Source organism: Chryseobacterium daecheongense, assembly GCA_027920525.1.
Taxonomy (GTDB): Bacteria; Bacteroidota; Bacteroidia; order Flavobacteriales; family Weeksellaceae; genus Chryseobacterium; species Chryseobacterium proteolyticum.
The window spans coordinates 3633303-3690973 of the sequence record CP115858.1 but is presented as its reverse complement, the minus strand read 5'-3'; the positions used below and the strand labels follow the sequence as shown (position 1 = coordinate 3690973).

Below are 57671 nucleotides of genomic sequence, written 5' to 3'. Positions count from 1 at the left end.
TAGCTCGGAATCATTAATCCAAGGAAACGCGGTAATTCTTTTATTGTAAGAGTCTTTATCTACATCCAAAGAAAGCCCAATTACCTGAACATTCTTCGCTTTTAAATCATTATATTTCTCCAAAAGTTTTGGCAATTCAGTTTCACAATGAGAGCATGTGGAAGACCAGAAAACAATGATTTTCTTATCTGCTTTTACATCATAAATAGACTTGGCATTTGTATTAACCGGAGCCTGGAATTTATAATTAGGAAAAGTTGCACCAATCTGTACATTGGCATTTGCCTTAAGCGTTGATGCTAACCTGTCTGTAATCGTACATTTGAGATCTTTAGCCTGATCAAGATATTTTTTCTTTAAATCAGCCATTTCATACACATCAAAAATGTCAATCAATTCGGATAATACCGTTTGACCCCGTGGTGTTTCCACCTTTAACCGATCAAGTAATTTATCTACAGAAGCTCCAACATTGCTGTTTCCACCAGAATTAAGATAAGATACCAATACAGGTCTCAACAATGATGATGTCTCAAGCATATCATTAGACTTATCAATAAAATTGATTATTTCTTCCTGTGATACCTTTTTATTAGGGTCATTAATTAAAAATTTACTATAGTTTGTATTATAGTAATAAATAAACGGATGGTCCGTGGAGTTCACTTCTCCAAGGCCTCCTGATAATCTTGATATTTCTGCTTTCAGAGCTTTTCCAAAATCTGTATTATCTTTATAGTATTCTTTAATCTGTGCTAATGCCGGTAATATAAGCTCTTTTTTCTGAGAACCTTCTTGTTGTTTACTCATTAAACTATTCGACTCATCCTGGTAAATAACATCTTTAATCTTATTACCCTGAGTATCTAATTTAATGTTTACATTCTTATTTTCTGATATGAAATTGAATGTATTATTGGTAGTAGGAAAATACATTTTCATCATACCAACATAGTTCTGCGGATATTTAAAAGTCCATACATTATTCTTACTCTGCTCTTTTGTAAAAATAACATCTTTGGAACCATTTAATGTATATAGAATTGCATCTTGATCTTTAAAATCAGCCGGTGCCTGAACGGTAATTGTGAATTGTGCCTGTAAAGAAAAAGCAGATAAAACTGCTGATAATACAAATATCTTTTTCATAATGTAAAAATAAAAAAACTCTCTGATTAATCAGAGAGTTTTCAATATTTTAATTAAATTTTTATATTTTTTGACCCTTATATTTTCTTGTAAAAAATACAATAAATGCTACTGCGACTATTGATAGTAAATAAATATACATATCAATTGGCACTGAATCTCCACCGGGGCCAGTAGGAGGTCCACCTGGCTCAGGAGGTTGTCCTCCAGGGCCCGTTCCTTGTGCATTCAATACACAAAAAACAAAAATAAAAAGACTATATAATAGTTTATTTAAAGCTTTCATATATTTTATTTTAAGATTTTAGTGTTAACAGTTTCTCCCTTATCTGAAACAATTTTTACTACATAAGAGTTTTTAATAGAATTGTTTAATTCAATTACAAAATCTGCAGAAGTATTTACTGCTTTTTTAGAGATTACCAGTTTACCACTCATATCATAAACTTCAATATCTGCTTTCTTCCAATCCGGATCAAATCTTACAATATAATTTGTAATATCCGGGTTATAAACTACTTTAGTTCTTGATGAAGGCTTCACTGCTGCTCCATCCATTGCAAGATTTCTTGCTGTTGAGGCCTCAGGTGCACCATAATATAAACTGTACTCAGTTCCTTTGGCAGGAATTATATCTCCTTGTTTTGCTTCAGTTACTTCTCCGTTTGGAGCTTTGTAATAGAAACCTGTACCTGAAGATAATTGGTGTGTCCCCTTACTTACCAATTCAGCATTCTCTCTAATTTCAAATTTAAAAGATTTTATATTAGAACTGTAAGTTGCTAACATCACATTTTTTCCTTTAAAATCATTTTCATTGGCTTCATTGATACGTAACCAATACTTTGAAGTATAATCATTATCATAACCTCCAGCCTTATTTTCTTCAAAAGTACCCACAACATCTGCTGTTGATGCAGCATACTGTGTTTTAGCAGCTGCTGAATGTCCAGTAGTTGCATTTGGATAAACCACATAATAAGTTTTACCAATTTCTACACCATTAGCATCAAGAGCAATAATTCCTAATTGCTTTACAGTGCCTTGACTCATGCTACCTGCAGCACTTCTGCTTGCATTAACATTATAATCAGTATTCGCTGCTCTGCTATAATAATTAAACCTCCTAAGATTGCCAAAGTTTAGAACATCCGTATTATTATTGTTATTAAGCTTAATCGTAAAAGTTCCAAATGGTCTGATCATCAAATAATCAACATCCCCTGTTGGAACACCAGCATTAAACGTAACCGATTTATAACCTCCGGTAGTTGTTCCACCTTGATTATTTACAACCCCGGAAACATCAAGTACTACACCATATATATTACTAAGGTTTACTCCGTCACCATTAGCAGCCGGTTCGTTATATGCAATTTTTGATAAGTCAAGGTTGGTTAGGAATGGATTACCAAATTGATACATGTTTCTAGCATAATTACCTGTCCACAATGCTCCACCTGAAGGAATTTCGAATGGGTCATATGCATAGGTATTGTATTTTTCTCTAAATGAATTTAGATTATTTCCACCTGCCCCAAAGTTGATTCCAGCTCCAGCATTTTGTAATGTAACACTAGTTCCAATAACTCCTGTTGCAATATCACTCACAGGTCGCCCTTTTACGGTACGTGTAATAGAACTAACATCTAAGCCGGCTCCACCTAATGCCCAATAAGAATAGGTAGGTGCTGCATCACCAAACTTGTAAATACCATTGATCGGTGATAAATGAACAAACTGTACCGTATTGTTATTCCAATACAGGATATCATTCTTTGATTTTCTTACTGTTGTGAATGTTTTACCAAATTCAGCATTTAAAGTAGCTGGAGTTTTAAAATAGAACGGCATCCCAATTTGTTGATAATCACCCTGACGAACTTGTCTGAATTCCTGATCTACAATTCCAGTAATGTTTGCTTGTGGAATACCTGTGATGAATAATTGTCCGTAAGTATAAACGGGAGTAGCAGTAGAGCTATTGGTATTAACAGATGCATAAGCCGTAGGCTCATTAAGTTTGTTAATAAAATTACCTCCGCCGTTTGCTTCTGTCTTATCAGCATTTGACGCATCAATCGTCTTGACAAGATCAGTTGCTGTACCAGAAACCATAAAGTTTCCATGGTTTTCTATAGTACCATTAGCTTTCATTTGTAAACCTCCCCCGCTATAAACTAGGGTACCTTTACTTACATACATATTAGCATTAGCGTCTACGTGACATAATATCTGCGCCTGAACAGAATAACTAATTGCTAAAAGACCTATAGCAAATAAACTTTTTCTCATTGTATAAATTATTTGTGTGTGTTATAATACAATCTCACCCGCAAAGGTATGATTTTTTTCATAATAAAAAAATTATTTTTATTTATTAACAATAATATTATCTTCAGTTAATACTATTTTCTTTTCCTCACCTATTGCAAACATGTAGTCTTCCAAGACTTTTTCGGTAGTTCCCCTAAGTCCTCTGGCTCCCAATCCTTTATCAAGGGTTTCCTCCACGATCTTTTCAATAGCACCATCCGTAAATACCAATTCTGTGCCATCCATTTTAAAAAGCTCAATAAACTGATTGACGATTGAATTTTTGGGCTCTTTCATGATACGTACCATCGTTTCTTTTGTTAGTTTTTCGAGGTATGTAATGATTGGAAATCTTCCCAAAAGTTCGGGAATTAATCCGAAAGAACGGAGATCTATTGCATTAATATTTGTTAATACATATTCATCTTCATCTACATTATTTATCTTTTCAGCACTGAAACCTATTGCCTGTTTGTTCATTCTTCTCTCGATAATTTCCTTTATACCATCAAAAGCACCACCAGCAATAAATAGTATGTTTTGGGTATTAACCTGGATATATTTCTGATCCGGATGTTTTCTTCCTCCTTGTGGTGGAACATTTACAATACTTCCCTCAAGCAATTTTAAAAGCCCCTGCTGAACACCTTCCCCAGAAACATCTCTGGTAATACTTGGATTATCAGATTTTCTGGCAATCTTGTCTATTTCGTCAATAAATACAATTCCTTTTTCAGCTTTTTCCACATCATAATCTGCAACCATAAGAAGTCTTGAAAGAATACTTTCAACGTCTTCTCCTACATATCCGGCCTCGGTTAAAATCGTAGCATCTACTATACAAAAAGGAACATTAAGTTCTCTTGCTATAGTCTTGGCCAGCAAAGTTTTTCCGGTTCCTGTTTCACCGATCATGATAATATTGGACTTTTCAAGCTCTACTTCTCTATTTTCATCCTGTGCATGAAGCAATCTTTTATAATGATTGTATACAGCAATCGAAAGTTGTTTTTTTGCCTGATCCTGTCCGATCACATATTGGTTAAGGAACTCTTTAATCTCCTTTGGTTTTTTTAGCGTATCTATATTTTCCGCAGGTGAAAATTCAGTTTTAGTAGCACTGTCTTTTACAATCGCATGAGCTTGTTCTATACAGTTTTCACAGATAAAGCCATTCTGACCAGAAATAAGCATCTGCACTTCATTTCTTTTTCTGCCACAAAAAGAACATTGGTTTGAATTCATACTATTTATATAATATATATGTTAAAGAAAATCGTAAAAAATTTCTTTTTTACGATTTCTTGATTTTTTAAGAATTAATAATTGATTTTTGAATTTCGGTATACTCTTCATCCGTTAATTTCAGTCTCTCATTTTTAAAATTCATATCTTCCACTGTATTGAGTGGTATTAAATGAATATGTGCATGAGGAACTTCCAGGCCTACCACTGCAATCCCTACTCTAATACAAGGAATTGCTTTTTTAATCTGCTTGGCAACTTTTTGTGAAAATCCCCAAAGGTTTTTATACTCCTCGCTTTCCAGATCAAAGATCAGATCCACTTCTTTTTTAGGGACTATTAATGTATGTCCTTTAACTAAGGGCATTGCATCTAAAAACGCAACGAAATTTTCATCCTCTGCGATTTTGTAGGAAGGAATTTCGCCATTAATGATTTTTGTGAATATAGTACTCATATGCATCAAAAAATTTACTTCAGAGAATTATACATGTATTAATTTATCCTTATAGGGTAATTTCAAGTACTTCAAAAGATAATTTATTTCCGTTCGGTAAAACAATCTCTGCGGTCTCTCCCACAACTTTACCTAGCAAACCTTTTGCAATAGGTGTATTTACAGAGATCTTGCCGCTTTTAAGGTCGCTCTCATTATCAGGAACTAAAGTAAATATCTGTTGTTGTTGCGTTGCATTATTTTTTAGTTTCACAGTTGTTAAAATGGAAACTTTTGAAGTATCTAGCTGACTTTCATCTATTATTTTAGACCCTGAAATAACATCTTTCAGTTTAGAAATTCTCATTTCAAGCATCCCCTGAGCTTCTTTTGCCGCATCATATTCTGCATTTTCAGACAAATCACCTTTGTCTCTAGCTTCTGCAATCTGTTGAGTAATTTTAGGTCTTTCTACAGTTTCCAACTGCTCAAGCTCGGCTTTCATTTTATCTAACCCCTCCTTTGTAACATAGCTTGCCATAATTTTCAAAATTTAGTTTTAGTATAAAAAAATAATCCGACATTTGCCGGACAATGTTTTCGTGTTGTAATCGTTTAATTTTTACAAATATATAAAAATTTAAATTGAAATGAAAAAAACTTTTTCAATCTTATTCTTTTCCACTTTACTGATAATCAGCAATATATCTGTTAATTCTTGCGGAAGTCGAGAAGACACGGTAAGCTGCTTTCCCAATACTCCAATTAACGTAACCTTGAACCTTAATTTAGCTGCATATAATAATTTGAACTATGTAGGTGGATGGATCTATGTGGATGAGCAACAATCAGGAACACGGGGTTTAATTATTGTCCGTAGATCAGATAATCAGTTTATGGTATTTGATAGAAATGCACCTCATATATGCCCTGATAATGATACTACACTTGAAGTAAAAGACAATATTAGTATCATTTGTCCAAAGGATAACGCTAAATGGATTTTACTTACCGGCCAACCTTCGTCAGGAACAAATGTACCTCCGAAAACTTATCCTTACAATTATAATCCCAATACCAGAGTATTAAATGTTTATTATTAATTTATGAAAGTTGTAATACAGAGAGTTTCAGAAGCTCATGTAAAAGTAGAAGAGAAAATCGTCGGCGAGATCAATAGTGGCTTTATGCTACTCATTGGAATTGATGAAAATGATGAGAAAGCAGATGCAGATTGGCTCGTACAAAAAATATTGAACCTTAGAGTTTTTGCTGATGAAGATGATAAGCTCAATCTTTCATTAAAAGATATTTCAGGAGAAATCCTTTGTATCAGCCAGTTTACGTTGATAGCTGATTATAAAAAGGGAAATCGTCCATCCTTTATTAAGGCAGCAAAACCCGATAAAGCAATTCCCCTTTTTGATTATTTCAAAGAAGAAATTGCAAAATCAGGACTAAAAACAGAATCCGGAATTTTTGGTGCAGACATGAAGGTTTCTTTAGTTAATGATGGTCCTGTCACTATTGTAATGGATAGCCAAACAAAAATGTAAGACACTTTATATCAATACATTAAATTATATTTAATCCCAAATAAAAAAGGTCCTTCAAAATTTGAAAGACCTTTTTCCTAATAAACTTTTATAAAAACTAATTCGCAGGTATACTGCTGAAATTCAATGCTACTTTTAAGTTCATATCTGAACTTGTCTGATTTTTCAGTTCATAAACTGTTCTTACTGTAAGTCCGTTGCTCTTTACGACCTCATCCAAAAATCCATTATTATTAAGATCGAGGTTTAAGCTGGAACTATTTGAAGAGATGTTGGATCTTGATGCAACAAGTCTTTCACCCGTACCATTTGAAGAAATATAAACTTTAATGTTTTTAAAAGCACTTAAGTTGCCACCAGAAGGAGAAACCACAGAGATTTTTGCATCTGCCAATCTCACATCCTTTATTTTAGCATTATTATTCCCACCAAACCAAGTCTGTACATTAGAAGCAGTAGCCGTAGAAGACACCTCTTTATCGGCAGGCACTCCTGTGGATACTAATACATTAGCCGTATAAGGAAACGTATTCTGAACCAATGACTGTACTGTTCCACAACTAACAAGGGCAACAGAAGCTGCCACTGCAGTTAAAAATATATTTTTCATAATTGTAAATCTTAATACAAAAATTATCTTGCAGAAACTATACCAAAGAATTATTATTCGACGCTTACTGAAAAACTTCCTTTTGTGTTTCCGGAAGCCATGTTACTTTTGCCTATAATTAACCATACTTCACCTTTGCCCGCCATCTGATAAAAAATATCTCTTCCAAAAGGACCATCGTATTCTCCATTTGGCAATTTTATCTGATTGAAACGAATATTAAAATCTTTTTCTTTTGTAGAAATGGATGCCTTGATATCACTTTTATTATAATTTGTGATTTTGAGAATCAGCTCCTGTCCTTCTTTTGTAAATTGCTCTCCTACTGTAAATGGAAGCTGTGAGGCATCGGCAGTTCTTATTATTTGCCCATCTTTCTCACTTCTCATCACACCTTTTTTTAAGACATGTTTGGTGACGGGAGAATTATTAATGATAGAATCTTTTTTTCTTATAGCAGCTGAATCTACTGAATGTTCAGGACCCGGCTGTTCTGAAATCATGATCGAATCTTTGTTGGCTGTTTCGTTTACATTTGGTTCTTTTTTACAAGAAACAATAATCAATGGGATCAGCAATAAGGACTTTTTCATAATAGTTATTCTTTTAGTGTTTCATAGTAAAGCACTTCTGACAAGAAAGAAAATGATTTCTTTTGTTTCACTTTACTTATAATTTGTTTTTTTAGTATAATATCTTTTTTTTCGGCAGCAAACTTCAGTAAACTTTTCTCACTAAAGTTGATTTCTGTGAAGTGATAATCCGCATTAAAATCACTTCGCTTCATATTGTGAGAAGTAATTAATCCTCCCCAATTGATATAACTACAAGCCAAAATTGTTCCATAAAAATACCATGTCATTGTATTAAACAGAAAAGCATTTCTTTTTCTGTATTGAATTTTAATATACGTCATTGTCAAACCAATCAATGAAAGAGTCAGGAAAGCATATACTCCAAGCCTTTTATATGTAAAACCATAATTGATAATGTATTCGGAGTTCTTTATCATCGTGGAAATAATCAGTGCCGCATTTAAAAAAATCCAGATCTTAGCCAGGTTTTTCATAAGCCCGGCTTTCGGATCAAAATTAAATCCGGATTTAAAATAAAACATAATCACCAGAATAGACATAATAATAGACATGATCACAGCATTTACTCTTTGGTGGGTTTCTTCTGAAAGCTGGCCGGGAGTTTTTGAAGCTTCGTAGAATAGTTCGTAATTATAAGTGATGATAAAAAAGATCAATAATACATTTAATGCTAAAAACGAGATTATGCCGCTCATCCTTTCTGCATCAATATCAAGAAAAGAATATGTTGATTGTACGATTTGATCTTTCGTGTGAAAAGTATCATCTAAAAAATGATTTTGTTTATAAATAAATTTTTCTACAGCATAATTCCAATAGTTGAAAGCGATAAACATCCCCAATACTGTTATGCAGAACAGTTCCCAAATATTAATATCTATTTTGATATTCGTAAACAAGCTGGCAAAATGATCACTTCCTACAGAGTAAATTCCAAAAAAAACAGCAACTAATACCAATGGAATCAAGATAAAGGCAAATATTTTCTGTCCTAACCCCGAAATATTTTTTTGGGGAAGCCAACTATCAAAATTAAAAAATCGACATAAAAAAGTAAAGCAGTTCACTATAAAAACAGGAATCAAGAAGAGAATTTTTAGTCTTTTATTTCCTGATCTGTAAGATAAAAGCAGAAGTGAACTTACAACCGCCACAAAAGAAGCAAAATCTCCATACCAGGCAAAAGCTACTGAAGAAAAAATACTTGTGAAAAAAAGCATGAAAAATACTTTTGTTTTGTTTGACTTTGGTGTTTTGTACCATGTTAGTAACGCATAAGCAATACCTAACAGTCCAAGATTTAAACCTACATTTTCGTTATAAAAAAGAATAATAAATAAGACGGTTGTAAGGAGTATATAGTGATGTGTTTTCATGATATTTAATAATAAGTTATTGTATTTTTTTGCTGAATAAAATCTTTCAGATTTTCAAAATTTTGCCATAGCAAAGCTTCAAAATCCCAATGATGAAAAGACCTCATATTTTGACCTTTCCGAAATGCCTGCAGGTACATTTTTGAATATTCCGGTAAAATCAAAGTTCCTAATATGATTGCTGCCAGAAGATGGGCATTAAGTTTTCCATTTCCCAACAGCAGATATTGCATGGCAATTTCATCTTCGAAATTAGTTCCGCAACCTGTAATCAAATGATGAACATCGTGATTTTCCATTTTAGGAATCATGGTAAATCCATAACGCTTATAAAATTCCCCCAGTTTACGGCCTAAGGTATCTTCATTGAAACTAAGCAGTTGTTTTTCGTTGAACTGCCATTGTCTTTTCTTTTTCTTAAAATATCTTCTGTAAAACTTTTGAGTTTTATCATATACAAAAAGTAAAAACTGAACACGTAATTTTTTCATAGTTGATTATTTAATTAAGATTAACTCCAATAACAGTATAAAGACAGGCGATAGGGATATTGATTAATAATATTCCGATTGATTGTAAACAAGCATGAAGCTTGGCATGATATATCGACCCATAAATTAAAAGTCCGGCGATGACCAATAAATTCAAGATGGATCCAAAAATGAGCAATAAGAAGCCTCCTATCGCAAATACATCAATTCTGCTGACAAGGTATCCGAACAGGCATATATTCCCAAGCAAAAATGAAAGCCAGAAAACATATTTTCCTATATTCACAATTTCTTTATTATCCATATTATTTTAAGCTTTTGTTAAGGTAAAAACAGTAATTTCCGGACGAACCATAAACCGAACTTGATAAGAATGTCCGATTGCCCGGTTGATGTAAAGCATTCTACCATCCTGCAAATCAATTTCTCCGGAAACATATTTCTTATTTTTAACAGGGAGTACGGGAGTGATCACACCGGGAATCCGGCATTGTCCGCCATGGGTATGCCCGCTTAGGATCCATCCCTGATATCCGTTCCATACATCTTTATCACAAACATCAGGATTGTGGCAAAGAACCAGATTCGCTTTAGACTGATCTAAATCTTTCATAACCTTCAAGGGATCAAAATTGGGAGAGCACAGATCCTCAAATCCAATAAAGTTGATTCCATACCGATTATTTTGCTCATTATTTAGCATCTCAATTCCATAGCTATTTAAAATCCGACAAATACTCCTGGAAAGCTCAATGTCTTTCCACCCTGGTCCATAATCGTGATTCCCCAAAATTCCAAATGTTCCATGGTTTCCATATACGGCTTCTTCCATTACTATTTTTAAATCGTTTTGTTCTTCCAGTGTTCCGTGATTTACAAAATCACCGGTGTACACTACAAAATCCGGATTAAATTTTTTAGCCTTATGGAAAGATTCAATAAGGAAATTCCAGTCAAATCGGTTACCTACATGCAAATCGGAAATCTGCATCAAAATTTTACCTTCAAGGTTCACCGGTAAATTTCTAATGGGAAGCTTACGTTCAACAAACTCCACCCAAAAAGGCTCTACCTGCCAAGAGTATAGAGCAGGAAAGGATCCTACTACAGCGAGCTGAAAGAGCTTTTTTAAAAATGTTTTTCTTGTCATGTACTATTTTTACATATTGAATTAAAACAAAGAACTTTGAATTACAAAGTAAATTGATAAAAAAATATAGTTTTATCTGCCTATTAATTTTTCAAGAGCATCTAAATGATCAGAAAAAGCCTTTCTTCCACTCTGGGTAACCCTATAAGAGGTTTTAGGTTTTTTCCCAACAAATTCCTTCTTTATTTCTATGTATCCAGCCTTTTCCAAAGCGTTACTATGACTGGCCAAGTTACCATCAGTAATCTCCAATAATCCTTTCATTTCCGAGAAATCAACCCAATCGTTAACCATAAGAACAGACATAATGCCTAATCTTACCCGACTTTCAAATTCTTTGTTGAGCTGATTTATTTTAATCATAATCTTTGGTGGTAGGTATAGTATACAGTATTACTTTTTTAGAGCTGCAAATTTAAATCATTATTTATATTTTTTATGCATAATGAGGCCATATACTATATGTAAAAAACCAAATCCCAGCGTCCACGCTACTAATCCCCATCCTAGAAAGAAAAGGGAAACTAACCCTAGTATAATCTGGCAATAGCCCAGATATTTGACATCAGTTAAAGTATATCTCTCAGCATTCACGAGTGCTAAACCGTAAAAAATTAATGTCGCTGGGCCAATCAATGGAAAAAGGTGATGATATAAAAGACCAAGACATACTACGCCTCCTGTTATTAATGGAACAGAAAACGTTAATAGCAGACGTTTTGTCGTAGCATCCCATATTTTCAATCCTTGCTTTCTGCTTTTATTCGCTGTAAAAAAGTATCCGCTCAGTACCGCAACAAATAAGATCAAAGTTCCTATAATCACTAATTCTCTCACTAAAGAAGGATTGTAGATATTTCGATCCCCATCAAAATAATCGATTCCTTCTCTCTGAAAAACAAAATACACATACACTGCACCTGCAATGGCAGCAAGTCCGGCAAAAACACCAGACAATCCACTCAATGAAATAAATCTGGAAGATCGTTCCATCATAGAACGGATGTGGGATAGATCTTCGTGGTAGTTTTTTGAATCCATATAAAGAACTTTGAAATACAAAGTTAAATATTTTTCTGAAACTTAAAAATATTTCGAAGATTATTTAAATAAAAAAACCGCTGATTATTTCAACGGTTTTTTTATTTATGAAGTAAGCCTTTACTTAACTCTTAATTTTTCTTTAATAGACTCAATATTTTTCTTTGCAGATTCTTCCAGGATGAGACTAGCACTCATATGAATCCTTTCCGGCATTAATTCATTGAAGTGTTCTGTTCCTTCCCATGATACCTTTTTAATAAGTGCAAGAGCATCACTGCTTCTGGAAGCTAATACCTGTAGAAATTTATCCAGTTTAGCATCCATTTCTTCGATATTTTCTGAAACAGAATGATAAACATTATGTTGTTCAGCCCATTCAGCAGATCTGAAATCGGCATCAATCGCCATTGCAGAGAATTGTGATTTTCCTATTTTCCTTTCAACATACGGGCCTATTACAAAAGGACCAATACCTAAATTAATTTCAGTCAAAGCCAAGGCAGAATCCTTTGTTGCAAAACAATAATCAGCTCCACAGGCAATACCTACTCCTCCACCTGTCGTTTTTCCCTGAACTCTTACCACAACTATTTTACCACAATTTCTCATCGCATTCAGTACCTTAGCAAATCCTCCAAAAAACCTTGTAGATGCATCTAATTCTTCAATAGCAAGAAGTTCATCAAAACTGGCACCGGCACAAAAAGCTTTTTCACCACTGCTTTTTACAAGAATAGCTTTTACTTCATCTTTTGCACCTTCATCTAAGATCGTTTGTGCTAATTTTTCCAGAATCGCTCCAGGAAGTGAGTTACTTTTAGGGGTCCCAAAGGTGATTTCTGCGATATTGTTTTTAAGTTCTGAGACTACAAATTCGTTCATTTTAATTTAAATTGGATTCTTACAAAAATACGAATTACAGCCTGTTAACGAAAATTTAACCACAACAAATTGACCTGCAAAATAGTGATCAGCATGTCACTCTATTTTAAGCCTATTACGTAGAAATACGGATGCATCAATTTGGTACTTTCTACTCTACTTTCGGGTCCCATTATTATTGTTCCTTTGAGATACTAAACATGCTGCTTTTTTCCTGCTACAGTGCCAGCTCTTTAAAAAGCACAGACATTAAAAAAGGAGTACATGAAAAAGATATCTCTGAGTTCCCTGCAAGAGCATATCTAATGAAAATTCCTTTGGGATCAAATAAGATCATAAAGAAATAGCTTACGACGATAAAACTAATAACCGTGAAAATTATATCATAAGCTATCATTGTACCGTGAAAGATTCTACTACACAAATGGAAAATCCCTTGAGCTATCCAAGGGATTTGTTTTTTAATGCAAGTATATATTTATCAATATAGCTTTGCTTTTCTTTTAGTTTATATTGCTGTATATATCTGGGATGTTCAAGAATGGTCATTTTTTCAAAGAGATTTGCTTCTTTATTCAGTTTTGAGATAAAATCTGCATTTTTCTTTCCTAAAACAAATACTTCTGTAGTATCAAGATTTAAACTGATATGCTTTTTTAAGGATTCAATCATAAAATCTTTAACATCAGAAAATAGCTCCTTATCATCATAGTAATTGGCATTAAGCCAACCATTTCCGGATCGTTTTACGATTGCTAAGGGAAAAGGAGAGTTTATATAAAAATCTTTGTAAAATTCAGTGGCTCCTCCATACTGTTCGATCATATCATACATGAAAACAGATGAAACCTCATGCGTACGTGCAGATTGCATTGCTATCCCACAAACACTTTCAAGTCGTTTTGTATCTGTAAATGGTACTCCAGTTACACCAGCGCCATGTCTGCTGGGATTAATTCCTACCATAAACTTTCTTTGTATGGAATCATTATAATACTTTTTATAAAACTGTTCCATAACAGCCATCGTTTCCGGATTGTCAAAATATGGATTCAACACCTCAAAATTATGTGGCAGCTTACCGTTATAATTAAGGTTTCTATTAAAGTCAATAACTTTATCAGCAAAACTAGCTCCCATCATTAGAAATCTTCTTCATCCTCCTGCTCTTCGGAAAGGGCCAGTTCAATGTCAATAAACTGAATATATAACCCGCATACCTGATTATCTTCGTCGTAAGCAAAGTATACAGGATAAGCGCCATCACCGAACCCACTGGCAAACATCGGAATTTGATAAGATGTACCTGGTATGGTCCAATTGATCCAATCCCCTAACTCCCTCTGGTTTTTGGGGTTGTTTTTATAACTCTGAGCAAAGATATCGGCAAAATAATCATCGTAAATGTTACCCACATTTTTTTGGGTAAGGAACTTATCGAAATAAGGCAATACCTCCGCATCAGTAATACAAGCAAGACCAGCGTCTACAGAAAATCCAAAATATTCTCCTTCTCCCACTCCTTCCAGTTCTTCATGTCCAATTAAAGCCTCACGATAAATTACAGGCCTTTTATCCGTAAATGAAACTTTTACCGCTGCATAGCGATTCCCCCAATCTTCAGATTTTACTACTGCTATTTGTACCGGAAAATTTCCTTTCGGAGAGTTAATAAAGTAAGGTTTTTCTGCTGCATTCAAATAGACCAAAGGATCTCTTACTATTACTTTTCCAGAAGGGATAGAAACATTTCCAACATGTATTACTTCCATTTTTTTTCCGAAAATCTCGTCTGAAGTAAAATAAGCTTCTAAATCTGTAGGACAAACCAGAAGGTCTTTCATTTCATCCCATTTTTGTAGCCAGCTTTCATTCATGATATTATTTTTTATCAATTCATTTAAAAATTAAAATTACTATTTATTTAATCCGGATCAAATGAAGACGGACTTTTAAAAACAAAAATATATACAAAATACTATTACCTACTGATTTTCAATTATTTTAGTTATTTTAGTCATCGAACTTATCGTGCTGAAAATACGATATAAAAACTATTTACCCATGATCGGAATTCTTGCTGAACTTATTATTTCAGGGCTCTTGCTATGGTATATCGATAAAAAAACACTTTCTGTTTTAGGATTTAAACCCACCAGAAATAGAATTATAAACTGGACAACAGGCTTCCTGTTAGCAGCATTGGTATGCTTACTTTATCATGTAATGAATAAGACTTTCAGCGATAACAGCTGGATATTAAATAAACATATGACCTTACAGACAATATTCACCAGCGTCTGGTGGACTTTAAGATCAGTCATATTTGAGGAACTCATTTTTCGGGGAGCATTACTTTACTTAGCCATTGAAAAATTGGGAATTAAGATCGCCTGTTATCTTTCTGCCATTTGCTTTGGTGTCTACCATTTGTTTTCTTATAATGCATTTGGAAACCCTATTCAAATGGTGATTATTTTTTTTATGACCGGAATATTTGGATTGATGCTTGCATTTGCATTTGCAAAAACAAAATCACTTTATCTTCCTTTTGGGCTTCACCTGGGATGGAATATCTTTAATATTGTTATTTTCTCAAACGGTCCTTTGGGACAACAGGTTTTGATTAAAACCAATGAGCATAAGCCGGAAGGTCTCATCTCACTTTTTATATTTCTATTTCAAATCTTTGCACTTCCCATTTTGGTTTACTGGTATCTGAGATATCTAAAAAAACAAGACATCAGTACCCAAAAAAAGGAAGCTTTATAAAGCTTCCTTTTAATATTATCAGATCAATCCAAATTGTTCAAAATGATGGGTAAAATGCTTCCTATGCATCAATTCCCACATTTCTTTATTTAGTTTTCCGAATACAAAATTCAGATGTTCTGCTTGAGGATTTTCTTTGTAATAAATTGAAAATCGTTTCAGGTTTTCTATGAATGATTCTTTTGCCGCATCAAAATTCTTATGTCTTAATTCCAACAGTTTTTCATCTTCAGCCAAGTAAGGTGCCGGAAAATCCTTAGGCATTTTCCTGTGATTGTAAAGGGAATCCTGCCATTTTTCGAGCTGTTCTTCAGGAGTAAAGCATTTTTCAGCTTCAGGTTCTCCCATACTTACCAAAACGCCATGCTCAAGATGCTCAATCATTTGTTGTGGAGACATATTCCCCCAGTTTGGTTTTGTACTTTGGGTCAAGCCTCCTAAAATTTTCTGAATATTTTTAAGATTAAGATCAACGAAAGGAGATTTTTTTGCAACTAAAGTTAAAATAGTAGCCACACAAACCACCTCATCTCTTTGATTAATTACTTCCACTAACCATTTAACAACCCCGGATGGAATATTTCTTCCTTTGACTCCTCTATTTATTTTTTCTTTAGCTGTCAAGTAAACAGTAATTGTATCTCCAGCATATACCGGTTTAAAGAAGCTGCAATTTTCCAGACCATAGTTTGCTATTACCGGTCCTTTTTTACCCGATACAAATAGTCCGGCAGCAGCAGAAAGGATAAAGTATCCGTGAGCAACCGTCTTATCAAAAATAGTTCCCGTTAAGCTTGTAGCATCTGTATGTGCATAGAAGTGATCCCACGAAACATTGGAGAAATTCACAATATCTGCATCGGTAACTGTTCTTCCTGCTGTTTCCAGAGAATCTCCAACTTCAACATCTTCAAAGTATTTTTGAAATGGATGCTTATCTGCATATTTTTTCTCTGCCCCTTGCTGGTAAATTTTGGTGATTGCCGTCAAAATATCAGGTGACCCTTGAATAGCTGTTTTTTGTAAAAAGAAATGCAGCCCGTTTAATCCTCCCATTTCTTCTCCTCCTCCTGCTCTTCCCGGTCCTCCGTGCATCAATGTAGGAAGTGGGGAACCATGTCCTGTACTCTCTTTAGCATTATCTCTGTTCAGTACATAGATTCTTCCATGTTGCGATGCCATTTTCCAAGAAGTTTCAGCTACAAATTGATCATCGTGGGAAACAATTGAGCCTACTAAACTTCCTTTTCCTCTTTTTGCGAGTGCTGCAGCTTCTTCAGCATCTTTGTAAGGCATCAAAGTAGAAACGGGACCAAAAGCTTCTACATCATGAGAAATATTTTTCTCGAAAGGCTTATCGTTCAGGAATAATTTAGGACTCATGAATGATCCTTTTTCATAGTCTGCATCTACAAGCTCATGTTTACCATCATAAACTAGTTCTGTTTCAGTTTTCAGAATATCTACTTTTCGGAGAACCTCATCATACTGTTGCTTTCCTACCAATGATCCCATTCTGGTTTCACGGCTTAGAGGATTTCCTATTTTAGTTTGATCCAATGCTTTTGCCAATGCATGCTGTACATCACCGATAAGGTGTTCCGGTACAATTATTCTTCTTATAGCAGTACATTTCTGGCCGGCTTTTGTTGTCATTTCATTACGAACCTCTTTGATGAATAAATCAAATTCCGGAGTTCCTGGTTTTGCATCCAGTCCCAGGATAGAACAATTCAATGAATCTGCTTCCATATTGAAACGAACAGCATTACCTGCCACTGAAGGCAATGATTTCAGTTTTCTTCCTGTATTCGCAGAACCCGTAAACAATACGGAATCTCCATCCTGAACATAATCAAGAATATTTCCGGGTTCGCCACAAACCAACTGTACAGCACCTTCCGGAAGAAGACCACTTTCAATCATGTCCTGGAATACTGCATTGGTAAGATAAGATCCAAAAGGTGATGGCTTCACAATGGACGGAACACCTGCCAACAATGAAGTAGAAAGCTTTTCCAGCATTCCCCATACCGGAAAGTTATACGCATTGATTTGTATAGATACTCCTTCACTTGGAGTAAGGATATGAGTTCCTAAATGAGTTCCGTTCGCTGAAATTTTCTGTGTATCTCCATCTACCCAGAATGGAGTATTAGGCAACATTCTTTTTGCCAATCCCGAGTAGGTAAAAAAAGTCCCAAAACCTCCTTCAATATCCACCCAGGAATCCACATGGGTAGCTCCAGTTTTATAGGATAACTCGTAGTATTTTTTCTTTCTTTCCAGCAGGTAAAGCGCCACTTTTTTCAACATTTCTCCACGGTCATAGAAAGTCATTGAAGAAAGATTTTTATATCCTACAGTTCTTCCATAGTCAAGAGCCTGTTCAAAATTAAGGCCTTCAGTATCGGAAACAGCTACCTGCTCTCCTGTAACGGCATTGTACAAAGGAACTCCGCTTCCGGTCCCTTCTATCCATTGTCCGTAGATATAGTTTTTTAACTTTTCCATATAGTTTTTTTACTTTTTACTTAAATTAATTAGTGAGCCCTAAGGTATTCACAGTAATAACCGAATTACTATTACGATCTAATATTTTTAGGAACACCGATCAAGTGAAACTGATTTACTTCGGTTCCTGGTAAGGAAACATTTTTACCAATCCCTCATATAAACTTCTGTGAAGAATAGTAGCATGATTGTCTGTTTCCATCATTTTATATTCTAATGTCCAGTTTTTCTTTCCGGCTTTTTTCAAAACATCGTAGAAAGCTTCGGCATCTTTTACCATTACCGGATGTTCTCCTTTTCCTACAGAAACATAGACAAACTTTTTAGTATCCGAAGATTTTGTAAGTAATTGAGGAGCTTGCTTTAAAAGACTTTCATCATCCCACCATAAACTTGGACTGATAATAAAATAGTTATTGAACATTTCCGGCTTTTTCAAAAGAATTTCCGTTGCTAAAAGTCCGCCCAGAGATTGGCCAAAAAGGTATTTTTCCGTAGTTTTAAACTGGCTTTCAACATAGGGTTTTAGCTCTTTTTCCATGAATGTAATAAACTGATCAGAATGCCCTGTGGTAGGATAGTCTTTCTGCAAGTCTTTTAAATCTGTATGAAAAGTAAAATCTCTTTTTCTATCTAAATTAGCAACTCCCACTACAATGGTTTCCGGCATGGAATACATCTGATTAAAGAATTGTACTAATCCCGTCACGTGAATAAAATCTTCATTTATGCTTCCATCCAACAGATAGATTACCGGGTATGATTTTGTTTTGTCATATCCTTGTGGAAGATAAATATTCAATATCCTGTCTTCATTTAAGGTTTTAGACTTAATCGTCCTCACTTCTCCAATTGTAAGCGGTTTTGTAGCAACAGTTTGTGCTGACACCACACTATTCATCGTCAACATCATGCTGCATATAAGTGCAATTTTTTTAATCATATTTAATTTTTTGTTAAACCTAACGGGTTTTAAAAACCCGTTAGGTTTAATTGTTAGCAATTATTCAAAATTTAAAAAATCATATTCAATAGTAGACTTATGATAATTTTTAAAAACTTCAACCGAATCAAAATATTGCATAACTTCCTTTCTATTCAATTTACTCTCTTTTTCAGGATTTAGATATGAATTATACGAAGAATGCTTCCATTGATCAATTTTACTTACAAATCCGTGATTAACCGGATTATTATGAATGTAATGGAAAACTTTCAATAAATATTTCTCATCTGAGATTTTCTTTCGTTTTACCGCATTTAGAAAAAGAGCTCCTTTTCTATTATATTTTTTGTTGTAAGCTTTAGCATAAGCATTTAATAAATTACCAAAATGCTTCATTAAAAAATGATGCTCATTTTCATTACTTACATTATCAAAATTCTTAAATTTTAATAACAAATGAAAATGATTAGGTAATAGACAATACGCATAAATATCAGCGACTGGAAGAATATATTTTTCTATCTTTTCGAGAAAAAATTGATAATTTAAGGATTCACGAAAAATAATTTCAGTCCCATTTACATGAGAGAAAATATGATACGTACCTTCAAACTCAAAATTTTCTGTATTAATCATTTTAAATCTGATATTTAGTCTAAATCTAACAGATTTTACTAGATATTTATTTTATATCATCCCAGATACTGTAATCTACAATTTTCGTTGGAATCTGCTGGACATATTCTGTAAAAGGCTCACAAGGCAGAATAGCTTCTTTTCCCTCTCTTGCCAATTCCTGATATAACTTTGTCCCTTCTGTTTTCCAATGAATCATTTCATCGGAAACATCACGAATGATTTTTGCAGGACTTCCTACAACCAGTTTTCTTGGTTCACATCTGAAATTCGCCGGTACAAAAGCCAATGCTCCGACAATACTTTCATCGCCAATATAAGCCTTGTCCATTACCACAGCGTTCATTCCGATCAGACAGTTTTTGCCGATGTGTCCGGAGTGAATAATAGCTCCATGTCCGATATGTGCAGATTCTTCTAATATCGTTTCTATATTCGGAAAAACATGCAGGGTACAGTTCTCCTGCACATTAGCTCCATCCTTGATGATAATTTTTCCCCAGTCCCCCCGGATTACCGCATTGGGACCAATATATACTTCTTCACCTATTTCTACATTCCCGATAATGACTGCCTGCGGATGAATGTATGCAGAAGGTTTTATAATGGGACGAATCCCGTGGTATGAATAGATGTTCATCTTTTTTTAATTTGAAAATCTGAGAATGCGATAATTTGAAGATTAGGAATGTCTTTAAGCATTTTCAAATTCTCAAATTAACTCACTTCCAAATTAATTATACTTTTTCGATTACCATCGCATATCCTTGTCCTACACCGATACAAAGGGTACACAACGCATATTTCTTATCCTGTTTATGAAGCTCCATTGCTGCAGAACCTACGATTCTTGCTCCCGAAACTCCCAGTGGATGACCTATTGCAATGGCACCTCCATTTGGATTTACTCTTTCATCATCATCTTTCAACCCTAAACTTCTGGTTACGGCCAGTGCCTGTGCTGCAAATGCTTCATTCAACTCGATGATATCCATATCTTCAAGAGAAAGGTTTAATCTTTTCAGTAGTTTTTGAGTTGCTTCTACCGGTCCTATTCCCATGATTCTTGGTTCAACACCTGCTACTGCGGATCCTAAAATCTTTGCTTTTGGCTTAAGACCATACTTTTTAACCGCTTCTTCACTCGCTAAAATTAAAGCAGCAGCTCCGTCATTCATTCCTGAAGCGTTTCCTGCTGTAACTGTTCCTTCTTTTCTGAAAGCAGGACGAAGTTTTGCCAATCCCTCCATAGACGAAGATGGCTTAATAAATTCATCTTTTTCGAAAATGATTGGATCACCTTTTCTTTGAGGAATTTCAACTTTTACAATTTCTTCTGCCAGCCTTCCGCTTTCCTGAGCTCTTGTTGCTTTTTGCTGAGACCAAAGGGCAAACTTATCCTGATCCTCTCTATTGATCTGATGTATATCTGCTAAATTTTCGGCAGTTTCTCCCATTCCATCAACACCATACAGTTCTTTCATTTTAGGGTTGATAAAACGCCATCCGAAAGTAGTATCAAACATCTGGCTGTCTCTTCCGAAAGCAGCACTTGGTTTTGACATCACATAAGGTGAACGGGTCATATGCTCTACTCCTCCTGCAATATAAATTTCTCCTTCTCCTGCAGCTATTGAACGAAAAGCGTTTGCCACGGCGGACATTCCGGAAGCGCATAGTCTGTTGACAGTTTCTCCCCCGATTTTATAAGGAAGACCAGCCAGTAAAAGACCCATTCTTGCAACATTTCTATTATCTTCACCCGCCTGATTGGCACACCCGAAAATAACGTCTTCAATTTCTTCTACCGGAACTTCGGGATTTCTTGCAACAATTTCTTTGATAACAATTGACGCCAAATCATCCGCTCTTACTTCCGATAATCCTCCCTGCAGTTTTGAAATAGGAGTTCTGATATAATCTACAATGTATACGTTTTCCATTTTTTATTTAGATTTTGAAATACCAGGCAAAAAAGATTTCATTCGTTTTTAATCTGATATCTGAGTCTTATGTCTGATTTTATAATTCTGTTACTTTCTTTCCGATCTTATATACTGTTCCTACAAATTTTGCAATAAGCTCTTCATTCTGATTGGTGATCTGAATATCATAAACAGCAGTTTTCCGGGTATCGTTAACCAGCTTACTTTCTGCCCTAAAGATATCACCTTCTTTTCCTGCTTTAGTAAAATTGATGATACAATTTAACGCAACTGCAGCGTCCCCGGAATTATTGGATGAAAAGGCCAGTGCAGAATCTGCAAAGGCAAACGTCACCCCTCCATGGACCGTCTTAAGTCCGTTAATCATATCTTTTTTAATAGGCATTTCTATTAGACAATAATTTTCTTTCACATCAATCATTCTGATATTCATCCATTGGGAAAAATAATCCTGACCGAGCATATAATCTGCAATTTGTTTTGGATTCATTTTTAGTTTATACTTGTTATTTCTTCATATAATTCTTCAACCAATATCTCATAAATACCCATAGTTTTACCTAGAATCATATGTTCATATGAAAAGTTTTCGGAAGGATAAGAAGCATTCAGATCGAAATTATTTTCATCAGCTATCCTCTTGATCGCCTCCTTATATTTATCGTTAAATTTCCCCAGCAATTCCAACCTTTCCTGATCATCTTTGATCAAAGAACATTCCCGGACCAGGTATTCTTTTTCCATCAAAAGCCTCTGTTTTAATTCTGCTCCGAAAATATCTAAATCCATTATAATAGTTTTATCCTTCAAATTAAGCAAGCTTATTTAATAAAGGGCTTTGTCGGTATCTTTCTTCCTGATATTCGTTATAAAGGTTCTGCAGGGTTTCCGAGATTTTTGTATATCCTATTTCTCTCCCCCAGCTTAATAAACCTTTAGGATAGTTGACTCCTTTTTGCATTGCCAGCTCGATGTCTTCATCATTCGCTACACCTAATCTTTTAGCTTCTACAGCTTCATTGATCAGCATGGAGATGATTCTTAAGAAGATCTGCTCATACAACGCATCATCTTTTCGAGCAATCGGTTTCTCAGCTCCTTCCCTGTAATCAAAAAAACCTTTTCCGGTCTTTCTTCCATGAAGTTTTGCTTCAGACATACGTTGCTGTAACAAGGAAGGTTTATATTTCGGATCATTAAAATAATCCTTATAGACAGTTGTTGTAACTGAAAAATTAACATCAACTCCAATGAGATCCATTAATTCAAAAGGTCCCATTTTAAAGTTTCCTAAGGTCCTCATGGCATCGTCTACCTGCTCTGGTGTGGCAATATTTTCTTCAACGATTCTCAATCCTTCACCATAAAAAGGACGTGCAATTCTGTTGACAATAAATCCTGGGATATCTTTAGCAATAACCGGAATCTTTCCCCAATCTTTCATGAGGTTATACATTTTCTCTGCTAAAGACTTCTCTGTTAATAAGGAAGGAATAATTTCAACTAAAGGCATCAGAGGTGCAGGGTTGAAAAAGTGGATTCCGATAAAACGTTCAGGATATTTCAATTCTGCGCCAAGAGATGTGATAGAAATGGACGATGTATTGGAACCTATAATACAGTTTTCGGAAACATGATTTTCCAGTTCTACGAAAACTTTAGTTTTAATTTCTTTGTTTTCAATGATTGCTTCAATGACTAATTCACAGTCTTTGAAATCTTTCAGTTCTGTAGCGATAGAGACATTAGCAAGAACTTCGGTCATTTTTTCAGCTGAAATCTTCTGTTTATCTACTAGTTTGGTTAATGTTTTTTCCAAACCTAGCGTTGCCGTTTCTACCTGTTTTGAGTTGGCATCATATACCCAAACTTTACAGCTATTTGTTGCTGCTACTTGTGCGATGCCTATTCCCATAGTTCCGGCACCGATAATTCCTACATTCATATTTTAAATTTGAAAATTTGAAAATGAGCTAATTTGAAAATTACTTAAGCTTTTGAACTTGAAATAATTTTAGATAAGATTAACACAATCTCTTTTAAATCTGATCGTATTTTTTCATCCGGAGATTTTAAATATTGAGATTGAGAACATAACAAAAGCCAATACTCTGTTTCTTCAGCTTCTTTAGCAGCGATTTTTAATTTATGAATAAAATCGGCCTTGCTTTCTGCATTTTGAGCTTCTCTAACATTAGCCCCAATTGAAGTTCCTGATTTAAAAATCTGGTTTGCCAATGGAAATCTATTAGCCTTATATAGTTCTTCAGAAAATTCAATAATGTTCAATGCAAAGTCAAAAGTCTTATTTACAATGATATTTTCTTTGTCATCTCTCATTTTCAAATTTTCAAATTAGCCCATTCTCAAATTAATTATCTTCCCTTATAATCAGGTTTTCTTTTTTGTAAAAAGGCGTTTACACCTTCTATGAAATCTTCTGTTTCTGCAGCTTCCTGTTGCAGGTCGCCTTCTAACTCCAGTTGCTCTTTGAGTGTATTGTTGTACGACTGAGCAAATGCTTTTTTAGTAAGTTTTATAGCAGCGGTAGGCATATTGGCCATTTTCTCCAGAATTTCCATTGATTTTGGAATAAATTCCTCTTCGTTGAAAACTTCAGCTACCAAACCGTAAGCTTTTGACTCTTCTGCTGACAATCTTTTTCCTGTAAATGCAAGGTAATTGGCTAATTGTCTTCCCAATAGTTTCGGAAGGAAATAAGTTCCTCCCGTATCAGGGATCAACCCGATATTTGAAAAAGCCTGTGCAAAATAAGATTTGTCAACTGCTAATACGAAATCACAGATCAAGGCAAGCATGGCACCTGCTCCAACTGCCGGGCCATTTACCAGTGCAACCACAGGTTTTCTGCAATGTGTGATTTCTGTAACCAATGGATTGTAATAATCCACTACTATTTTTCTAATGATATCATGATCATGGTGTTCATTTCCCTGTACAAAAGCATCATCTAAATTCTGTCCTGAGCAAAATGCTCTTCCTCTTCCGGAAATCGCCACACATCTTACCGTTTCATCTTCATTACAGGATTTTATAAAATCTTTCAAATCTGCCAAAGAAGGTTTTGTTAATGCGTTTAATGATTCAGGTTGATTCAGGTAGGCAATTTTGAGTTTTCCATCAAAATGAGTTTCGATATCAAGTTGTGTATACATAGTTTTTAAATTTATTATTTAACAATGCTCTAATTTAACAATATAAATTAATGTAACCATCTACCAGCTTAGTAATCCGGCAGTAGCTTCGTTATGCTTTACATAGCCATATGCCTTAAATATAACAAGTACATTAATTTATCAATGGCATTTAAAATAATCAAAAGGTTCTAAACAGTCCAGACATTGGTATGATGCTTTGCATAATGTAGATCCAAATCTGCTGATCTGCTTAGAATGCATAGAACCACAGCGTGGACATTTTTTAGGTTTCCCTATATGGTGCTCATCTGCCCCTTTCTCCGGAGGAGTAATTCCATATTCACGGAGTTTTTCTCTTGCTTCATCTGTTAGCCAATCCGTTGTCCAAATTGGAAACATTTTGGTAACAACCTTTGCATCCCACCCATTTTCCTTCATGATTTTCATGATATCTTCCTCAATGGTAAACATAGCGGGACAGGCAGAGTAAGTAGGCGTAATTATTACCTCGCAAGAGCTTTCGCTGGTAGCTTTTGCCTCTCTTACAATACCTAATTCCACAATATTGATTACCGGAATTTCCGGATCAGGAACCTGGGATAATATGTTTAATAATTGGTTCATTACTTATTAATCATTTGCCTATTTGAAAATCCATTATACAATTGTTTAATTTTTAAATGGGGGTATATTTTCAAATAAATCTTATTTTACTACCACGTACACCCCGGATATGCTCTCTGCATATATTGTAATTCACAAAGAATATATCCAAAATACTCGGTATGGTAACCTGTTCTTGATTTTGGCTGCATAAAATGATCCGTTGGATATTCTAGTCCAAAATCAGCAAAATCTTTTTCTGTAACAGCAATAAACTGCTCATAAAGGGCATCAACATCAGGTACAATATTAAGAGTGATCAGATCATCTTCGCCTTCCACCTTTGCAAACAGACCTTTTGTGTATTCCCAGATATTTTCAATTGCTTTTATCAGACGTACTTTACTTTCTTCTGTTCCCTGTGCAAAAATTTTCATCCAGGATGAAGCATGAGTATAGTGATATTTAACCTCTTTCAAAGATTTTTGGGCAAGCGCGGATAAGTCTTCATCTGAAGAATTTGATAAAGCTTCATACATTAATTTCTGATAGATAGAAAAAACATACACTTTAAGAATTGTCTGGGCATAATCTTCATTAGGGAGCTCTACCCAATGAGCATTGATGTATTCATGTTCATATCTCAAAAATGCCAGATCATCCTCGCTTTTACCATTATCAGCTACTCTCGAAGCATACTGATAAAAGTTATTCGCTTGTCCAAGTTCATCAAGAGCAATGTTGGTCAATGCAATATCTTCTTCCAGATAAGGACCTTCACCGCACCACTCGGATAGTCTCTGCCCCATGATGAAACTATCATCCGCGAATTTTAATAAATAATTATATAATGGATTCATTTTTTGATGGATTTCAGATTCAGATTTCAGATTTCAGATTTCAGATATTTAATTTTCATATCTGCAGTCTCATATACTGAAGTCTTTATTAATTACATATTTTTTACATCATTAGGAATGTCATAGAAGGTTGGATGGCGGTATAATTTATCATCTGCCGGATCAAAAAATGATTCCTGATCCATACCTTCTGAACTTACAATATATTTGCTGGGAACAACCCAAACGCATGTTCCTTCTTTTCTTCTGGTATAAACGTCTCTTGCATTCTGAAGAGCCATTTCTGCGGTTGGTGCCTGCACTGTTCCTGCATGTTTGTGGGATAATCCCGGTTTAGTCTGAATAAACACTTCCCACATATCTAAATTTGCCATAGTCAATTATAAATTTGAAAATTTGAGAATTTGAAAATGTGTTAATTAATTTTCGATCAGTACATTTTCAAATCATCACCTTATATCACTTCTTTTTGTTGTTTCTCCGCAAAAGCTGCTGCAGCTTCTTTCACCCAAAGGTTTTCCTGCTGTGCCTTTACTTTAGTTTGTAATCTTTTCTTATTACATGGTCCGTTTCCTTTCAGAATGGTCATAAATTCATCCCATGGAAGTTCTCCAAAATCATAATGTCCTCTCTCCTCGTTCCACTTCAGATCTTTATCCGGAATCGTTAATCCTAAAAACTCAGCCTGGGAAACAGTAACGTCAATAAACCTTTGACGAAGGCTATCGTTACTTTCTCGTTTTACTCTATAGTTCATAGAGATCTTCGAATTTGGTGAGCTGTCATCATTAGGTCCAAACATCATCAGAGCCGGCCACCAAAAACGATCTAACGCTGCCTGAGCCATTTCTTTCTGTTGTTTTGTTCCTCGGCAAAGTGCCATTAAAATCTCATACCCTTGTCTCTGATGGAAAGATTCTTCCTTGCATATTCTTACCATTGCTCTGGAATAAGGTCCGTAAGAGTTACCCATCAGCATTACCTGGTTCATAATTGCAGCGCCATCAACCAGCCAGCCAATAGCTCCAATATCTGCCCAGCTCAGTGTAGGATAATTAAAGATACTTGAGTATTTAGCCTTTCCTTCCAACATATCTTCATAAGTAGCATCTCTGTCTGCCCTGATTGTTCCGTTTCCTAAAGTTTCAGTTGCAGCATAAAGATATAACCCGTGCCCTGCCTCATCCTGAACCTTAGCCAAAAGAGCCATTTTTCTTCTCAAAGAAGGAGCTCTGGAAATCCAGTTAGCTTCCGGTAGCATTCCTACAATCTCGGAATGGGCATGTTGTGAAATCTGACGAACCAATAATTTCCTGTAATCATCAGGCATAATATCCTTGGGCTCTACTTTATTTTCTTCGTGAACGTATTGAACAAATTTTTCTAAGTCCATTTCTTTTGTCTTTTGTAAAATGTAAAACGTATTAATGTATTCATGAATACTTTTTACATTTAATCGTTAATACAATTTAAACATCATAATTAAGCATCACCACATTGGTTGTCGGGTGACATTGACATGTCAGAACGTAACCTCTGGCTACTTCTTCTTCGGTAAGTGCAAAGTTTTTTTCCATGAAGACTTCTCCTTCCAAAACCTCTGCTTTACACGTACAGCAAACCCCTCCTTTACAAGCAAAAGGAACAGGCAACTGATCTTTTAATGCTTTATCTAAGATACTCTCTTTTTTAGAATTAAGATGGAAGGAATATTCATCGTCGTCAATGATCACCGTTACCATACTTTCTATATTGGCGATAGCTTTGAATTCATCACTCATTTCCTCAGAATTTTCTTCATCCGGAGCTGTGAAATATTCAAATAAAACCTGAATAGCAGGTACCTTTTTTTCTTTTTTCAGATAATCAGCAATACCTTTGATCATTTCTGCAGGACCACAAATGAAATAGGTAGCTTCTTTAACATCTATATCGGTATATCTTTCAAATAAATGATTCAGTTTTTCCGGAGAGATTCTTCCTTCAAAAATAGGATCTTCATGCTTTTCACGACTTACCAGATATACTACATTCAGCCTTCCTTTGAAGTGCTCAACCAGTTTATCGATTTCAGCTTTCTTCATCACATGATTCATGCTTCTGTTGCTGTAAAATAAATATGCCTTACTATTAGGCTCCTGGTAAAGACTTTCCTTGATATTGGAAAGAACCGGACTGATTCCACTTCCTGCAGCCAGACCAACATATGTTTTGGTATTCGATGGGTGATAGGTGGTATTGAAACCTCCCATAGGGGGCATTACCTCAAGCACCTCATCCATATGAAGATGTTCATTAAAATATCCTGAAACCTTTCCACCTTCTAAAAGTTTGACCAATACTTCCAATGTATTGCTTTTTTCACTTGGAGCATTGCAGATAGAATAAGAACGTCTCTCCTCATTTCCGTCGATCATCATCCGGAAGTTAAGGTATTGTCCCTGCTTGAATCTGAATTTATCTTTTAGTTCATCAGGAATTTCCACTGCTACATTCACAGCTTCATCGGTATCTTTCTGAACTTTTACCGTTTTTAGTTTATAAAATGAATTCATTTTTTCTTTAGTATTCTATTAATTTTTCCACCTTCGCATTTAGGTAAGCTATCCTGAGTGTGGATTTTCACTTTTGTGGTTATTCCTACCCGTTTCTTTATTTCGTTTTCAATATTTTTTCCAAAATTTCCGACAAAAATAAGATAATCATCGGTATTTATTTCAAGTTGATGAGATTTAATAAAATCATTATCTATTTCCAGATCAATGTCTAAAGCAACGCACATTTGCTCCTTTTCGATCGGTGTAAGATAGTAATTTGGTACGACTCCTTCTACATGGGAAAAAGCTTCTTCAATCTGACTTGGATAAACATTTACCCCTCTTACAATCAGCATATCATCAGCTCTTCCGATAAGAGGTCTCATTTTTACCATCGTTCTTTTTCCACTCTCATCATAGTAAAGACTTGTAATGTCATTTGTCCAATATCTTAGAAGTGGCATCGCTTTTTTCGTCAAAGTGGTAATCACCAGTACGCCTTCTTCTCCAAATGGAACCGGTTGTTTTGTATTCGGATCCAAAATTTCGGGATAAAAATGATCTTCCCAGATATACGAACCGCCTTTTTCTTCGAAATCCTCCATCGATACTCCGGGTCCGATAATCTCACTTAATCCATAAATATTAGTCGCATGAACCCCCAGCCTCTCTTCAATGTGATGTCTGATGATTTCTGTCCATGGTTCAGAACCCAATACAGCATACTTTAAACTGATTTCATCAGCAGAAATTCCTCTTTTAGCAAATTCATCAGCTATTGTTAAAGCATACGAAGGTGAGCAACAAATTACTTCAGGCTTAAAATCCATTATCAAATCCACTTGTCTCGTTGTCATTCCCCCCGAAATAGGAAGAACACTCATTCCAAGCTTTTCAGCTCCATAATGCAGACCTAATCCGCCGGTAAAAATTCCATAACCGTATGCATTATGCAATTGCATCCCAGGTTGGGCTCCTGCTGCGTTCAAAGACCTTGCAACCACTTCGCTGAAAAGATCAACATCTTCCTTGGTGTATCCTACTACCGTTGGTTTTCCTGTGGTTCCACTTGAACAATGTATTCTCTGTAATTCATTCTTCGGAACCGTAAATAATCCAAATGGATAGTGATCCCGCAAATCCTGTTTATAAGTAATGGGTAATTTCGAAATATCTTCAATCGACCTTATTTCCTGAGGTGATATTCCCGCTTCATTAAATTTTCTTTTATAAAAATCTGATCTTTCCTCAAGATAACCTACAAGATCTACCAATCTTTTGGACTGGAGCTCCCTAAGCTGGTCGAGCTCTAAATATTCAACTGAAAAATCCATAAAACTAACTAACATTTGTTAGGTGTAAATTTAAAAAGATTTTGGAAGCTGACAAAATTTTTATGATTTTCATCATATTTTGAATGATTCTAAATAACCGGAACGGTAATTTTTTATCTCTTTTGATTTCCAAGCAGTCCAAAGAGTATCTTATTCCTGATTTCATCAGTGATCTCTACATTTGATCCTGTATTTCTTTTGAACCAGAAATAAGAATTATTGAGTGTATGAAGAATAAACCTTGTAGTAAAGGATGGGGATTTTAATTCCCAATTTTCGGCCTTATAGATCCCGGAAATTAATTGTTCGACTTCCTGTTGATATTTTTTCCTCAACTCAACAAATTCAGGAAGCCTTTCCTCAAGATGCTTCCATTCGTTGGAATAAATATGAGTAACATCGGGATTTTTAAGAACAACAGATAAGTGTTTATCAATAAATAAATTCAGCTTATCACTGGGTTTGATATCTGTGTTCAATACTTCCTGAAGCTCAACAAAGAAATCCTGAGCAATACCAAAGCAAATCCATTCAAGGATTTCTTCCTTAGAACGTATATGTGCATAGAGAGAGGCAGCTTTTATATTCAATTGAGTTGCCAGATCTCTTACAGAACTTCCCATATAGCCTTTCTCTTTGAAAAGCTGAACGGCTTCGTCTAATATTTTCTTTTGTTTTTCTTTAAGCTCCATCAGTAGATTGCAAAAGTAACTTTTTTGATCCAAACTGTTGTTTTTTGCCTCATAAAAGTTTTACATACCTCTTTTAATCTGATTTCAAAATAAAAAAGAATGTCAAAATTTACAGATGATATGATGAAAATGGAAATTTTGTCTAGTTACTTCAGTGTTAAAAATACAATATTCGGAAATTTTGTCCAATTTATTTATAAATTCAATAATTGAACACTTTTTGTGTTATACGACCCGAATTAAATGATTAAATTAGATCAAGGACATCAGACTTTAGATACGGATTTAAGAAATTAAATTTAATTCAAAGTCTGAATGGTCTGAAATCTGATGTCTAAAATCTATACACTTTAAGTCAACCCAAAAATATAAAATATGAATTTAAATCAATATACTGTAAAATCACAAGAAGCCATCCAGGCAGCCCAGCAAGTTGCTATGGAACTGGGTAATCAAAGCATAGAACCTCAACATTTACTGGAAGGAATCTTTCAGGTAGATGAAAATATTTCACCTTTTTTACTGAAGAAATCGGAAGCCGATGCATCTTTGGTAAGAGAGAGGAACCGTGAAAGTTTAGAAAGACTTCCTAAAGTTCAGGGGGGTAATATTTATCTCTCACAATCAGCGAATAAAGTCCTATTGGATGCGCCGAACATTGCAAAAAAAATGGGTGATGAGTATGTAACAATCGAACACTTATGGCTGTCACTTTTGGATACTTCATCTGAAGTTTCTAAAATGCTTAAAGATATGGGGGTTACCAAAAGCTTACTGGAAGGCGCTATTAAGGAATTAAGAAAAGGGAGCAAAGCCAATTCTGCAAGTTCAGAAGAAACTTACCAATCTCTCAATAAATATGCTAAAAATTTTAATGAATTAGCAGCAGAAGGAAAACTTGATCCGGTAATCGGACGTGATGAAGAAATCCGTCGTGTATTACAGATTCTTTCCAGAAGAACAAAAAACAATCCGATCCTAATTGGAGAACCAGGTGTGGGTAAAACTGCAATTGCAGAAGGAATTGCACATAGAATTATTAACGGAGACGTTCCGGAAAATCTGATGGATAAAACTTTATATTCATTAGATATGGGAGCATTAATCGCCGGAGCAAAATATAAAGGAGAATTTGAAGAGCGTTTGAAGTCTGTCGTTAATGAGGTAATAAAATCTGACGGACAAATTATTCTTTTCATTGATGAAATCCACACATTAGTAGGAGCTGGTGGTGGTGAAGGCGCTATGGACGCTGCAAATATTTTAAAACCTGCCTTGGCAAGAGGAGAATTGAGAGCAATAGGTGCCACTACCCTGAATGAATATCAAAAATATTTTGAAAAGGACAAAGCCCTTGAAAGACGTTTTCAGAAAGTAATGGTGGAAGAGCCGGATACAGAATCTGCGATCTCTATTTTACGTGGAATTAAAGATAAATACGAAGCTCATCATAAAGTAAGGATTAAAGATGAGGCTATTATTGCAGCAGTTGAAATGTCTCAGAGATACATCTCAGACCGATTCTTACCGGATAAAGCAATTGACCTTATTGATGAGGCTTCTGCCAAGTTGAGAATGGAAATCAACTCCAAACCTGAAGAGCTTGATGTCTTGGATAGAAAGCTTATGCAGATGGAAATTGAGCTGGCTGCTATTTCAAGAGAAGGCAATCAGACCAAAATTGACCATTTAAAAGAAGATATTTCAAAAATTTCCGAACAACGGAATGAGATTAATGCAAAATGGTTGAAAGAAAAACAAAAAAGTGAAGATCTTACACAGATTAAAAAAGATATTGAATCTTTAAAACTAGAAGCGGAAAGAGCTTCCAGAGCTGGAGATTATGCTAAAGTAGCAGAAATCCAATATGGAAAAATCAAAGAAAAAGAAGATGACTTGCAGAAGCTGGAACTTGAAATGCAAAATCATCAGAACGAGTTAATAAAAGAAGAGGTAACTGCAGAAAATATCTCCGAAGTAATTGCTAAGTGGACAGGAATTCCTGTAACAAAACTTTTACAATCGGAAAGGGAGAAATTGCTGCACCTTGAAACAGAACTTCATCACAGGGTTGTGGGACAAGAAGAAGCCATTCAGGCTGTTTCTGATGCGATCAGAAGAAACCGTGCAGGATTGAGTGATGAGAAAAAACCAATAGGATCCTTTCTTTTCCTCGGTACAACAGGTGTTGGTAAAACAGAGTTAGCAAAAGCGCTGGCTGAATTTTTATTCGACGATGAGAACAATATGACCCGAATCGACATGAGTGAATATCAGGAACGTCATTCTGTTTCCAGATTAGTAGGAGCGCCTCCCGGATATGTAGGATATGATGAAGGAGGACAACTTACAGAAGCAGTGAGAAGACGACCTTATTCAGTTGTTCTTTTGGATGAGATTGAAAAAGCCCACCCTGATGTTTTCAATACCTTATTGCAGGTTTTGGATGATGGTCGTTTGACAGACAACAAAGGTAGAGTTGTCAACTTTAAAAACTCAATTATCATTATGACTTCTAACCTGGGATCACATTTGATTCAGGAAAATTTTGAGAACATTACTGAAGCCAATCAGGATGAAATCGTAGAGAAAACAAAAGAAGAAGTTTTTGACTTACTAAAGCAAACTCTTCGTCCGGAGTTCTTAAACAGAATTGATGAGATTGTATTATTCCAGCCTTTAAGAAAAAAGGAAATTGGAAAAATTGTTCAATATCAGTTGCGAGGCTTTAATGATATGTTAGCAAAACGAAATATTATCATGACAGCAACTCAGGATGCCGTAGATTATTTAATGAATAAAGGATATGATCCTGCTTTTGGTGCAAGACCTTTAAAGAGAGTTATCCAGCAGGAAGTTTTAAATAAACTATCCCGCGAGATTCTGGCCGGAAATGTAAATGACGGAGACCGAATCACTTTGGATTATTTCGATGAAACAGGTCTGGTTTTCAGACCGGCGGAAAAATAAATAGTTTTTTTCATATATATTATTTTTGTAGTAAGTGCTGTAGACAAAATCTACAGCACTTATTTTTGTTAATTCACATTGACATAAATCTGGACAACGCTATGAAAGTAACACATAACGATATCAAAAAAGATTCAAGTGTAAAAAAAGCGGTAGAAATTATTATTTCTACCGCTTTTTTATTTTTATCCGGACATCAAAGTTATTTAAGAGCCGGGAGATTATTTAGAATATTCAAATTTTTACTATTTGCCTCATTTCCCTTAGGAAATGCTGTAAAAAAGATACATTGACTTCCTGCCTTTTGCTTCCCTTTATTCACAGCGCCCGAACTGAAGCTATTCTGTCCCATATTAATTGCAATATTCACGTCAGTAATACCATTAATCACAGCCTGTTCTTTTACATATTGAAGATATCCCTTCAATAAACCAATACTATAAAAATATTGCCTTTTAACTTCAATTCCCTTTGCATCCAACGTCTTTTCATTGTTTAATGCATAGGTTTTATCCAGAAGTGAAGCCGTTTCATTAGCTATGAGATAATTATTAATATTCTTATCTAAAATATCATTTTTATCTGCCGTCGCATCAGGAGGAATAATACTACCATGATTCATTGCCTCTACACAATTAGCCGCAGAAACAGTATCCGCAGGAGTTTTGTAAGACATTAGATACATAGTCTGATATCCTTTATAATCTTCTCTCTGATGAGCGTCCACTATTTCGGAAGAAGGGTATTGTCCGATATTAACCCCAATTAATGCATCTTGCCCTGCTTTCTCTTCTACACTTGCAATAAACGCTTCCAAAATTTCTATTGGATAAATTACCTGTCTTGCATCTTCGGCTGACAATCCCCTAGCTGTTCGTCCCCCTAATAATACAGCGTAGTTATTAGTGAGATAAGTATCTCCCAGCGCCTGAGCTGTTTTACTATCAATTAATCGGTCCTTGTAATTTTGAGAAATTACTTTATCGCTTGATGCTTCACTTTCATTATCACTGTAGCATGATTGAAATAACATTCCAACCGATAAAAGTCCCAATATGGCAATGCTAAAAAGTTTTGTTTTCAAAATTATTTTTTTTTCTACAAGTAAATATATTCAATTATTAATAATTATAATATAATAAGCATTTATTTTAACATAAAAATAAAATCTAATTAAGATTCGAAACATCAATTTTTTCACCAAAAAATTGCCATTTTATAAAGAAAATCCATCTTCCCGTAAAATCACGGATAACAAATAGGAGAAATCCCTGTCATTTAACCTAAAATTTTTCCGAGATTTGCATTACTAACTAACACTGTGTTTAAAAAACTAACATTATGGAAACAAAACCTATTCTCGAAGGTGATGTGGAGACACTAAGTCTTCCAAACACCATGAGTAATGTCTTTATTCAGGAGCTGATTAATAATTACCGTAATAATCAACTGAAAGCAATTAATTCTACTCTTGAAATGACTGATGCAGATTCTATCTGGTTCGACTTACCTAAATTGAAAAAATTCATTAACGATCTTGAAACAGAAGCTAAGAAAGTGAATCCCGCAACCAATGAAAGTGATTTGGGTATTAGATTTTATTATGCTGCTTATCCTAAGATTGACAATTGGACAATTATGGAAAATCATACTGTTCCAAAAGAGTACGCTGAACGACATACTTTAATAATGGTTCCCACTCTAAAAAAAGAAGACAAAAACGGAAAGATTTTACATTACGATTTCAATCCATCCAATTCCAATGGTCAGGTAATCGCTATGGCATTAAAATCTCGAAATACAACAGATCCTATTGAAGAAGAAGGCGGACTAGCACAAAACCACGGAAGCTTAATTCCTCCTGATTCTCCAATTGTTCAAAACTATTAAGTAAAAAATGGATTCATTGCGAAGTGTACTGGACTATTCATTATATTGTACAGAAGGTTTATCCGCTTTAGTTTCGATTTTTTTTCTAAAGTCATTAAAAAATCAATACTGGAAATACTTTTCAATATATTTGATAGCAATTTTTATATTTGAGTCTTTTGGCAGGTATGGAAATTTTTCCTTATTCTCAAAAATCAAATATTATAATTATTTTGTAATCCCCATGGAATTTTTGTTTTTCTATTGGTTATATGCTGCAAAATCGTTCAACAATAGAAAACTATTCGGGATCCTTTCCTTATTTTATCTGATTTCATTTATTCCCAGTGAACTGTATTTTAAGGAAAGTAAAATAATTTATTCATTTAATTATACTTTTGGGTGTTTACTTTTAATGATTTTAGTTATCATGGAGTACTATAAACAGGTGAATTCTGAAGATATAATCAATTTCAGTAACAATAAAATGTTTTATATAAACCTGGGAGTAACATTATTTTATATTGGAACACTTCCATTTTTTACATTTTATACACTTCTATATTATGACAACCGGGAAATCTGGAGTATTTATTGCAATTACTCACAGATTTCAGATATTATCATGTATTTATTATTTTCAGCTTCATTCATATGGGGAAAACGGAACTTTTAATAACCATTATTTTATTTAACGTATTCTTTGTATTATTCGTAGCTGCGCTAATGGTATATATTAGAAAATACAGACAGCGAAAAAAAGAGTATTTAAATGAAATTGAAATAAAAAATGAAATCCATCAGAAGGAGCTCTTGGCCACTCAGCTGGAGATCCAACAGGCTACTATGCAACAGATTGGCCGTGAACTTCATGACAACATAGGACAGAAACTCACATTAGTAAGCTTGTACACTCAGCAGCTTTTATACGAAAATAAAGTTCCTGAAGTCAATGAAAGAATAGAACAGGTATCACAGATCATCAACCAATCCCTTCAGGACCTTAGAAGTCTTTCGAAAACTTTAACTGATGATAATATCAATCAAAAGGAAATCGTAACCTTAATTCAGGAAGAAGTTGATAACACCAATGCTTTTAAAAAATGTAATGTAAGCTTTAAACATAATTTTAAACAACTCGACCTTGGATTTGTACATAAGAATGTACTTTTGAGAATCACCCAGGAATTTATTCAGAACAGTATAAAACACGCCCAGTGCAAAAATATTTTCATTAACCTCAATACTTCGAGTGAAGCACTTTGGGAACTGAATATTCAGGATGATGGTATCGGATTTGACAGGGCTAACATAAGATCTAATGGCATTGGATTAACCAATATGAAAAACAGAGCGGAAATCATAGGAGCAGACTTCACTCTGGAAAGTTTAAAGAACAAAGGAACAACCGTTAATATTACACTAAAAAGACAGCCATGAAAAAAACAATTGTTATCGTTGACGACCACATCCTTATTGCGAAGGCATTGGAAGGTATTATTGACAACTTTAAAGATTTTGAAGTTATTTATGTCTGTGAAAACGGAAAAGATCTTATTCAGAAATTCGAAAATAACAATAAAATTCCTGATATTATCTTACTCGACATCAGCATGCCAATTATGGACGGTTTCGAAACCGTGTTATGGCTCAAAGAAAACCACCCCGATATTAAAGTAATGGCCTTGAGCATGCAAGGGGATGACAAAAGCGTCATCAAAATGATAAAAAACGGGGCAAAAGGGTATTTATTAAAAAACACCCACCCTAAAGAACTGGAAACAGCTCTTGTGAAATTAAATACGGAAGGATTCTTTTATCCGGAATGGGCGTCACGCATTATATTTTCTAATCTGAACAATGAAACTGAATCTAAAGATACAGTGCGGATTTCTGAGCGTGAAAAAGAATTCCTGAAATATACAGTTACTGAACTAAGTTATAAAGAAATAGCTGATAAAATGTGCTGCAGCCCAAGAACTGTGGAAAGTTACAGAGACCAGCTTTGTGAAAAATTAGATTTGAAAACCCGTGTGGGACTCGCTGTTTTCGCCATGAAAAATGGATTCGACTAGCTTCTCGAATTGTTTACTGATTAAAACCTTTTCAAATTTAAATTATAAAAAGTCCCTTTCTGAAATTCAGAAAGGGACTTTTTACACTGTAAATACTGGCAAAAGAAAGACAAAACATTCGAAGAGCAGTAAATCATACCTCCACACAATATGTTTTTATTAATTATGCAATGAATATCAATTTTACTTACATAATTATAACCAAAATAAAGATTTAGATATGGAAATTATGAAAATGAATAAAAACACGAAAACACCGCCAGTAAAGTATAAAATCACCATAAAATGAAATAAATTACTGAATTAAAATTTATAAAAATCCATAAAACAATAGCAATTCACAAAAATGAAATCTTGCAAACTCACCCAAAATAATATAATTTCGTTTTTCCACAAATAAATTTATAGAAACTATGAAAAAACTATTATTTGGAATCCTGGCATTAGGATTCATGTCTGCTTGTAACAGCGACAATGTTTCAAATCAAGGTGAAGAGACTGCAAACAAATCTGCAACTGCTTCAGATTTAGCCAACAGAAGATCTTGTCCTTCAGAAGAAATCAGAAAGCAAACACTTCAGAACAATCCTGAACTCAGACAAAAGTATGCAGCTATTGAAGCGAATACTGAAAGATTTGCAAACGCAATTAAAATGGGGAAAGTTCTTGCAGATGGTACTGTTGAAATCCCTGTGGTAGTAAATGTATTGTACAATACTTCTGCACAAAATGTTTCTGATGCCAGAATAGCAGAGCAAATTGCTGTTCTTAATGCTGACTACGGAGGTACGAACAGTGATGTAAATAAAATACCAACAGAATTTCAATCTGTAAAATCAGGGGATGTAAAAGTGAGATTCAGACTAGCAAATACCGTAAGAAAATCTACAACTAAAACAAGCTGGAGCACTAATGATGCCATGAAAAAAGCTTCTTCCGGAGGTATTGATGCCACCAATCCTACCAACTATTTCAACATCTGGGTAGTAGGCAGCATGGGACAAGTTCTTGGATATGCGACCTTCCCTGAATCAGCAGGATTATGGAATGATGGGGTGGTGATTGCAGCTCCTTATTTTGGAAAAACAGGAGCATCTTCTCCTTTCAATTTGGGAAGAACGGCTACTCATGAAGTAGGACACTATTTAAATCTTAGACATATCTGGGGTGATGCAAATTGCGGAAACGATCAGGTAGCGGATACACCTACACAAACAGGAGCTAATTATAACAAACCTACATATCCTGTATACAATACTTGTAGTGGGGTATCAAGATCTATTATGTTCATGAACTATATGGACTATGTAGATGATGCTGCAATGTTTATGTTCTCTGCAGGGCAAAAAACAAGAATGCAGGCAGTTGTAAGTTCTTCTGGTCCTAGAGCAGGTTTAAGAGTATTATAAGTTTTCTTAATATGTTAAAAAAGCCTTTCTCAGTTTTGAGAAAGGTTTTTTTTTATATTTTTGGCAAATTTTAAAATTTAAAATAAAAAACACACAATGATGAATAAATTAGTATTAGCATTTTTTATGCTGCTTACCTTATGCCTATACAAGGCACAGGATACTCTTCAGCAAGAAAACAATCTCTCTCATTCTATTTCAGAACCTCCCGCACTTTCAGAGAAGGTACCTTTCTTAAAAAAAGAATGGGTCCAAAAATCAATTGCCCCAACATTATTATTTACCGCTTCAGCTGCTACCTGGGGTGAGCGTAAAAACATCCGTGACATAAGAAATCGATATCTGCCGGATTTTAAGGCTAGTTTTGACGATTACCTTCAATATGCTCCTGCTGCTACGGTGTACGGTTTGAAGTTAGCGGGAATTAAAGGACGTAATAATATTGGAAGAGCTACTTTATCTTATGCCACAAGTTTAGCTATTATGGGAATCATCGTCAATTCTATAAAGTACACATCTAAAGTTGAACGTCCGGATGCATCAGCCAAAAACTCTTTTCCATCCGGGCACGCTGCAATGGCTTTTGCCAACGCCAGCTTTCTACACAAGGAGTATGGACTCGTAAATCCGGCTTACAGTATTGGAGGATATGGCGCAGCTACATTGACAGGACTTGGAAGAAACCTGAATAACAGACATTGGATGCCTGATATTCTTGCGGGTGCAGGAGTAGGGATTATTTCTACTGAATTAGGATATTTTTTCATTGATAAATTTTACAAGAATAAAGGAGATAATCTAAGCCTGCTTTCCAGGATAGAAAGTAACGGATATCCTTCTTTTCTGTCTATAAAAGTGGGATCAGCACTCGCCACCACAAACTTCCTGAAAGAATCTGAGCTCGATAACAGAAAGCAGGTTGGCTTTGATGCAGGATTAGAAGGAGCCTATTTTTTTTCAAAAAAATGGGGAATTGGAGGAGATCTTAGCTTTAGTAGTTTCCCGATCAAACCTCAAAGACTTACTTTGGATGATGAGGAACACTATGAAAACTTTGATATCACGACTCAGTCATTAGGATTTCTCAATTTTGGTTTGGGTCCATATTTTTCTCATGAATTTGCAAAAAACTGGGAAGTCATGTTAAAAGCTACAGGTGGCTATTCAATACCTGCAAGCGGAAAAATTTTTGTTAAAAGTGAGCATATTGGCACTCCAGACAATCAATTGGAGCTGGCAACTTATAAACCTTCAAAGGCTTTCAGGCTTAATTTAGGAAGTGCTATCACTTATAAATTCAATCCTGAACTCGGGATTACCGCCTACGCCGAATACAACCAGATTAAGTCCACGATGAATTACCACTTTAGCGACCTGGTAAAAGACGACGAAGAAATGAACGAAGTATTCAACACTTCTTTTGCTAAAGAAAAAGTTAGATATATAACGATTGGATTAAGATTAACAGCTTATTTCTAATAATCAAAAAGCCTTCAGTATACTGAAGGCTTTTTGATTATAAATTTTTAGAATTATTTTCAGGAGTATAATCCATAAAAATATCCCCATCCAGTTTAATCGATTTTACTTTATTTTTTACAGGAATCGTAAGAACTGCCTGTTTTTGATTTTTCTCCCATAATGAAGGTGTAAAATGAAGATTTTCAATTCCTCCGTCGTCGTAAGTTATTATAGCATCAAAAGGAATTGCAAAACCTCCGACATTATCAATATTTACTGTAAGCAATCCGTTCTCCTGAGTTCCTTTTGTAATTTTGAGATCTATATAATTGTTTGTATAGAACCAATTATTCCAGAACCAGTTCAAATCTTTCCCTGATCCTGTATTCATAGAATTAAAATAATCCCATGGAATTGGGTGTTTTCCATTCCAATTGTTCATATAATGGTGTAATGCTTTTTTAAACAGATCATCTCCAAGATAATCTTTTAAAGCCAGATAAGACAGAGATGCCTTTACATAAGAATTATTCCCATATCCTGCTCCACTTACCTGTGTGCTCATGGTAATAATAGGCTGATCCTGTTCGGCAGAAGGATCATTGATCCATTTCTTTACCCTGAAATTTTTATAAAAATCCTTTGCTTTAGCTTCACCATTCTCATCAATTCCAATCAGGTATTCCAGGGTTGTTGCCCAACCTTCATCCATAAAAGCATATCGTGTTTCATTGATCCCCATATAAAAAGGAAAATAGGTATGAGCAATTTCATGATCTGCTGTTAATCTCGCATCTTCAAAATTATCCGGAATACTATTATCATTAATCATCATTGGATATTCCATATCAGCATAACCCTGAACAGCAGTCATTACAGGATATGGATACTCCACGCCCGGCCAGTTTTTAGAATACCAATCAAGGTTATAACGCATCCAGTCTACATAACGTTCAAAATCTTTAGCACCTGCTTTGTATGCAGACTGCACACTTGCTCGTTTTGTTTTGAGCTGAACACTTGCCCCATCCCATACATAATGATTACTCAAGGCGAAACAAAAATCCGTGATATTAGCGGCTTTGAATTTCCAGGTATTCCACTTATTCTGCTTAGTTACCTTTCCTGATTTCATTTCCTCCTGGCTTGCAATATGAACAACCTGATCGCTCCTCAGAGATGTCTTGTATCTTTTTAAATAATTAGGCTGTAAAACAGCTTCGGGATTGAGAAATTCTCCCGTTGCCCAAACCACATAATTTTTGGGTGCAATGATTGCAAAATTATAATCATTAAAATCATTGTAGAATTCTTGCCTGTCTGAATGTGGCAGCATATCCCAGCCATTATAATCATCATACACTGAAATTCTTGGGAAAGAATAAGCAACATAAAATGTTTCAGGATCAATCTGTCCTTCTCTTTCACTTTTTACAGACAATGGATATTCCCACTCTATTTTAATTTCTGATTTTGATCTCGATTTAATAGCGGTTTGCAGCTTTACACTTGCAACAGTTCCCCAATCATCACTGTTTATGTTATATTTTTCCCCATTTACAATAAAAGATTTGATATGCAATCCTGAAGATAGAAAGTCTTTGGATACAAAGCCTGATCTCGGAGCCTGTGGTTTATGAAGGTTATTGACAAACCTTATGGCTAAAGAGTGTAAATCGCCGGGGCTATTGTTACTATAAGTAATCGTTTCTTTTCCGGAAACGATTTTTGTATTATCATCTACTTTTACTTCTACATTGTATATCCCTTTGTTCTGCCAGTAATTTTTACCCGGAGCCCCGGAAATATCACGCGTCCCATTTTCATATGCTTTTTTTACATTTCTTGGTATGTATAGTTCTTGTCCTGAAAAATAGTGTGCTGAAGCAACCATTAAACATCCAAAAAGCAATCTCTTCATATCTATTTTTTAAAAATAAGTCTCAAAATTAGGTAAAATGTAACATAGAAATATAATTAATCACCGCACAGATGCTGATATTAGTAAATTTTAACGTATGTTTTTTATATCCACCCTTGTTTATCAGTTTTTTTGTTGTTCTGGCCCTATTAACACATAAGCTAATCCAATCCCTGAGAGGAATTGGATTTGAAATTAATTTTCCGAATAAAGAAGATTAGATTTATAATGAAAGCTCTGCAATAACCGGAAAATGATCCGAAGGATACAGCAGGTTTTCTCTTCTGTCATTAATATGCCTGTGAGATTTTATTTTCATTCCCTTTACAAAAATATAATCAATTCGGTCTTTAGGAATTTCATTGACATTAAATCCGGTGAATGTCCCTTTTGGACCATAGTGTTGGGTTTCAGAGTTATAAAAACTATCCTTCAGATTTTGGGAAATAATCTTTATAGGTTCACTGTTGTCTGTTAAATTGAAGTCTCCACTTAAAGTTAAAGGCAGATTTCCAGGATTCAATTCTTTTATTTTTTTAAGAATCAACTCCGCAGATTTCACTCTTGCAACATTTCCAACATGATCAAAATGAAGATTCATTGCTAAGAATTCTTTTTTAGATTTTCTATCTTTAAAAACCGCATACGTACATACCCTGTTGCATGCCGCATCCCAGCCTCTGGAAGGCTTATCCGGTGTTTCCGAAAGCCAGAATGTATCGGATTTCACCACCTGTAACCTTTCATTATCATAAAAAATAGCTGAAAATTCACCTTCTTCTTTTCCATCGTCCCTGCCCACACCGACATAATTATAATTTTGCAATCCTTTTTTAAGGTCTTTCATCTGTTCTGGCAATACTTCCTGAACCCCAAAATAATCCGGATGATAATACATTAATAAATCCTGTACATCTTGCTTTCGTTCTGTCCATGCATTTTCCTTATCAGATTCTACCTGTAATCTGATATTGAAACTCATAACTTTAAGGTTTTGTGAAAACCCTATAACAAAAAACAAGACAAACACAATTGAAAATCTAAAACTCATAATCATCTATTTTAAATAATAATTAAACAAAAATAAGGCTTCTCTACCAGAGAGAAGCCTTAAAACCATGATTATATTGTTAATTTTCTGTATTCTTTTTTAAAACAGAATTATTATTCCTTCGTTAATTTAATTTCCTTTTCACCCTGAGTAATCGTCATTGTTTTCTTGTCTTTAGCAAATGTAAAAACAGACTGCCCGAAAAGAAATTTATTATCTCCGTTGTATTCAAGAGGAAATTGTGCATCTCCACCGGCCTGGCCGAAAAGTTGTCCGTTTTTTACTTTAAATGTCAGCTTTAATGGAATCTCTTTGCTTCCAAATGTCCCTGTAAAATCTTTAGGATCAATTTTATCAATTTTCTTAGTATCTGTTACAGAAGCAGAATTGTTTTTCGGATTGATATCGGGAATCTGAGAATTAGGATCCACCTTTACCTCTTCGATTTCCTTAGCAGATTCAATTTGAAAAGTCCATTCTTTATTACGTTTCCAAACCTCAACCGGAAGCTTTACAATTTGTGTTGTCCCGTCTTTAAATCTTACCTGAACTGTAGTTGGCATAGGTAATTGCCCCAGGTTTTCTACCGTAATCTGAGCTCCATTTTTAAAGTCACCACTTATATATTTTACACTTTTAACGGATTGATCAATTTTCCATTTATTAAAGAACCATCCTCGCCAAAACCAATTAAGCTCTTCACCCGAAACGTTCTCCATGGTATGGAAAAAGTCCCAGGGAGTAGGATGTTTGAAAGCCCAACGATCTATATATGTTTTAAATGCTTTATCAAATTTTTCAGGTCCAAGGATTGACTCTCTCAAAATGCCTAAGCCCATACCCGGTTTGAAATAAGCAAGAACTCCGATACTGTGTTCTTTCATATTATCCGGTCCTACCATAATCGGTTCAAAATTATCGCTCATCAAATAACTTCCTGTTTGTGCAATATTTTGCTTTTTGTAATACTCCCCTTTATTGAAGGCTTCAGTAGAAAGCTGATTAATGAATGTATTAAAACCTTCATCCATCCAGGCAAATAACCTTTCATTAGATCCCACAATCATCGGAAACCAGTTGTGTCCGAATTCATGATCCGTAACTCCCCAAAGATCATCTCCCTTGGAATCCATATGGCAAAACACAATACCCGGATACTCCATTCCACCTTCATTACCCGCAACGTTTGTAGCTGCAGGATAGGTATATTCATACCATTTCTGAGAATAATGTTCTATCGCAGCTTTCGTGTATTCGGTAGATCTTCCCCAGGCTTTTTCACCTCCACTTTCAGCCGGATACGCTGATATTGCCAAAGACTTCTTGCCACTCGGCAGATTAATTCTTGCCGCATCTAAAACAAATGCAGAAGATGATGCCCATGCAAAATCCCTGGCCTGTTCTATTTTAAACTTCCATGTTTTCGTTCCTGAAGATTGATTTTTACCTATCTCCGATTCAGGGCGGATCATTACTGTTTTATCACTATTTCTTGCCTGTTCCCAACGGTTATTTTCCTCCTTGCTATACACTTCTTTCCCATTAAGAAGTTCCCCTGAAGCAACAACATAATGATTAGCAGGAACGGTTATACTGGCATTGATATTTCCATATTCCAGATAAAACTCCGAAGCTCCCAGATATGGCAACGTATTCCATCCCAGAACGTCATCATACACACACATCCTCGGATACCATTGTGCAATCGTAAAAACTTTACCATTTTTAGTTTCCTGTACTCCCATCCTATCAGAACCATATTCAGGAGAAATAAATGAATAATCAATACTAATTTTCGCTACTCCTCCTTTTGCCTTCAAAGCTTTTGGTAAATCAATCTGCATTCTGGTGTCGGTAATCGTATATTTTACATCTTTACCATCAAGTTTTACCGATTTAATTTTGTAACCACCCTCCAATTTTTCTCCATGGGCTCCATTTCTACTTCCTGAAATAGGAACTACCGCATTACCACGGGAATCCTGATTAAACAAATTCTGATCGAGCTGAAGCCAAAGAAAACTCAGCTGATCCGGGCTGTTATTGGTATATTTTATTTCAGCAGTACCGGTTAACTCATTTTTAGTGTCATTTAAGCTTATGTTAAGATTATAGTCTGCAGAATTTTGCCAATAAGCATGTCCCGGCTGTCCACTTGCAGAACGGGTTTCCGTGCCTGTTTGTGGATAGAAAAACGGCTTAAATGCCTCTACATAATCATATTTAGGTGTTTCCTGAGCAAAAGCAGATCCTGAAAACAGAAAAACCGCTATCGCAGAAACAAAGGTTGATACTTTACACTTCATTTTAAAAATTTATAAACTTACATAATGGATAGGTAAAAAAAATCCCGGAATTGTTACAAATCCGGGATTTTTTAACTTATTTTGAATTAATTTGATTTTTTAGACTTGATCATTGCCTCCAAAGCATCCCACATTTCCTGAGGAATATCTTCCAACATATTAAACTCTCCTGCTCCTTGCAACCATTCACCACCATCTATAGTAACAACCTCTCCGTTCATATAAGCAGAATAATCCGAAACGAGGTAAGCTGCTAAATTCGCCAGCTCCTGATGCTCTCCGACTCTTCTCAACGGAACTTTTTTTCTCATATCGAATTTCTCCTGGAGATCTCCCGGCAATAATCGATCCCATGCTCCTTTTGTGGGGAAAGGTCCCGGAGCGATTGCATTAAAACGTATTCCATATTTTGCCCATTCTACCGCTAAAGACCGAGTCATTGCCAAAACTCCTGCTTTAGCACATGCGGAAGGAACAACATAAGCAGAACCTGTCCACGAATAAGTCGTTACAATATTTAAAACAGTTCCGGGAGTTTTGGAATTTATCCAATGTTTTCCTACGGAAAGTGTGCAGTTTTTCGTTCCCTTTAAAACAATATCTAAAATAGAATCAAATGCAGAATGTGTTAATCTTTCTGTAGGTGAAATAAAGTTCCCGGCAGCATTATTAAGCAAAATATCAATCCTTCCGAACTCCTTTAATGCAGCTTCCTTCATAGCTTCCACTTCATCCCAGTTTCTCACATCACAAGCCACACATAGCACTTTTCCTCCTGTTTCCTCTTCCAGTTCTTTGGCCGTTCCTTGTAATTTTTCGATATTCCTTGAAGTAATCACCACTTTAGCGCCCAATTGAAGAAAATATCTGGTCATTGCTTTTCCCAAGCCGCTTCCTCCTCCCGTTACAATAGCTACTTTATCTTTTAATGCGTCTTCACGCAACATTGGTTGTGTATACAGATTCATACGATTTAATTTTTCCTAAAAATAATAAATATTCAACGGATAAAGCTCAGAATAAGTTTATAAATAAATGTTATAAATAATTGTTCTTTGTTTTTTATTTAATTTTACCACTCTAAAATTTATGCATCCATGAAAATATCAGGAACTCCATTTCTTTTATTCTTCCTGTTTTTTAGCCTTAATTATAACGCTCAAAAATTTGAAAAACTAGCTCAATATGTAAATCCTCTTATAGGTACTGAAAAAATGGGACACACCTATCCCGGAGCCACTTTTCCTTTTGGTTCCGTACAGCTCAGCCCTGAAACAGATACCATTTCATATGAACTTGATGGAAAATATAATGGAGAAGTCTATAAATACTGTGCTGGCTACCGCTACGAAGACAAAACCATCGTCGGTTTCAGCTCTACACACTTTAGTGGAACCGGGCATTCTGATTTAGGAGATTTTCTAATGATGCCTACTGTTGGAAAACTTCAGTTTAATCCGGGCACCGCTTCTCATCCGGAAAGTGGTTACAGAAGCAGGTTCTCTCATCAGAATGAAAAAGCAGAAGCCGGTTACTATAAAGTGAAACTGGATGACTCTAATATTTTGGCAGAGCTTACAGCTACTACAAGAGTGGGAGTTCAGCGATATACTTTTCCAAAGTCTGATCAGGCCCACATTATTCTGGATCTGATGGCCGGAATTTATAATTACGAAGGAAAGAATGTCTGGACATATGTTCGGGTAGAAAATGATCATACCATTACCGGATACAGACAGACTAATGGTTGGGCAAGAACCAGAACAGTATACTTTGCGATACAGTTTTCAAAACCATTTAAATCATACGGCCAGAAAAATTATGATGGAAAGCAGGTATATGGAGGCTTCTGGAGAAAATTCGACCAGGCTAAAAATTTCCCGGAAATAGCCGGAAAAAATCTGAAAATGAATTTTGATTTTGACACCAATGAAAATGAAGCCATTGAGGTAAAACTTGCTTTATCCCCGGTGAGTCAAAACAATGCTCTTGATAACCTGGAGAAAGAAACAGGAAATTTATCTTTTGATCAGGTAAAAGCCCAAACACAGGAAAACTGGAATAAAGAGCTGAATAAAATCATCATTAAAGGTTCCGATACCGAAAAGACCAATTTCTATACCGCCATGTACCATACCTTTATTAATCCAACAATATATATGGATAGCAATGGAGAATACAAAGGTTTAGATCAGAATATTCATAAAGCAGATGGTTTTACAAATTACACTACATTTTCCCTCTGGGATACCTATCGGGCATTACATCCCTTATTTAATATTATTCAGCCTAAACGAAATAATGACATTGTAAAATCCATGATGGCCCACTATAACCAGTTCTCTTTGAAAATGCTCCCGATCTGGTCTCATTACGCCAATGAAAACTGGTGCATGAGTGGTTATCACAGTGTGAGTGTTGTTTCAGATGCTATCATCAAAGGTGTTTATACCGGTGATGCAAAAGAAGCGCTCTATGCCTGTGTTGCAACAGCAAATAAAAGGGATTATGAAGGAATTGGGCAATATATTGATTTAGGATATATTCCTGCTGAAAAAAGCGGGACTTCTGTGTCCAATACTCTGGAATACGCCTATGATGACTGGGCAATTGCTCAACTGGCAAAACATTTGGGAGAAACAGAAATTTACAATCAATTTATTACACGTTCTGAAAACTGGAAAAATAATTTTGATAAAAGTATTGGTTTCATGCGGCCCCGTTTAGCAGATGGAAGTTTCAAAAAGGATTTCGATATTCTGAGTACTCACGGACAGGGATTTATTGAAGGTAATTCGTGGAATTATAGCTTTTTCGTTCCACAAAACCCCAATGAACTTATTACCATCATGGGAGGAAAGAAAAAATTTGCATCCAAACTTGATGAATTGTTCACGATGCATTTATCCGATGAATTTTTTGCCGATACTGAAGACATTACGAGAGAAGGAATCATTGGAGGATATGTCCATGGTAATGAACCCGCTCATCATGTAGCTTACCTGTATAACTGGGCTGGGCAGCCATGGAAAACACAATCCCAGATTCGCCATATTCTTGAAATGCAATATAAAGCTACTCCTGATGGATTAGGCGGAAATGATGATACAGGACAGATGAGTGCATGGTATATTTTAAGCTCACTCGGATTTTACCCGGTAGCTCCGGGTTCAGAAGATTATGCGATTGGAAGCCCGGCAGTTGATTACGCAGTACTTAATCTGGAAAATGGAAAAACGTTTGAAATTGAAGCAATTGATCAGAGTCCACAAAATGTATATGTTCAAAAGATTCTTTTAAATGGTAAAGAAATTAAAAACTTTACTTTAAAGCATTCCGATATTATAAAAGGTGGAAAACTCAGTTTTTATATGAGCGGCAAAGCAAAAAAATAATCAGTCTGCAGATTTACAAGATCCGTTTTTCGAAACAAAAATAAAAAAAGACTACAGTGAGTAGTCTTTTTCTTTATTATATACACAGCTGGGTTTTCAATCTTCCAACTTACTCCTCAACTTCAAAAAGTAATCGCTCACCAAATTTTTCGTCAGCAATTTTTCCATTATCGAATACAAGATTCCCATTGACAAATGTCTGGGTAATTTTAGAATGAAAATTCATACCTTCTAAAGGACTCCAACCACATTTATAAAGAATGTTTTCTTTATTTACTGTCCAGTTTTCATTTAAATCCACCAAAACCAAATCTGCTTTATATCCTTCTCTTATAAAACCTCTTTTCTCTATTCTGAAAAGAATTGCGGGATTATGGGACATCTTTTCAACGATTTTTTCCAGAGAAATTTTCCCATTCCTGAAATTTTCCAGCATTACATTTAATGAATGCTGAACCAACGGTGCTCCGGATGGACATTTTGTATAAACATTTTGTTTTTCTTCCCAGGTATGAGGAGCATGATCGGTAGCAATTACATCAATTCTACCATCTAAAAGAGCTTCCCAAAGTCCGTCTTTGTCCTTCTGAGTCTTTACTGCCGGATTCCATTTAATTAGACCTCCTCTTGTTTCATAATCATCGTTGGTAAATGTTAAATGGTGTACACAAACTTCCGCGGTGATCTTTTTATCTTTTAAAGGAATGTCATTTCTGAACAAGGCTGTCTCTATAGCTGTTGACAGATGGAAAACATGGAGTCTCGCTCCTGTTTTTTCTGCTAATTCGATGGCTTTGGAGGAAGATTTATAACAAGCTTCTTCACTTCTGATGAGATGATGAAACTTAACAGGAATATCTTCTCCATATTGTTCTATGTATTTCTGGGTATTTGCTCTTATCGTTGCTTCATCTTCACAGTGAACAGCAATCAGCATTTTTGTATTGCTGAAAATATTTTCAAGGGTTTCAGGATTATCAACCAGCATATTCCCTGTAGAAGAACCTAAGAATAACTTGATTCCCGGAACATTTCTCGGATTGGTTTTAAGCACCTCTTCAAGATTATCATTAGTCCCTCCCATCATAAATCCGTAATTAGCGTATGCTTTTTGGGATCCTATTTCATATTTATCCGCCAACAATTCCTGCGTTACAGCGTTAGGTACAGTATTCGGCTGATCAATAAAACTGGTAATCCCACCTGCAATTGCTGCTCTCGATTCACTTTCAATATCTCCTTTATGAGTTAACCCCGGTTCACGAAAATGCACCTGATCATCAATCACCCCTGGTAAAAGATATTTTCCGGAGCCGTCAATAATCTGATCTGCTTCATCAGAAATATGGGGTTGTATTTTAGAAATTAAATCGTCTTCAATTAAAATATCGCTTTCAAAGATTTTTCCTTCATTTACGATAGTAGCATTTTTGATAAGGGTCCTCATTTACTTTTCTTTAGACTTTATATTCCTTACAAAATTAAGGTTTATGAATGAATTTTAATATCCCTGATAAAAAATCAATTTCTAAATATTTACATTTGCAAGAAATTTCGCATTTTGAAAAAACTTCTTAACGAAACTATTATCTATGGAATAGGGGCAATTATGCCGAGAGTGATTGTAGTATTGCTGAATTATTTATTCATTAAGCATATTAATGTTAATGATTTTGCCATCTTCACCAATCTGTATGCATTAATTTCTTTTGTTAATATTGTTCTTTCTTTCGGCTTCGAAACGGCTTACTTCAGATTTTCCTCCAACAAGAATGACGAGCAAAAAGTCTTTAATACCTCTTTTTGGTTTTTAGCCACTTTATCTCTTGTCTTCCTTATCTTAGTATTGCTTTTCAACCAGCCTATCGCCGATGTTTTTGGCTATTCAAAGACTCCTGAATTTATACGATGGTTTGCATGGATTGCTTTTTTTGACAATCTTCTTGTCATTCCTCTGGCATGGCTGAGGTTCCATAACAAACCAATAAAATATGCTGCTGTAAGGGTAATTCAGGCAGTATTTCAAAGTATTTTTGTAATTGCTTTATTTTTATACATTCCTGAAACAATCAGCTCCAAATTTGGGCTACGGGAAAAAGTAACTTATCCGTTTTATAGTAATTTAGTCGCAAGCTTTTTGGGATTTCTTCTGGTTTTTCCCATTATTCTGAAGCTTAAATTCCAATTTTCAAAAGGTCTTTTCCTTCAGATGATCAAATATTCCTGGCCGATAATGATTGCTGGTCTTGCATTTATGGTGAATGAAAATTTTGATAAATTTATTCAAAAATTCATTATTGATGACAGCTCAGCAGGAGCCTATGGGGGATGCTACAAGATGGCGGTACTCATGACGCTGTTTGTAACGGCATACAGAATGGGGATCGAACCATTTTTCTTCAAACAAATGCAAAATGAAAATGCAAAACTAACCTATGCGAAAGTAACTGAATATTTTTCTTTTTTTGCCTCCATCGTTGCATTGGGAATCATTGCGAATGTATCATGGATAAAGCTTCTTCTGGTTCCCAATAGTTCTTATTGGATCGCCATCAACATTATCCCTATTATTGTAATTGCGAACTTGTTTTTCGGAATATATTATAACCTTTCAACCTGGTATAAAGTAACAGACAGAACCCGGGTAGGAACATATATTTCATGGACAGGCGCTATTCTTACTATTGTTTTGAATCTTGTGCTTTTGCCTAAATATGGCTTTATGGTTTCGGCATGGGTAACGTTAGCTGCTTATTTTACCATGATGGTACTATCTTATTTCCTGGGCCAAAAATATTATCCTATCCCCTACCGAATGAAAAAAATCGCGTTTTTCATATTACTTTTGGGAGTTTTCAGTTATATCATAGCAAATGTATCCGACTATAACTTCTGGATCGGAAACCTATTGTTTTTGTTCTACACAGGAATTCTATTATATACTGAGAAAAATATGTTATTAGCAAGAATGAGAAAAAACTAAACTTTGGTCTCTATTTTGATGCTAATGAATTTGAAAAATTAAACAAATATTTAATATAATACACCGTTTCAATACTATGGCTTTATTTATGAACAAAAGCCATCAGATTAAAAACAACTAAAAATACCCTAATATAACTTATGAAAATTATCGTTCCAATGGCTGGACGTGGTTCCAGATTACGTCCACATACACTAACCGTTCCAAAACCTTTGATTCCCATTGCCGGAAAACCAATTGTACAAAGGCTTGTAGAAGACATTGCTAAAGTTGCCGGTGAAGAAATTGAAGAAGTAGCCTTTATTATCGGAGATTTTGGCCCTGAAATTGAAAAATCCCTGATCCATATTGCAGAAAAACTAGGTGCAAAAGGAAGCATATATTATCAAAATGACCCTTTGGGAACGGCTCATGCCATTAAATGTGCGGAAGACTCTATGCAGGGCAATGTAGTTATCGCGTTTGCTGATACTCTTTTCCGTGCGGACTTCCAGCTTGATAAGAATTCAGATGGTGTTATCTGGGTGAAAAGTGTAGAAGATCCTTCTGCATTTGGTGTTGTGAAATTAGACAATTATGGTTTTATTACAGATTTTGTTGAGAAGCCAACAACTTTTGTATCCGACCTTGCCATTATAGGTATTTATTACTTTAACAGTGCTGAGAAGTTAATGGATGAAATCAATTATATCATGGATAATGATATAAAAAATGGAGGAGAATATCAGTTAACAACTGCATTGGAAAACTTAAGAGCAAAAGGTGCCAAATTCACTTTAGGAAAAGTAAATGACTGGATGGATTGTGGAAACAAAAATGCTACGGTAGAAACCAATAGCAAAATTCTTGCTTACGAAAGAGAAGAGATGTCTCAATATCCATCTTCGGCCGTTATCGAAAACTCGCTGATTATCCAGCCTTGCTTTATCGGTGAAAATGTAAAAATTTCGAATTCTAAGGTAGGTCCCGGGGTTTCATTGGGTAACAATACTATTATTGTAAATTCTAATATTGAAAATTCGTTGATCCAGGAAAACACAAGAATCAACCATGGAAACCTGTCTAATTCTATGATTGGTAATTCAGCACAGTATTTTGGAGTTGCCAGAGAAATTTCTTTGGGTGATTATTCTGTTTTAGATTTTCTATCTAAATAGTTATAAGAAAAGCAGCAATAAATAAGATATATTCAAACCACACAAAATGTTTTGTGTGGTTTGGCGTTAATATTGCAAAGTATTATTTTTAATCGAAAAGACAAATACATGAAAAATTGGATCCCATTAGTTTTATTACTTCTTATCTTGTCATCCTGTAAAACACGGAACGTTTCCAAAAGTGGCAACGGTGGAATTAAGGACAGCACAGTTGTGGAGAATAACAACAATCCAAAAGATGCAGGAGAACCGGTAAGGGATAAACTTACATTTTTCGAGCATGTAATAATCCCTCCTCAATTCGAACAGATTAAAATTAACAGCAAAGTTAACGTAGAAACAGGAAATTTCGTTCCTACCCTGGATGCAACGATCTATATTGAGAAAAATAAAAAAGTATGGATGAATTTATCTGTATTATTTATAAATGCTGCCAGAGGAATAGCTACTCCGGAAGGAGTAAAGGGATTTGACCGGACAAGTAAATCCTATATCGATTCTGACTTTGAATATCTGAACCATCTCTTAAATGTAAATTTCATTGATTATCAATCCCTGGAAAAAATACTTCTTGGACGAACTTTCGTAAAAGTTAACGATTCTCAGTTCATCCTTACAAAAAATGCGCAGGGTTATCAGTTGGTTTCGTCTGTGAATCAAAAGATTGTTACTGATGAAAAAACGAGAGAGTATAAAATCTCATTACAATATGATGATAATTATGATCTGCTGAACGTTCAGTTAAAGGATGTTTTATCTCCGGACCAATTAGAAATTTCTTATAGCAATTGGGCTGAATATAATGAAATTCGTCTACCAAAAAATGTTAAAATAATTATAAAAGGTTCAAAAACAAGCCAGATTTTATTAGAAAATACGAAATTTGATTTTTCGAAGATGGAAGTGGCCTATTCAGTCCCAGCCAATTATAAGAAAATTGAAATTAAATGATTAAAAAATTTAGCTTTTTAATAGGTATTTTATTGTTCGGATTGCACAATGGGCAACAAAATAAAGAACAATTGCAGAAGCAAAATGCTGAACTTAAAAAACAAATCACACAAATAAATTCAGATCTCGCTAAAACAAGAAACGAATCTAAACTCTCCATAGCTTATCTTAATAATATCAACAAAAAATTAACCCTAAGAGAAAAAGTTTACAACAACACTCAAAAGGAAAAAAGATTTATAGAAGATGATATTTATCTTCGTCAACTGGAGATCAACCGTCAAAATAAAGAATTGGCGGTACTTAGAAAAAATTACGCAGAAGTTTTAGTGAATGCTTATAAAAACAAGGGAGTACAAAACAAAGTAACCTTTATTCTTTCTGCTAAAAACCTGGGAGAAGCTATTCGTAGAGTTCAATATCTTAAAGAATATTCGGACTATCAGGATAAAAAAGCGGCTGAAATTACAGACGCTGCAAATCAGATCAAAAAAACAATTGCCCAAAGACAAAAATCGGTTGCAGATAAGCAACAACTTTTGATAGATCAACAAAAAGATCTGGCTACTATTAATGTGGAAAGAGCTCAGAAAGAGCAGCTTGTTGAGGATTTTAAGAAAAATGAATCGAAATTAACTGCTGAATTAAAACAAAAACAAGTTCAATCTAAAGCTCTTGAAGGGCAGATCAGAAGCATCATTGCAGAAGAAATCAGAATAGCAAAAGCGGAAGAAGAAGCCAGAAGAAAGGCTGAAGCTGAGAAAATCCGTTTAGCTAAAATTGCAGCGGAAAGAGAAAAAGCAAGAATAGAAGCTGAAAATAGAGCAAGAGCAGAAGCACTTGAAAGAGAAAGAAAATTAGCTGAAGCTGAAGCTAAAAGAGCCGAGGAGCTAGCCGCAAAAAGAGCTGAAGAGGAAAGAAAACGTACAGAAGAAGCAGCTAGAGCAGAGGCTAATGCAAGGGATGAAGCTCGGAAAATAGCCGCAGCAAAAGCTTCTTCGGAAGCCAATGCAAGGGCAAAAGAAGCAGCCAGCAAACTGGCAGCCGCAAAAGCAGCTGAGGCCGCATTAGAAAAGAGAAAAGACGACGAGAAAAAAGCAGCAGAAACCAAAGCGATGACGAATTTTGGAGTTTCTACTGCAGCAGGCAATAATTTTGCTGAAAACAGAGGAAAGCTAGGCTTCCCTGTTGACAAAGGCCAGATCACCCATCGTTTCGGAAGACAACCACACCCTGTTTTTAAAAATATTACAGAAGAGAATAACGGAATTAAAATCTCCGTACCATCGGGTACACGGGCAAAATCAGTATTCCCGGGATCTGTATCTTCAGTTCTGGCTAACAGTGACGGAACCAAAACGGTAATGCTGAAACACGGAAATTATTTTACGATTTATTCAAATCTGGGAAGTGTCAATGTTTCTAAAGGCCAGCAGGTTTCCGCAGGCACCATTGTAGGTACTGTAGGACAAGACTTTGATGGGTCTTATACCCTTGATTTCCAAGTATGGAACGGAACTACACCTGTTGATCCATTAGGGTGGGTTTCTTATTAAAAAAAGACTAACTTTGTAAAAAATTTAGAAATGGAAACATTAACAATACTTGCCTTATCATGGCAGCATATCCTTATCGTAGCAATTCTGCTTGTTTTACTTTTTGGAGGTAAAAAAATTCCGGAATTAATGAGAGGTGTTGGATCAGGGATCAAAGAATTCAAAGACGCAGTAAAGGAAGAAGATAAAAATCCTACTGAAAATAAAAATTCTTCGACGAACAATCCTTCAAGCAACTAAAATTCTTCAGAATTAATGAATTTCACTGAGACTGCATGGAAAGTCTTCAATCAATCTATTGAAGACTACCACGTATTTGATGACGTTAACCATCTAATTAATAATCCTTTCGAAAAAGACAGTTTGGAACGAATTTTGTACGCAAAGAACTGGATTGATACCGTTCAATGGCATTTGGAAGATATTATAAGAGATGAGAACATAGATCCGGTTGAAGCTCTTCAATTAAAGAGAACAATAGACGCCTCTAATCAGAAAAGAACTGATCTGGTGGAATTTATTGACAGCTGGTTTCTTGATAAATTTAAAAATACAACTCCTAAACCTCATGCAAAGATAAACACAGAAACACCCGCTTGGGCTGTAGACAGATTATCAATACTTGCGTTAAAGGTTTATCATATGTCATTAGAAGCAAACAGAGAATCTGCTTCAGAAGAACATCGATTAAATTGCCAGGCAAAATTAGATGTACTTCTCATACAGAAAGAGGATCTGTCGACTTCTATTAATCAGTTGCTTACTGATATTGAAAACGGTGATGTTAAGATGAAAGTATACAAACAAATGAAAATGTATAATGATGAAAGTCTTAACCCAATCCTTTATCAAAAGGGGCAACAAAAATGAAAAGATTATTTTTTTTTGGAATACTGTTTATACTAACTTCTTCTTGCGCATCGGAAAAATTAAATTTTTCTCCGTTGTCTAATAATTTTTATAGTGAAGCAAAAGGTTCAGATTCTGATAGAGGACTAAAAAAAAGCATAGACATCAATATCAAAGAAAATGTAAATGCTTCTGAAATATCCAATTTAATTTCCACCTTTCCTAAATTCAAAACTATTAGTATAAATGAAGAGGTTCTGTCGCTAAAATACAGCCTACAGAATTACTTGTATGCAATTGACGCCAACAATATTTCAGGAAAGAACAGAGCCATTAAAAGCTTTGAAAAATCTTATAAAAAAATTCAGAAACTCAGACAGGATCTTCCAAAAGATGATGATGAAATCCTAAACAGATATTTGGTAAGGTTAAAAACCAATATTTCTGTTATAGAGGATTCTCTTAAAGGAAATTAAAAACTAGTTCAACGACCTTATTATTAATGATTAAAATTCAAGCGGAAGCAAACGTTCCAACGGAACACGGAACTTTCCGAATGATCGCTTTCTCTGAAAACGAAAATGACTGGATGCCTCATATGGCTATTATCGCTGAAAATACAGATTTTTCAAAACCAGTTAATGTACGTTTCCACTCAGAATGTATTACCGGTGAAGTTTTCCATTCAAAAAAATGTGAATGTGGGCAGCAATTAGATGCAGCCATGAAATATATCCATGAAAATGGAGGAGTTATTGTTTACCTTCGTCAGGAAGGAAGAAACATTGGAATAATAAATAAGTTAAAGGCTTATTCTTTACAGGAAAAAGGATTTGATACAGTAGAAGCTAATTTAAAACTTGGACTTC

58 protein-coding genes (2 of these 58 cut by a window edge) are annotated in these 57671 nt (G+C 35.1%); 18 read left to right on the top strand and 40 right to left on the bottom strand.

Annotated elements, in window-relative coordinates; translation table 11 throughout:
* The 6 genes from PFY10_16435 to greA all read right to left on the bottom strand — a co-directional run.
* A protein-coding gene (locus PFY10_16435) for a TlpA disulfide reductase family protein (protein WBV55811.1) crosses the window boundary here: on the bottom strand, positions 1 to 1149 show its 5' portion. It extends 138 nt beyond the left edge of the window; the window shows 1149 of its 1287 coding nt (coding positions 1-1149); the start codon lies at positions 1147 to 1149; the stop codon falls past the left edge of the window.
* Between the two features lie 61 nt (positions 1150 to 1210).
* Positions 1211 to 1435 carry a signal peptidase gene (locus PFY10_16430; protein WBV55810.1) on the bottom strand — a complete coding sequence of 75 codons (225 nt, stop codon included), beginning with the start codon at positions 1433 to 1435 and terminating at the stop codon, positions 1211 to 1213.
* A 5-nt stretch (positions 1436 to 1440) separates the two neighbouring features.
* Positions 1441 to 3444 carry a T9SS type A sorting domain-containing protein gene (locus PFY10_16425; GenBank protein WBV55809.1) on the bottom strand — a complete coding sequence of 668 codons (2004 nt, stop codon included), beginning with the start codon at positions 3442 to 3444 and terminating at the stop codon, positions 1441 to 1443.
* 78 nt (positions 3445 to 3522) lie between these two features.
* Positions 3523 to 4710, bottom strand: coding sequence for an ATP-dependent Clp protease ATP-binding subunit ClpX (gene clpX, locus PFY10_16420; GenBank protein WBV55808.1), 1188 nt, complete (start codon positions 4708 to 4710; stop codon positions 3523 to 3525).
* Positions 4711 to 4777: 67 nt separating this feature from the next.
* Entirely contained in the window at positions 4778 to 5167 is a 390-nt protein-coding gene (locus PFY10_16415; protein WBV55807.1) for an HIT family protein, read from the bottom strand.
* Between the two features lie 49 nt (positions 5168 to 5216).
* Positions 5217 to 5687, bottom strand: coding sequence for a transcription elongation factor GreA (greA, locus tag PFY10_16410; protein ID WBV55806.1), 471 nt, complete (start codon positions 5685 to 5687; stop codon positions 5217 to 5219).
* Positions 5688 to 5796: 109 nt separating this feature from the next.
* On the opposite strand from greA, the gene PFY10_16405 reads away from it, so the two are divergent.
* Both PFY10_16405 and dtd read left to right on the top strand, forming a co-directional pair.
* On the top strand, positions 5797 to 6249 hold the full coding sequence (locus PFY10_16405; protein ID WBV55805.1) for a hypothetical protein: 453 nt from the start codon (positions 5797 to 5799) through the stop codon (positions 6247 to 6249).
* Positions 6250 to 6252: 3 nt separating this feature from the next.
* Positions 6253 to 6702: a D-aminoacyl-tRNA deacylase gene (gene dtd / locus PFY10_16400; protein WBV55804.1), complete on the top strand. Its 450-nt coding sequence runs from the start codon at positions 6253 to 6255 to the stop codon at positions 6700 to 6702.
* A gap of 97 nt (positions 6703 to 6799) precedes the next feature.
* Here dtd and PFY10_16395 read toward each other — a convergent pair whose 3' ends face one another.
* The 11 genes from PFY10_16395 to PFY10_16345 all read right to left on the bottom strand — a co-directional run bounded on the left by PFY10_16395 (position 6800) and on the right by PFY10_16345 (position 14728).
* Positions 6800 to 7312, bottom strand: coding sequence for a hypothetical protein (locus PFY10_16395; protein ID WBV55803.1), 513 nt, complete (start codon positions 7310 to 7312; stop codon positions 6800 to 6802).
* A gap of 53 nt (positions 7313 to 7365) precedes the next feature.
* Entirely contained in the window at positions 7366 to 7905 is a 540-nt protein-coding gene (locus PFY10_16390) for a hypothetical protein (protein WBV55802.1), read from the bottom strand.
* A 5-nt stretch (positions 7906 to 7910) separates the two neighbouring features.
* Positions 7911 to 9284, bottom strand: coding sequence for a DUF4173 domain-containing protein (locus PFY10_16385; protein WBV55801.1), 1374 nt, complete (start codon positions 9282 to 9284; stop codon positions 7911 to 7913).
* Between the two features lie 5 nt (positions 9285 to 9289).
* Complete coding sequence (locus tag PFY10_16380) at positions 9290 to 9775, bottom strand: Coq4 family protein (protein ID WBV55800.1); 486 nt, start codon at positions 9773 to 9775, stop codon at positions 9290 to 9292.
* Positions 9776 to 9785: 10 nt separating this feature from the next.
* Entirely contained in the window at positions 9786 to 10079 is a 294-nt protein-coding gene (locus PFY10_16375; GenBank protein ID WBV55799.1) for a hypothetical protein, read from the bottom strand.
* A 6-nt stretch (positions 10080 to 10085) separates the two neighbouring features.
* The gene (locus PFY10_16370; GenBank protein WBV55798.1) at positions 10086 to 10925 is read right to left on the bottom strand and encodes a metallophosphoesterase; all 840 of its coding nucleotides are present in this window, start codon (positions 10923 to 10925) and stop codon (positions 10086 to 10088) included.
* Positions 10926 to 10997: 72 nt separating this feature from the next.
* Positions 10998 to 11288, bottom strand: a complete 291-nt coding sequence (locus tag PFY10_16365) for a transcriptional regulator (GenBank protein ID WBV55797.1) — start codon at positions 11286 to 11288, stop codon at positions 10998 to 11000.
* A 60-nt stretch (positions 11289 to 11348) separates the two neighbouring features.
* Positions 11349 to 11966, bottom strand: coding sequence for a hypothetical protein (locus PFY10_16360; protein ID WBV55796.1), 618 nt, complete (start codon positions 11964 to 11966; stop codon positions 11349 to 11351).
* A 120-nt stretch (positions 11967 to 12086) separates the two neighbouring features.
* On the bottom strand, positions 12087 to 12851 hold the full coding sequence (locus PFY10_16355; GenBank protein WBV55795.1) for an enoyl-CoA hydratase/isomerase family protein: 765 nt from the start codon (positions 12849 to 12851) through the stop codon (positions 12087 to 12089).
* A 441-nt stretch (positions 12852 to 13292) separates the two neighbouring features.
* The gene (locus tag PFY10_16350) at positions 13293 to 13991 is read right to left on the bottom strand and encodes an SMUG2 DNA glycosylase family protein (GenBank protein WBV58955.1); all 699 of its coding nucleotides are present in this window, start codon (positions 13989 to 13991) and stop codon (positions 13293 to 13295) included.
* 2 nt (positions 13992 to 13993) lie between these two features.
* Positions 13994 to 14728, bottom strand: coding sequence for a DUF4241 domain-containing protein (locus PFY10_16345; GenBank protein WBV55794.1), 735 nt, complete (start codon positions 14726 to 14728; stop codon positions 13994 to 13996).
* A 187-nt stretch (positions 14729 to 14915) separates the two neighbouring features.
* On the opposite strand from PFY10_16345, the gene PFY10_16340 reads away from it, so the two are divergent.
* Entirely contained in the window at positions 14916 to 15623 is a 708-nt protein-coding gene (locus PFY10_16340; protein ID WBV55793.1) for a CPBP family intramembrane metalloprotease, read from the top strand.
* Positions 15624 to 15641: 18 nt separating this feature from the next.
* Here the strand turns inward: PFY10_16340 and paaZ are convergent, their stop codons facing one another.
* The 17 genes from paaZ to PFY10_16255 form a co-directional block, all read right to left on the bottom strand.
* Positions 15642 to 18137: a phenylacetic acid degradation bifunctional protein PaaZ gene (gene paaZ, locus PFY10_16335; protein ID WBV55792.1), complete on the bottom strand. Its 2496-nt coding sequence runs from the start codon at positions 18135 to 18137 to the stop codon at positions 15642 to 15644.
* Positions 18138 to 18252: 115 nt separating this feature from the next.
* Positions 18253 to 19080 (bottom strand): alpha/beta hydrolase-fold protein, encoded by an 828-nt coding sequence (locus tag PFY10_16330; GenBank protein WBV55791.1) that lies wholly within the window; start codon positions 19078 to 19080, stop codon positions 18253 to 18255.
* A 60-nt stretch (positions 19081 to 19140) separates the two neighbouring features.
* Positions 19141 to 19719, bottom strand: coding sequence for a transposase (locus PFY10_16325; GenBank protein WBV55790.1), 579 nt, complete (start codon positions 19717 to 19719; stop codon positions 19141 to 19143).
* A 46-nt stretch (positions 19720 to 19765) separates the two neighbouring features.
* The gene (locus PFY10_16320; GenBank protein ID WBV55789.1) at positions 19766 to 20359 is read right to left on the bottom strand and encodes a transferase hexapeptide repeat family protein; all 594 of its coding nucleotides are present in this window, start codon (positions 20357 to 20359) and stop codon (positions 19766 to 19768) included.
* A gap of 97 nt (positions 20360 to 20456) precedes the next feature.
* The gene (gene pcaF, locus PFY10_16315) at positions 20457 to 21662 is read right to left on the bottom strand and encodes a 3-oxoadipyl-CoA thiolase (protein ID WBV55788.1); all 1206 of its coding nucleotides are present in this window, start codon (positions 21660 to 21662) and stop codon (positions 20457 to 20459) included.
* 79 nt (positions 21663 to 21741) lie between these two features.
* Positions 21742 to 22155 carry a hotdog fold thioesterase gene (locus PFY10_16310; protein ID WBV55787.1) on the bottom strand — a complete coding sequence of 138 codons (414 nt, stop codon included), beginning with the start codon at positions 22153 to 22155 and terminating at the stop codon, positions 21742 to 21744.
* A 2-nt stretch (positions 22156 to 22157) separates the two neighbouring features.
* Positions 22158 to 22454: a hypothetical protein gene (locus tag PFY10_16305; protein ID WBV55786.1), complete on the bottom strand. Its 297-nt coding sequence runs from the start codon at positions 22452 to 22454 to the stop codon at positions 22158 to 22160.
* Positions 22455 to 22476: 22 nt separating this feature from the next.
* Positions 22477 to 23610, bottom strand: coding sequence for a 3-hydroxyacyl-CoA dehydrogenase NAD-binding domain-containing protein (locus tag PFY10_16300; GenBank protein WBV55785.1), 1134 nt, complete (start codon positions 23608 to 23610; stop codon positions 22477 to 22479).
* 44 nt (positions 23611 to 23654) lie between these two features.
* Positions 23655 to 24005: a four helix bundle protein gene (locus PFY10_16295; GenBank protein WBV55784.1), complete on the bottom strand. Its 351-nt coding sequence runs from the start codon at positions 24003 to 24005 to the stop codon at positions 23655 to 23657.
* 35 nt (positions 24006 to 24040) lie between these two features.
* Complete coding sequence (locus PFY10_16290; protein ID WBV55783.1) at positions 24041 to 24841, bottom strand: enoyl-CoA hydratase-related protein; 801 nt, start codon at positions 24839 to 24841, stop codon at positions 24041 to 24043.
* 141 nt (positions 24842 to 24982) lie between these two features.
* Entirely contained in the window at positions 24983 to 25447 is a 465-nt protein-coding gene (gene paaJ, locus PFY10_16285; protein ID WBV55782.1) for a phenylacetate-CoA oxygenase subunit PaaJ, read from the bottom strand.
* An 89-nt stretch (positions 25448 to 25536) separates the two neighbouring features.
* A complete protein-coding gene (gene paaC, locus PFY10_16280; protein WBV55781.1) occupies positions 25537 to 26286 on the bottom strand; it encodes a phenylacetate-CoA oxygenase subunit PaaC in 750 nt (249 codons plus the stop codon).
* A gap of 92 nt (positions 26287 to 26378) precedes the next feature.
* The gene (paaB, locus tag PFY10_16275; protein ID WBV55780.1) at positions 26379 to 26660 is read right to left on the bottom strand and encodes a 1,2-phenylacetyl-CoA epoxidase subunit B; all 282 of its coding nucleotides are present in this window, start codon (positions 26658 to 26660) and stop codon (positions 26379 to 26381) included.
* Positions 26661 to 26740: 80 nt separating this feature from the next.
* Positions 26741 to 27679, bottom strand: coding sequence for a 1,2-phenylacetyl-CoA epoxidase subunit A (paaA, locus tag PFY10_16270; GenBank protein ID WBV55779.1), 939 nt, complete (start codon positions 27677 to 27679; stop codon positions 26741 to 26743).
* A gap of 76 nt (positions 27680 to 27755) precedes the next feature.
* Positions 27756 to 28841 (bottom strand): FAD-binding oxidoreductase, encoded by a 1086-nt coding sequence (locus tag PFY10_16265; protein WBV55778.1) that lies wholly within the window; start codon positions 28839 to 28841, stop codon positions 27756 to 27758.
* Positions 28838 to 30157 (bottom strand): phenylacetate--CoA ligase, encoded by a 1320-nt coding sequence (locus tag PFY10_16260; protein ID WBV55777.1) that lies wholly within the window; start codon positions 30155 to 30157, stop codon positions 28838 to 28840. The genes PFY10_16265 and PFY10_16260 overlap by 4 nt, the downstream gene beginning before the upstream one ends.
* 113 nt (positions 30158 to 30270) lie before the next feature.
* A complete protein-coding gene (locus tag PFY10_16255) occupies positions 30271 to 30882 on the bottom strand; it encodes a TetR/AcrR family transcriptional regulator (protein ID WBV55776.1) in 612 nt (203 codons plus the stop codon).
* Positions 30883 to 31224: 342 nt separating this feature from the next.
* Between PFY10_16255 and clpB the strand changes: the two genes are divergently transcribed.
* Positions 31225 to 33819: an ATP-dependent chaperone ClpB gene (gene clpB / locus PFY10_16250; protein WBV55775.1), complete on the top strand. Its 2595-nt coding sequence runs from the start codon at positions 31225 to 31227 to the stop codon at positions 33817 to 33819.
* A gap of 202 nt (positions 33820 to 34021) precedes the next feature.
* Here the strand turns inward: clpB and PFY10_16245 are convergent, their stop codons facing one another.
* Positions 34022 to 34903, bottom strand: coding sequence for a hypothetical protein (locus PFY10_16245; GenBank protein WBV55774.1), 882 nt, complete (start codon positions 34901 to 34903; stop codon positions 34022 to 34024).
* 257 nt (positions 34904 to 35160) lie between these two features.
* On the opposite strand from PFY10_16245, the gene PFY10_16240 reads away from it, so the two are divergent.
* The 5 genes from PFY10_16240 to PFY10_16220 all read left to right on the top strand — a co-directional run bounded on the left by PFY10_16240 (position 35161) and on the right by PFY10_16220 (position 40651).
* On the top strand, positions 35161 to 35709 hold the full coding sequence (locus tag PFY10_16240) for a hypothetical protein (GenBank protein WBV55773.1): 549 nt from the start codon (positions 35161 to 35163) through the stop codon (positions 35707 to 35709).
* 633 nt (positions 35710 to 36342) lie between these two features.
* Complete coding sequence (locus PFY10_16235) at positions 36343 to 37128, top strand: histidine kinase (GenBank protein ID WBV55772.1); 786 nt, start codon at positions 36343 to 36345, stop codon at positions 37126 to 37128.
* Positions 37125 to 37763 (top strand): response regulator transcription factor, encoded by a 639-nt coding sequence (locus tag PFY10_16230; protein WBV55771.1) that lies wholly within the window; start codon positions 37125 to 37127, stop codon positions 37761 to 37763. Before PFY10_16235 ends, PFY10_16230 begins: the two co-directional genes overlap by 4 nt.
* 413 nt (positions 37764 to 38176) lie before the next feature.
* Positions 38177 to 39172, top strand: a complete 996-nt coding sequence (locus PFY10_16225) for a zinc metalloprotease (GenBank protein WBV55770.1) — start codon at positions 38177 to 38179, stop codon at positions 39170 to 39172.
* Between the two features lie 96 nt (positions 39173 to 39268).
* Positions 39269 to 40651 (top strand): phosphatase PAP2 family protein, encoded by a 1383-nt coding sequence (locus PFY10_16220; GenBank protein ID WBV55769.1) that lies wholly within the window; start codon positions 39269 to 39271, stop codon positions 40649 to 40651.
* A gap of 37 nt (positions 40652 to 40688) precedes the next feature.
* Here PFY10_16220 and PFY10_16215 read toward each other — a convergent pair whose 3' ends face one another.
* The 4 genes from PFY10_16215 to PFY10_16200 form a co-directional block, all read right to left on the bottom strand.
* A complete protein-coding gene (locus PFY10_16215; protein ID WBV55768.1) occupies positions 40689 to 42554 on the bottom strand; it encodes a M1 family metallopeptidase in 1866 nt (621 codons plus the stop codon).
* Between the two features lie 223 nt (positions 42555 to 42777).
* Positions 42778 to 43605: an endonuclease/exonuclease/phosphatase family protein gene (locus PFY10_16210; GenBank protein WBV55767.1), complete on the bottom strand. Its 828-nt coding sequence runs from the start codon at positions 43603 to 43605 to the stop codon at positions 42778 to 42780.
* Positions 43606 to 43718: 113 nt separating this feature from the next.
* Positions 43719 to 45911: a M1 family metallopeptidase gene (locus PFY10_16205; protein WBV55766.1), complete on the bottom strand. Its 2193-nt coding sequence runs from the start codon at positions 45909 to 45911 to the stop codon at positions 43719 to 43721.
* Positions 45912 to 45997: 86 nt separating this feature from the next.
* The gene (locus tag PFY10_16200) at positions 45998 to 46879 is read right to left on the bottom strand and encodes an SDR family oxidoreductase (protein WBV55765.1); all 882 of its coding nucleotides are present in this window, start codon (positions 46877 to 46879) and stop codon (positions 45998 to 46000) included.
* A 129-nt stretch (positions 46880 to 47008) separates the two neighbouring features.
* Between PFY10_16200 and PFY10_16195 the strand changes: the two genes are divergently transcribed.
* Positions 47009 to 49306: a GH92 family glycosyl hydrolase gene (locus PFY10_16195; GenBank protein ID WBV55764.1), complete on the top strand. Its 2298-nt coding sequence runs from the start codon at positions 47009 to 47011 to the stop codon at positions 49304 to 49306.
* Between the two features lie 109 nt (positions 49307 to 49415).
* On the opposite strand, the gene PFY10_16190 is transcribed toward PFY10_16195, so the two are convergent.
* A complete protein-coding gene (locus PFY10_16190) occupies positions 49416 to 50753 on the bottom strand; it encodes a dihydroorotase (protein WBV55763.1) in 1338 nt (445 codons plus the stop codon).
* Between the two features lie 114 nt (positions 50754 to 50867).
* Here PFY10_16190 and PFY10_16185 point away from each other — a divergent pair, with 114 nt between their 5' ends.
* The 8 genes from PFY10_16185 to ribA all read left to right on the top strand — a co-directional run.
* On the top strand, positions 50868 to 52289 hold the full coding sequence (locus PFY10_16185) for an oligosaccharide flippase family protein (GenBank protein ID WBV55762.1): 1422 nt from the start codon (positions 50868 to 50870) through the stop codon (positions 52287 to 52289).
* 140 nt (positions 52290 to 52429) lie between these two features.
* Positions 52430 to 53446 carry a sugar phosphate nucleotidyltransferase gene (locus tag PFY10_16180; protein WBV55761.1) on the top strand — a complete coding sequence of 339 codons (1017 nt, stop codon included), beginning with the start codon at positions 52430 to 52432 and terminating at the stop codon, positions 53444 to 53446.
* A 108-nt stretch (positions 53447 to 53554) separates the two neighbouring features.
* Complete coding sequence (locus PFY10_16175; protein ID WBV55760.1) at positions 53555 to 54397, top strand: DUF4292 domain-containing protein; 843 nt, start codon at positions 53555 to 53557, stop codon at positions 54395 to 54397.
* Positions 54394 to 55953: a peptidoglycan DD-metalloendopeptidase family protein gene (locus tag PFY10_16170; GenBank protein ID WBV55759.1), complete on the top strand. Its 1560-nt coding sequence runs from the start codon at positions 54394 to 54396 to the stop codon at positions 55951 to 55953. Before PFY10_16175 ends, PFY10_16170 begins: the two co-directional genes overlap by 4 nt.
* 30 nt (positions 55954 to 55983) lie before the next feature.
* Entirely contained in the window at positions 55984 to 56193 is a 210-nt protein-coding gene (locus PFY10_16165; protein ID WBV55758.1) for a twin-arginine translocase TatA/TatE family subunit, read from the top strand.
* 15 nt (positions 56194 to 56208) lie between these two features.
* Positions 56209 to 56823: a DUF4254 domain-containing protein gene (locus tag PFY10_16160; protein WBV55757.1), complete on the top strand. Its 615-nt coding sequence runs from the start codon at positions 56209 to 56211 to the stop codon at positions 56821 to 56823.
* Positions 56820 to 57278 carry a hypothetical protein gene (locus PFY10_16155; protein WBV55756.1) on the top strand — a complete coding sequence of 153 codons (459 nt, stop codon included), beginning with the start codon at positions 56820 to 56822 and terminating at the stop codon, positions 57276 to 57278. Before PFY10_16160 ends, PFY10_16155 begins: the two co-directional genes overlap by 4 nt.
* Before the next feature lie 26 nt (positions 57279 to 57304).
* On the top strand, positions 57305 to 57671 hold the 5' portion of the coding sequence (ribA, locus tag PFY10_16150) for a GTP cyclohydrolase II (GenBank protein WBV55755.1). 230 nt of this gene lie beyond the right edge of the window; only the first 367 of its 597 coding nucleotides appear in the window; it begins with the start codon at positions 57305 to 57307; the stop codon falls past the right edge of the window.

Coding starts and splice junctions, on each gene's coding strand:
- PFY10_16165 (WBV55758.1), top strand. CDS start 55,984: ATGGAAACATTAACAATACTTGCCTTATCATGGCAGCATATCCTTATC.
- PFY10_16220 (WBV55769.1), top strand. CDS start 39,269: ATGATGAATAAATTAGTATTAGCATTTTTTATGCTGCTTACCTTATGC.
- PFY10_16295 (WBV55784.1), bottom strand. CDS start 24,005: ATGAGAGATGACAAAGAAAATATCATTGTAAATAAGACTTTTGACTTT.
- PFY10_16175 (WBV55760.1), top strand. CDS start 53,555: ATGAAAAATTGGATCCCATTAGTTTTATTACTTCTTATCTTGTCATCC.
- greA (WBV55806.1), bottom strand. CDS start 5,687: ATGGCAAGCTATGTTACAAAGGAGGGGTTAGATAAAATGAAAGCCGAG.
- PFY10_16235 (WBV55772.1), top strand. CDS start 36,343: ATGGGGAAAACGGAACTTTTAATAACCATTATTTTATTTAACGTATTC.
- PFY10_16330 (WBV55791.1), bottom strand. CDS start 19,080: ATGATTAAAAAAATTGCACTTATATGCAGCATGATGTTGACGATGAAT.
- PFY10_16160 (WBV55757.1), top strand. CDS start 56,209: ATGAATTTCACTGAGACTGCATGGAAAGTCTTCAATCAATCTATTGAA.
- clpB (WBV55775.1), top strand. CDS start 31,225: ATGAATTTAAATCAATATACTGTAAAATCACAAGAAGCCATCCAGGCA.
- PFY10_16265 (WBV55778.1), bottom strand. CDS start 28,841: ATGAATTCATTTTATAAACTAAAAACGGTAAAAGTTCAGAAAGATACC.
- PFY10_16340 (WBV55793.1), top strand. CDS start 14,916: ATGATCGGAATTCTTGCTGAACTTATTATTTCAGGGCTCTTGCTATGG.
- PFY10_16210 (WBV55767.1), bottom strand. CDS start 43,605: ATGAGTTTTAGATTTTCAATTGTGTTTGTCTTGTTTTTTGTTATAGGG.
- PFY10_16380 (WBV55800.1), bottom strand. CDS start 9,775: ATGAAAAAATTACGTGTTCAGTTTTTACTTTTTGTATATGATAAAACT.
- PFY10_16350 (WBV58955.1), bottom strand. CDS start 13,991: ATGGGAGCTAGTTTTGCTGATAAAGTTATTGACTTTAATAGAAACCTT.
- PFY10_16390 (WBV55802.1), bottom strand. CDS start 7,905: ATGAAAAAGTCCTTATTGCTGATCCCATTGATTATTGTTTCTTGTAAA.
- PFY10_16365 (WBV55797.1), bottom strand. CDS start 11,288: ATGATTAAAATAAATCAGCTCAACAAAGAATTTGAAAGTCGGGTAAGA.
- PFY10_16405 (WBV55805.1), top strand. CDS start 5,797: ATGAAAAAAACTTTTTCAATCTTATTCTTTTCCACTTTACTGATAATC.
- PFY10_16375 (WBV55799.1), bottom strand. CDS start 10,079: ATGGATAATAAAGAAATTGTGAATATAGGAAAATATGTTTTCTGGCTT.
- paaA (WBV55779.1), bottom strand. CDS start 27,679: ATGGACTTAGAAAAATTTGTTCAATACGTTCACGAAGAAAATAAAGTA.
- PFY10_16200 (WBV55765.1), bottom strand. CDS start 46,879: ATGAATCTGTATACACAACCAATGTTGCGTGAAGACGCATTAAAAGAT.
- paaC (WBV55781.1), bottom strand. CDS start 26,286: ATGAATCCATTATATAATTATTTATTAAAATTCGCGGATGATAGTTTC.
- paaB (WBV55780.1), bottom strand. CDS start 26,660: ATGGCAAATTTAGATATGTGGGAAGTGTTTATTCAGACTAAACCGGGA.
- PFY10_16155 (WBV55756.1), top strand. CDS start 56,820: ATGAAAAGATTATTTTTTTTTGGAATACTGTTTATACTAACTTCTTCT.
- PFY10_16415 (WBV55807.1), bottom strand. CDS start 5,167: ATGAGTACTATATTCACAAAAATCATTAATGGCGAAATTCCTTCCTAC.
- PFY10_16345 (WBV55794.1), bottom strand. CDS start 14,728: ATGAATGAAAGCTGGCTACAAAAATGGGATGAAATGAAAGACCTTCTG.
- PFY10_16300 (WBV55785.1), bottom strand. CDS start 23,610: ATGAATGTAGGAATTATCGGTGCCGGAACTATGGGAATAGGCATCGCA.
- PFY10_16240 (WBV55773.1), top strand. CDS start 35,161: ATGGAAACAAAACCTATTCTCGAAGGTGATGTGGAGACACTAAGTCTT.
- PFY10_16195 (WBV55764.1), top strand. CDS start 47,009: ATGAAAATATCAGGAACTCCATTTCTTTTATTCTTCCTGTTTTTTAGC.
- PFY10_16355 (WBV55795.1), bottom strand. CDS start 12,851: ATGAACGAATTTGTAGTCTCAGAACTTAAAAACAATATCGCAGAAATC.
- PFY10_16190 (WBV55763.1), bottom strand. CDS start 50,753: ATGAGGACCCTTATCAAAAATGCTACTATCGTAAATGAAGGAAAAATC.
- PFY10_16360 (WBV55796.1), bottom strand. CDS start 11,966: ATGGATTCAAAAAACTACCACGAAGATCTATCCCACATCCGTTCTATG.
- PFY10_16230 (WBV55771.1), top strand. CDS start 37,125: ATGAAAAAAACAATTGTTATCGTTGACGACCACATCCTTATTGCGAAG.
- PFY10_16425 (WBV55809.1), bottom strand. CDS start 3,444: ATGAGAAAAAGTTTATTTGCTATAGGTCTTTTAGCAATTAGTTATTCT.
- PFY10_16180 (WBV55761.1), top strand. CDS start 52,430: ATGAAAATTATCGTTCCAATGGCTGGACGTGGTTCCAGATTACGTCCA.
- PFY10_16310 (WBV55787.1), bottom strand. CDS start 22,155: ATGAATCCAAAACAAATTGCAGATTATATGCTCGGTCAGGATTATTTT.
- PFY10_16290 (WBV55783.1), bottom strand. CDS start 24,841: ATGTATACACAACTTGATATCGAAACTCATTTTGATGGAAAACTCAAA.
- PFY10_16385 (WBV55801.1), bottom strand. CDS start 9,284: ATGAAAACACATCACTATATACTCCTTACAACCGTCTTATTTATTATT.
- paaZ (WBV55792.1), bottom strand. CDS start 18,137: ATGGAAAAGTTAAAAAACTATATCTACGGACAATGGATAGAAGGGACC.
- clpX (WBV55808.1), bottom strand. CDS start 4,710: ATGAATTCAAACCAATGTTCTTTTTGTGGCAGAAAAAGAAATGAAGTG.
- PFY10_16225 (WBV55770.1), top strand. CDS start 38,177: ATGAAAAAACTATTATTTGGAATCCTGGCATTAGGATTCATGTCTGCT.
- PFY10_16205 (WBV55766.1), bottom strand. CDS start 45,911: ATGAAGTGTAAAGTATCAACCTTTGTTTCTGCGATAGCGGTTTTTCTG.
- PFY10_16170 (WBV55759.1), top strand. CDS start 54,394: ATGATTAAAAAATTTAGCTTTTTAATAGGTATTTTATTGTTCGGATTG.
- PFY10_16395 (WBV55803.1), bottom strand. CDS start 7,312: ATGAAAAATATATTTTTAACTGCAGTGGCAGCTTCTGTTGCCCTTGTT.
- PFY10_16320 (WBV55789.1), bottom strand. CDS start 20,359: ATGAACATCTATTCATACCACGGGATTCGTCCCATTATAAAACCTTCT.
- dtd (WBV55804.1), top strand. CDS start 6,253: ATGAAAGTTGTAATACAGAGAGTTTCAGAAGCTCATGTAAAAGTAGAA.
- PFY10_16215 (WBV55768.1), bottom strand. CDS start 42,554: ATGAAGAGATTGCTTTTTGGATGTTTAATGGTTGCTTCAGCACACTAT.
- PFY10_16370 (WBV55798.1), bottom strand. CDS start 10,925: ATGACAAGAAAAACATTTTTAAAAAAGCTCTTTCAGCTCGCTGTAGTA.
- pcaF (WBV55788.1), bottom strand. CDS start 21,662: ATGGAAAACGTATACATTGTAGATTATATCAGAACTCCTATTTCAAAA.
- PFY10_16325 (WBV55790.1), bottom strand. CDS start 19,719: ATGATTAATACAGAAAATTTTGAGTTTGAAGGTACGTATCATATTTTC.
- paaJ (WBV55782.1), bottom strand. CDS start 25,447: ATGAACCAATTATTAAACATATTATCCCAGGTTCCTGATCCGGAAATT.
- PFY10_16260 (WBV55777.1), bottom strand. CDS start 30,157: ATGGATTTTTCAGTTGAATATTTAGAGCTCGACCAGCTTAGGGAGCTC.
- PFY10_16305 (WBV55786.1), bottom strand. CDS start 22,454: ATGGATTTAGATATTTTCGGAGCAGAATTAAAACAGAGGCTTTTGATG.
- PFY10_16430 (WBV55810.1), bottom strand. CDS start 1,435: ATGAAAGCTTTAAATAAACTATTATATAGTCTTTTTATTTTTGTTTTT.